Origin of the sequence: Candidatus Enterococcus murrayae, from assembly GCF_017315985.1 — a bacterium.
GTDB lineage: Bacteria > Bacillota > Bacilli > Lactobacillales > Enterococcaceae > Enterococcus_A > Enterococcus_A murrayae.
In genome coordinates this window covers 1-57,671 of sequence record NZ_JAFLVR010000031.1, presented here as the reverse complement: position 1 = coordinate 57,671, position 57,671 = coordinate 1, and the positions used below count along the sequence as shown (strand labels likewise).

The following is a 57,671-nucleotide window of genomic DNA, read 5'->3' as shown; positions in this document are numbered from 1 at the left end:
GCTGCCGAAAACTACGGATATTAAACCAAGCGGTACTGGAGAATCACCATTAGCAAACATTGAAGACTGGGTTAATGTAGTTGATCCAGACACTGGTAAAAAAGGGCGTCGTGAAACCAATACGATGCCGCAATGGGCTGGAAGCTCGTGGTATTACTTGCGTTTCATTGATCCACATAACAAAGAAGCGTTAGCGGATTACGATAAATTGAAACGCTGGATGCCGGTAGATCTTTATATTGGCGGAGCAGAGCATGCCGTGCTGCATTTATTGTATGTTCGTTTCTGGCATAAATTCTTGTATGACATTGGCGTGGTGCCAACTAATGAACCGTTCCAAAAGTTATACAATCAAGGGATGATCTTAGGACAAAGCTTCCGCGATAGCCGAGGCGCTTTAGTGCCGACTAATATGGTAGAAAAACGCGATGGCAAATGGTTCAGCATTGAAACAGGTGAAGAATTGGAAGAAGCACCAGCGAAAATGAGTAAATCATTGAAGAACGTCGTGAATCCTGATGATGTCGTAGAAAAGTATGGTGCGGATACATTAAGAATGTACGAAATGTTCATGGGACCGTTGGACGCTTCGATCGCTTGGAGCGAAAATGGACTGGAAGGTTCACGTAAATTCCTAGAGCGTGTATGGCGCCTGATCGTTGATGAAGAAGGCAAGATGCGCGATCATATCACGACATTCAATGATGGTTCACTGACGAAGGTCTATAACCAAACTGTAAAAAAAGTAACGGAAGATATGGAACATCTGCATTTAAATACTGCCATTTCTCAATTAATGGTCTTCGTAAATGATGCCTATAAAGCAGAAGCATTAACGTATGAATATGTGGAAGGCTTTGTTCAATTGCTGGCTCCGATTGCCCCTCATATCGCTGAAGAACTTTGGGCGATTCTAGGGCACGACGAAGGGATCTCTCATGTAGCTTGGCCAACGTATGACGAAGAAGCTTTGATTGAAAATGAAATTGAAGTAATCTTGCAGGTTAACGGAAAAGTTCGTTCAAAAGTAATGGTCGCTGTGGATCTTGCAAAAGACGAGTTGGAAAAACTAGCGATGGCTGATGAACATATTCAAAGAAATATTGAGGGCAAAACGGTTCGCAAAGTAATTGTTGTACCGAATAAATTAGTCAATATTGTAGCCAATTAATTTGTGAGGCCGATTCCAAAAGAAATCTATCTAACCACGTTCGGCTGCTTAGCGATGAAGCCTCAAAATCAGTTGAATAGTCAAAAACTGCACGTGCATCTATTATCCTCGTTGATAACAGATGGGCGTGCAGTTTTTCTGTTGTTTAGTTTTGTAAAAGGTGCCTAAGAGATTCCTACGCAAAAAAAATTAATCATGACAATCGTGCGTTAGCATTTATTCACTGTATCTAAGATAAAATGCTTCGATTTTTTCTTTAAATTCTTTGGTTGGTAAACTTCCTCGCAGGTCAAAGTTATAGACCTCGCCATTAGTGAACTTAATTTGGTATTTATACACTAGTTTTTCTGATTCTTGTCTATAAGAACCTACATCTTCAAATTCAGACCAAGTCTTTCTTTTTACTTCTTTTGTTTCAAAATTATAATATTGAATTCCTTGCTGATCCATATAGAAAAAGATTCCTTGATGTTTCAATAAAAATGTTAGATCGCTGATCCCTTGAAAGAAAAATAGACTGGAAATCCAGAATATTATTCCTAAAAATAATAAAACGGGTATAGGATTCCAAAGGATAGCGGTTTTCATAATCAAGAGAATACTAGCGGAATTATTAGTTTTGAATAGCTGGAAAAGTACGTAGGAAATGTAACCGATGATGCCGGCAATGCTGATCATACCAGTTAATCCAACCATTAATGTTCTGAGCATTTCTTGGGTAGTTATTTGAAGTTTCAAAAAATCGTCCTCTATTTTCATAGCCAATGTCCTAATCTATTTTTAGTTAACTTACTTGTAAACTTGTTCGTGTGATCATTCTGAATTTAGTATATAGTTAAAATTAGAAAATGACTATCCCTTAGCTAAGCTATCGTAAGGAGCACGATCGTCAACTATGTTAGAAAGAAAAAGAAATGAGGAACTGCTATGAAAAGAATCACCGATTTACTTGGTATCCAGTATCCGATTTTTCAAGGAGCGATGGCCCATATTGCCCGTTATCCATTAGTTAGTGCTGTATCAGAAGCAGGTGGACTAGGAATTATTGCGGCAGGCGGACTGAGTGGAGAAGAATTGCGGGAACAAATTCGTGAGACGCAGAAACGCACGGAAAAACCTTTTGCGGTCAATCTGATGCTCCAGATGGAAACTATTTCGGAGCAGGTCGAAGTATTGATTACAGAGGGAGTCAAGATCGTAACGACTGGTGCCGGAACACCAAGACCTTATATGGAAAGCTTAAAGCAGGCTGGGATCAAAGTTTTTCCGGTCGTTCCTTCGGTGAAGTTGGCTAAGAAAATGGAGGAGCTAGGGGCAGATGGTGTAATTGCAGAAGGAATGGAAGCTGGTGGTCATATTGGAGAGACGACTACAATGGCATTGATTCCTCAGGTCACTCAGGCAGTCACTATACCGGTTATTGCAGCAGGCGGAATCGGTGATGGACGTGGGATGGCTGCGGCGTTTGCACTAGGGGCACGAGGAGTACAGCTGGGAACGGTTTTTTTGACAGCAACGGAATGCCCAATTCACGACAATTATCAGCAGGCGATTTTGCAGGCTGACGACACCGCGACAACAGTAATTCGGAAAGCCAAAGGCGGAGCGCTGCGCGGGTTGAAGAACCAGTTGACTGAAGAACATACTAACGACGCTTTTTCTCTAGCTGCCTTAGAGCGAGCAGCAGATGCGGGTGAGATCCAACAAGGAATGATTATGACAGGACAGATTGCAGGGCTGCTTACACAGGTAAAGCCAGCGAAAACGTTAATTGAAGAGATCTTTACTGAGGCAGAGCTTATCAGTAAGAGTATAAAAATAGACTAACGGATAATCCCGTTAGTCTTTAATAAATTCTTCTGCTAGATGGTAGTCGCCTTCATAAGGAAGATCTTTCCCGTTAACAGTCATGTATTTGTCTGTTCCTTTACCGGCTAAAATGATGGCATCATTCGGACCAGCATTTTGGATAGCTTCTTTGATGGCTTTTTTACGGTCTGCTTCAAACTGAACATGGACATGCGCGTTTTGGATACTTTGTTCGATTTCATTTGCGATTTTTTTAGGATCTTCAAAATTGGGATCGTCGCTGGTCAAAACAGCGCAATCGGCATATTCACCGATTGCCTGACCTAAACCTTCGCGGCGAGATTCTGCCTTATTCCCAGTTGATCCAGTTATAACAAGCAGTTGTCCATCTGGATGCTGCTCTTTCGCGAAGGCCAGCAATGATTTCATACTCAGATAATTGTGAGCATAGTCTACATAGATATGAGCTCCGTTTGGTTTTAGCAGCAGGTTCATTCGGCCAGGAACCAATGCTTCTGCCAATCCCTGACGGCCTGCATTTTGATCAGCACCCACTAAGGCGCCTGCAATCAAGGCGGCAGCTGCGTTTTCTTTATTAAAGTCACCAGCTAGTAAGAGTTGGTAGCTCCCATTTAAATGGTATTGATCCGTTGAACTTGACAAGGAAAAAGCCAATGGATGTTCCAAAGGTTTTACATAATAATCCGCTGCTTCATTTCCGTACGTGATGACGGGAATGTTTTTTATTTCCGCTAATTCTTGTAATAGCTCGAAGTGATCGATTTCGTGCTGCAGAATGACTTGGCGGGAATTTGCGACTAATTGACGTTTACAATAGAAGTAATCTTCAAAAGTCGGGTGTTCGATTGGCCCTATATGATCAGGGGAAATATTTAGGAAAAGCCCTACGTCAAAGGTCAAGCCATAGACCCGCGCTACTTTATAAGCTTGCGAAGATACTTCCATGACCAGGTGTGTCATGCCATTGGCTGCAGCTTCCGCCATCATTCGATACAAGTCCAGTGATTCTGGCGTCGTAAGTTTTGATTTGAAAAAGGTTACGCCGTCCAGTGTTGTATTTAAGGTAGATAAAAGTGCGGTCTTTTTATTTGTCGCGATATCTAAAATTTGTTTCGTGAAATAAGCGACAGTAGTTTTGCCTTTGGTACCAGTAATTCCGATCAGTTTCAATTTTTCCTGCGGATAATCGTAAAAGGCCATGCTCAGAACAGCCAGCGCTTGGCGAATGTCTGTTACAATGATCGCTAATTCTGCCGGCACCTCATAGGGCTGTTCGGCGATGTAGCTCGTTAGACCATCTGCTAAAGCTTGTTCTAAAAAGCGTTGTTGAAAATTATTTCCTTTACAGAAAAAAAGTGTGTTGCTATCGACTTCACGTGAGTCGTAAGAAATTTTTTGATAGCTTTTGTCAAAGGGCGCACTCAACGTCCAACGCGTTGGTGTGATGAATTCCCGTAAGAGATTTTCTTTTTCAAGAATTTGTTGGATTTGGGTAAGTGTCAGCATGTAGAGACCTCCAATATATAGTCTAGGCTATTATAGCATAGCTCAGTAGGAGAAAAAGTAAAGAGTGATTGTCAGAAGTGTGATTTAGCTTTACTATAAGGGTAACGTTTTTTTTAGGAGGAGACCATGAAAGAGACACGACCAAGTGATCTGAGCTACCAGGAAAAGATGATTCAAGGTTCGGCCTGGATGTCAATCGGAAGTATATTTTCGCGGCTGCTGGGTGCCATCTACATTATTCCTTGGTATGCCTGGATGGGTGAAAATGCCCGTGCTGCTAATGGACTATTTAATATGGGTTATACCTTTTATGCCTTGTTCATGATGATCTCTACGGCGGGATTGCCAGGAGCAATCGCCAAGCAGGTGGCCCGCTATAATTCGATGGGAGAATATCGAACGAGTCGTCGATTGTTTATCAAAGCTCTGCAGGTAACAGCGATTTTAGGGATTATTTTTGGCGGTGTGATGTTTTTTACGGCACCTTTACTGGCTAGCTTATCTGGTGGCGGCCGTGCATTGATTCCAGTGATCCAGGCCTTGAGTATTGCAGTCGTTGCTTTTCCATGTATGAGTGTCTTAAGAGGATATTTTCAAGGGCAGCAAGATATGCGGCCTTCAGCGATTTCACAATTGGTGGAACAAGCGCTTCGTGTTTTGTATATGCTTTTAAGTGTCTTCATCATTATGAAGGTCATGAAGGGCGATTACTTGAGTGCGGTGATCCAGTCAACGTTCGCTGCTTCGGTGGGGATGATTGGTTCCTATGCTGTTCTGCTTTTTTATTGGTTCAAAGAGCGCAAACGCGATGACCTGCAGGTAGAGCATAGCTTAGACAAAGTGACGATCGATACGAAGAAATTATTGATCGAAACCATACGGCAGGCCATCCCGTTCATTTTACTAGGCAGCGGGATCACCTTTTATAAGTTGATTGATCAAGTGACCTTTATTCATACAATGGCTGCTAATACGAACTATAGTCATGAGCAATTAGTTGCGTTATATGCACTTTTCAGTGCAAACCCAGATAAACTGACAATGGTCGTAGTCGCATTAGGCACTTCTTTAGCATTAACGAGCTTGCCGATGCTGACGGAGCTTTTTACTCAAAGACGCAGACCTGAGCTAGCGAAGCTGGTGAATACAAATATTCAACTGTTTGCTTATATTATGCTGCCGGCAGTTTTTGGCATGATGCTATTGGCTTATCCTTTGAATACAGTCTTTTATTCAGCCGATCTTCTTGGAAGCCGTGTCTTGGTTGTCGCCTGCTGGACTGGTTTGGTATCGGCCTTGTTCATGATGCTGTCCACGACGCTGCAAGGAATCTCCCACAGTCGGATTGCTGTGAGGTATTGGTTCGCTGGCCTGCTGTTAAAAATAGTGATCCAAAGACCATTGATCCAATTGCTGGAGGTATATGGTCCTCTGGTCGCTACGTTTATTGGTTTGAGTTTCACCTGTGGTTTGTGTTTGTGGAAACTGCGAAGAGTGGTTCATGCGAACTATCAGCTGGCTTTTCGCCGCTGTGTGCTGATTTTGATCTTAACGATTTTGATGCTGATCGTCGCTATTGTAGTTCGTCAGCTAAGCTATCTCGTATTTGATCCGGCATCCCGTTTTCCAGCATTGATTGTTTGTCTATTGACTGCAGGTGCTGGTGGTCTGGTTTATTTCTATTTGGGTTTGAAAATTCGTTTGATTGATAAATTAGTGGGCTCTCAGGCAAAAAAATGGCGTCGTCGTCTAAGAATCAAATAAGAAATACTTCTGCTTTTTTAACAAGCAGGAGTATTTTTTTTATTATAAATCAATAGTTCAATTCAAATTCAATAAGAAATATTTGCAAAATAATTCAAAAAGAACAAGTTTATTTTCTTGTTTTTCTTTACAAAAAGATTGCAATGTTTCTAAAGATAATTTTTGTAATACAAGAATAAAACAGTTACATTCGACGGAACAGGCTTCAACACTGGGTTTTGTCAGATAAAGATAAAAGTGATATATTTCAAAATGACACACTGCGAGGCGTTTTGTTACATAGTTTTATGTTATTGTAATGAACTGTTACATTAATATTACCCATGAAACACAAAAGGATGGTAAAGTAGCACTCGTAGTCAAGAAGACAGAAGAAAAAAGACATAAGAAAAATCGGAGGAAGTTACATAATGAAATTAGGGAAAACATTTCTTTTTAGTACAGTATTAGCAGCAGGTGCAGGTTTAGCGATGGGAGCTACAGATGCGCACGCTTCAGAAACTTATACTGTAGAAGCAGGAGATACTTTATCAAAAATCTCTCACAAGTTTGCTGGTAATGACAGCTTAGTAGATGCAATTGCAAAAGCAAACAAAATTTCTAACGTGAACATGATTTTTGCAGGTCAAGAATTAACGATTGACAGCGAAGGTAAAGCAGCTCCAGCAGCTAAACAAGAAGAAGCGGCTCCAGCACAAGCGGCTGAACCAGTTCAAGAAACTGCGGCAGCACAAGAAGCTACACCAGCGGCTCCAGTACAAGAAGCTGCGCCAGTGCAAGAAGCAGCACCCGTACAACAAACAGAAGCAGCTCCAGCAGCATCTGCAGCGACAACTTCATCAGCGAAAGAATGGATCGCTCAACGTGAATCAGGCGGCTCTTACGCAGCTACTAACGGTCAGTACATCGGACGTTACCAATTATCTGCTTCATACTTAAACGGTGACTATTCTGAAGCAAACCAAGAACGTGTTGCTGATCAATATGTAACTTCTCGTTACGGCTCATGGGAAGGCGCGCAAGCTTTCTGGCAAGCAAACGGTTGGTACTAAGATTAAGATCACTCAAAGCCCAAGTCGCAATGACTTGGGCTTTTTTTTAATTTGTAAAAGATGATGTCGGCTTCACGAACGGACTTTTTTGCGTAAGCTTCGCCCTTCGTTCCTGCAAAAGATTACCACAATCCCGGTATGGCTTTAACAGCTATTTTTTGACTGGTAAATGGATGAATCAGGTGCAGTTCATAGGCATGCAGCATTAAACGCCCGCTAGGCCGCTTGCTATATAAAGGATCACCGACCAATGGATGCCCGATACTAGCTAAATGGACGCGGATTTGATGGGTTCTTCCTGTATCTAGCTGGCAGAAAACAGCTGTTTGATTGGCTAATTGTTTCGCAACGGCTACATGAGTGATTGCTGTTTTTCCCCCTTTAGGATCAACCCGCCGCTTCCGCCGATCATGGCGGTCTCGTCCAATCTTTTTGTTGATGGTCAGCTCTTTCTTGAGTGAGCCGTGAACGATGGCTTGATAGCGGCGATAGATACTTTTTTGTTCCAGCAGGCGACCTAAAATCGGCAGCACGAATGGGTTTTTAGCAAATAAAATCGCGCCGCTCGTTTCTTTATCCAGCCGGTGGACGACGTGTGGCTGAAAGTCCGGTGCTAAATAGGCGGCTAAATGGTTCAGCAAAGTATCCTGTTCATCGGGTTGGTTTGGATGGGTCTTCATACCGTAAGGTTTATTAACAATGATTAAGTGCTCGTCTTCATAAAGAACCTTGATTTGGTTCTTATCTCCCAAATGTATGCTTCGCTCGGGGTAATCGCTCGCTTCAACAGTGAGGGTGATAATATCGCCAGGATGAACCAATGATTGAAAATGGCAGGCTTCTCCGTTGATCAAGATGCCTTTGCGTGTTCGAATGAAGTGGCGAACTTTTCGTGGTACCAGCCATTCTTGTTCTAACAGCTCTTTGACCGACATTTCAATCGAGTGATCAGGCATAGTCATGGTGAATTTCATTAAATTACTCCTTTTCCAATTAATAGGGGGCTGCTTCAAATGAATAATCAGCTAACTTAGATACTGCACGGATGCGGTAATCTGTAATAAAAGTATAAATTTTCAAATAAAGAGGCTAGTGAATTCTCAAACACATCTGCTTTTTTCGCTAAGGTAATAAAAATACGAAAGGAATTAGCGAGTTTGAAAGTAAGAGGATAGTGCTGGTTCTTTTATTTTATTAAGTAAAATAAGGGATCGTCCGGCCTATTGTATCACTTTTAACGGATATTTAAGAAAAAAATCAGCTTTTCCTTGTGAGTGCATGCTAGAATACTCTCAAGTGTGTATCAGTCTCAGGTCCCAAGCCTTAAATAGGCAATTTGTGATACACTGTGTCTGAATTTTGAATAGAATGGAGATCAAAAAATGGATTTTCAGGAATTTTGGCGCAAATTTAAAAATGGTGCGAAAGTTTTTTGGCAGAAGTTCCGCAGTGGGACAAAAACTTTTTGGCAATGGATCAAGCCATACTTGATTCGTTTTCATCATTGGCGCAAACGTATTTGGAAAAAATACCATATTAATAAAATCTTGCTTTTATTAACCCTCGTGGTTGTTTTAGTAATGAGTGTCTATCTCTTTTTCTTGGCAAAATCGGTTAATGTAGAGACATTGCAATCCAGCTTGAAGCAATCGACCGTTATTTATGATAAGAAGAATGAACAGGCAGGATCTCTTTATGGGCAAAAAGGAACCTATGTTGAAAGTGATCAGATATCCCCTTATTTAAAGGATGCGGTGGTTTCCACAGAGGATCGAAACTTTTACAGTCATCATGGATTTGATATCAAAGGGATCGCGCGGGCCGCTCTAGGTCTGGTGACTTCCGGCCATATTACCGGCGGGGGAAGTACCTTGACTCAGCAGTTAGCAAAGAATGCTTACTTAAGCTTAGACCAAACATTCGAGCGAAAAGCCAAAGAAATCTTCATGGCGATTGAAATTGAAAAGAAATATGATAAAGACCAAATTTTAACGATGTACTTGAACAACTCCTACTTTGGTAACGGTGTTTGGGGTGTTCAGGATGCGGCCAGAAAGTATTTCGGTGTAGATGCGAATCAATTGACGGTTGGAGAGGCTGCCACGATTGTTGGAATGCTGAAGGGCCCAAGTATTTATAATCCAATCGACAATTTAGAAAATGCTGTAAACCGAAGAAATACTGTACTTTCAGTGATGGTAGAAAATGGCAAGTTGTCCAAAGAGCAAGAGGACCAGGAAAAAGCTGTTGATCTTGGTGCGGAACTGAACAATACGTATTCTTCGGCGGATGCAGGTTATCGTTATCCTTCCTATTTTGATGCTGTGATCGATGAAGCAGTAGAGCGTTATGGAATGTCTGAGAAGGACTTATTGAACAAGGGGTATAAAATCTATACTTCATTGGATCAGGATTATCAAAAGCAAATGGAAGCTGTTTATGATAACAATGCAAACTTCCCTGCAAATGCAGCGGATGGTGCGATGCCGCAGTCCGCTTCAGTTGCGATGGATCCTAAAACAGGCGGTGTTCAGGCTCTAGTTGGTCGACGAGGAGAGCATATCTTCCGCAGCTATAATTTTGCGACACAAATGCAGCGTTCACCTGGCTCGACGATGAAGCCGCTGAGTGTTTATTCATCCGCACTAGAAGCCGGTTATAAGCCGGACAGTGTATTAAAGGACGAGCCGCAATCTTATTACAAAGCGAAAAACTATGATGGCACGTATCAAGGGGAAGTACCGATGTATCAAGCGGTTGCCCAAAGCTTGAACTTGCCGGCAGTCTGGTTGCTGCATGAGATCGGCTTGAATAAGGGCTACAACAAGTCTGAAGAGTTCGGTATCCCATTGAGCAAGTCAGATAAATATTACGGCTTAGCACTAGGCGGATTAGAAAAAGGAACTTCTCCAATGCAAATGGCCGCGGCTTATGGCGCCTTTGCGAATGAAGGAAAAGTTTACCAGCCACACTTGATTACAAAAGTCATTGATTCAACGGGTGCTGTAATTGAAGATAACAGCTCGCCAAAATATGAGCAGGTGATTTCAAAGGAAGTTGCCAACGAAATGACTAGCATGCTCTTAGGAACCTTTTCAAACGGAACAGCTGCTCAAGCAGCTCCTGCTGGTTTTACTGTTGCTGGTAAAACAGGAACGACTGAAACCAACTTTGATGCGAATAAGGTCAACGACCAGTGGATCGTAGGGTATACACCGAATGTCGTGATCTCTACTTGGTTAGGTTTTGAAAAAGTCAGTGAGACTCATTATTTGAGCGGAACCAGTGGATCAGAGGTCGGTCAGGTCTTCAGAGCGGAAGCTGAATCGATCTTGCCATATGCCGGCCAATACTCATTTGATGTGGCAGATGCTTATGCGACAGGCGGAAAAGTGGTAGCGGCTGACGAGGTGAACCAAGGTGCTCAAAATGGGGATTCAAGTAAATGGCGGGAGGACCTGAAAGATATTGGCGGAAAGGCTAGCGAAGGTGCAGCAAACTTCTTCGAAAAAGCCAAAGAAGGTGCCAATAAACTGAAGGAAAAAGGCCAGGAATTGTGGCGGCAGTATCAACCAGGAAATTAGGGTGTGAACCCGTTTCCATTCATGTTACAATAGAACAGTAACTTTTATAGAAAATGAGGGAATAAAAAATGGCAAATATTTACGATTCAGCGAACGGATTGGAACGCGAAATCCGCGAACTACCAGAATTTAAATCTTTAGAAGAAGCTTTTGCGGAATTAAAGAAAAATGAAGCAGCGTATGCAGCGTTCAAAGATTTCCAAGCATTCCAACAAAGCTTACAAGAAAAACAAATGCGCGGGGAAGACTTCAGCGACGAAGATGCTGCTCAAGCCCAAGCTTTAGCTGAAAAGGTTCAACAAGAAGAATTGATCAACGAATTAATGGTGAAAGAACAAGCCTTCAGCGTGATCATCAATGACTTGAACCGTATCATCATGACTCCAATTCGTGAATTGTACGAAGGTTAATTTGAATTAGAAGCTGCGACGTGAATCTGCGTCGCAGCTTTTTTTGGCGTATTGAGCTTTCGTCAGTTGTCTAATGAGAGATCAAGGTGAGGAGTTAAGGAACTTTTTCGAAGAGAGCTCCACGGGCGACTTATGAAAGGAAAAAGTGAAAACAATAAAGTGTTTTTTAAGTTGAAAAATCTATCGCACCAGCAAAAAGCGAACAAGTTTTCGTTTTTTTATGGTAAAATAAATGGGATTGGAAATCGGTTCGACATTTTCAATAATGAAGGGGAACGACTGGTTTTCCTGAAATTAATTCCTAGGACTAGGAGGAGAAATAAATGAAATTCCTACATGCAGCTGATCTGCATCTAGATCGTTCCTTTGAAGGGCTGATCGCTGTGCCAGAGCATTTTCAAGAACAATTGGCAGCTGCCAATCAGAAAATGCTAAGAAATATTGTAGATACAGCGATTGCAGAGGCCGTCGATTTCATTTTATTGGCTGGAGATACCTTTCATCAAAATCGGCCTACCTTAAAAACACAGCGTTATTTCTTTCAAGAAATGGCTCGCTTAGATGAAGCGTCGATCCCAGTTTTTATGAATTTCGGCAATCATGATTTTTATCAAGCCGACCGTTATTGGTTTGCTTTTCCAGATAACATCCAACGTTTCAATACGGAACAAGTTGAAACGAAAACGTTCCGGACTGGTGCAGGAGAAAAGGTCGGTATTACGAGCTTTAGTTATCAACATCCCACGATCGAAGCTGCAATGGTTGAAAAATTCCCTCACAAACAAGCTGTTGATTTTCAGATAGGGATGTATCATGGCGGACAAATGCCCTATGCCCCATTTCAGCTTACCCAGCTAGTATCAAAGGGCTATGATTATTGGGCGCTAGGTCATATCCATGTGCCGCAGGTTTTGTCGCAGCAACCTTATATTATCTATCCGGGTACACCTCAGGGCCATACACAAAAGGAAACAAATCTGACTGGTGTGACCTTAGTAGAAAGCCAAGGGAATCAATTGATTCCTAAATCCATTTCTGTTGAAGCCGTTCGTTGGGAAAAACGGACATTGTCTTTGGCAGCGGTTCGTCACCCGCGGGAAATTTTTTCATTGGTGCGTAAGCTAACGGTGAATTTGCCGACTTTACTGCATTTAGAATTAAGTGATACTGAAAATCTGGGAGAAGAATTGGCTTATCAATTAGCTTCAGGTGAATTATTGGAGGCTCTGCAGGAGGAGGTTGCGCAAGAGATTTGTCTATGGCAATTGACGTTATCAGAGCAGCCGACTGAACGGCCTTATCTGGCTGTTGATAAAGAATTGGTTGATCAGCTGATTATGACCTATCAAGCCCCTCCAATTTTTAATGAATTACTGAGTGAGTTGGACCAGAACCCACAGCTCCATCACTTGATGGATCACGAATTTAGAGCAGATGCAGTGGCATTATTAGAGCAAAAAATGCGTCAAAGCTATCAATTTAGGAGGGCTGCCGATGTGGATTAAAAAAGCGGAGATTACGAGCTTTGGCAAGTGGCGTCAGCAAACGTTCCTGTTTGAAGCGAAAAATCAATTAGTCTATGGCTTGAATGAAGCGGGAAAATCAACGCTGTACCAGTTTATCCAAGCGATTTTATTCGGCTTTCCGACGAAGCGAAAAAAAGGACAGGACTACACCCCAAATGACGGCAGCGGGTTTGGCGGCCGCTTATTAATCGTTCATCCAACTTATGGAGTAGTGACAATCGAGCGGTATAAAGCAAAAAATAAAGGAAAAGCCAAAGTTTGGCTGGAAGATGGCCAGCAGGGTGAAGAAGAATTACTGGAAAAAATACTTTATCCTTTGAATCAGCCGCTTTTTCGTCAGGTTTTTACCTTCCAACAGGAACAGCTTCAACAGCTGGATGTATTAAGCGAAGAAAATCTGCATGAAGCGTTGATTTCATTAGGGTTGTCTGGCAGCAATGAGCTATTTGAGCAGCGTATCCAGCTGAAAAACAAGTATGAAGGGATTTATCGCCCCCGTGGACGAAAACAGCCCTTGAATCAGGTGTTGCAGAGCTATCAAATCCTGCAGCAAAAAATCAAAGAAAAAGAGGCACAGGAGGCTGGCTTTCAGCAGTTGGTTCGTCAGGCGGATGAGGAGAAGCGAGCGGTCACGCAGCAAGCCGCGAAGAATCGGAATTTGCAGGAACGGCAATTAGTTTTAGAGCAGCAGCGTATGAACTGGGCGAGCTATGCTGAACTTCTAGAATTGCAAAAAGCAGATTTGCAGGTATCAGCCAACGAAGAAGAACAAGCCAGTCTGCAAGCATTCTATCAAGAATACCAGCAATTGATGAAAGAGCAGGAGAAATTGCATGCGGCATTGCAGCAGCATAGCGGCAATCAAGAGTCGGCGCGCTATTATTTTTACTTAGAAAATGAGCAGCGCATTCAACAGCTATTAGCTGAAAAAGTTGCGATCACTCGGATGCTGGATGAAGAACAGCGGATCGCGGTCAAATTGACACAAACAAATGAGACGCCTATCAGCTGGCAGCAACATCCACCGCGCCCTTTTACTGACGAGCAAGCAATTCAAACACTTTTTGCACCACTGCAATCCCAGCAAAAAAAGCTGGAGGAGCAGGAAATTCGCTTGCGTTTAATCAAAGAGCAGCGGGATCAAGCGGAAGCGAGTCTGAATGCTTATGAACAAAAGCATCCAGAACTTTTTAATCGCAAAAAGAATCCGCCGTGGCTGTTTATCGCAGCTGGGCTGGGGTTGGTAGCCGCGTTTTTACTTCCTGCGCCTTTGCGCTATATTGTGATAGTTGCATCCGCAGCTTGTGGGATAGGCGGATTGTTGAAGCAGAGTAAGCCGGCGAACAAAGATGCTTGGCAGGAGAAACTCGGCCAGCTGGATGTTTACGAAGGTCAGACAGCCGAGATGACAGAAAAAGTCGCAAAGGGCCAACGCGTTTCCCAACAGTTGCTTGATCAGATTCAAAACGAGCTGCGTCAAAGAAATCTGAGCGGCGCTGAGAATGAATTTGCGGTGGTACAGGAGAATCAGCGAGCTCAAAACTATTTGGCGCAATTGCAGGCACACGAAGAGCTTCAACTGCGTCAATCGGTTCTGCGTCAAAATTTGATGCATCAGGAACAAGGATTTGAATTTTTGGCAGAATGGCTGCCGCTGCATGAAAAAAATCTGTCAGAGAAACTATCGACTTTGGAGCAATTTGCGAAGGAGATGGAGCAGATTCGTTTCGCTCAGACGTATCAAGAAAATACGGTTCTGCAGCAGCGAATTCATGAAGCGCAGAAGCAACAGCAGCAGTTATTGGACCAGCATCAAGTCTTATTGGAAAAGGTCCGTTTGGCCTATCCTTCAGAAATACCCGCATTTTTACAGCGAGAATCAGAAGTAGTCCAAAAACAAACACGTTTAAGAGAATTGACTGAAACGGTGGCCCCGCTATTTGAACAGGAAACGACACTTGCAGAAATTGAAGACGCTCTGCGTATCTTACAGCAGGAGATTCAAACAGGCGAAATGCAGCTGCATCAGCTGCAAGAACAGGAACAGCGGTCTCGTTTGCAAATCCAGCAAATGCAGGCGGATGGCACACTGGACAGTCTATATCAGCAAGCGACTCAACAACGGGCATTGATTGAAAAATTAACAACGGATTATGCGGTAGCGAAATTGGAGAATCAATTGCTGCAGGATATCGCAACAGAACTATCCGAGCAGCAGCTGCCCGAGCTATTGAAGAAGGCGACCAGCTATTTTCAAGAGCTGACGAATAATGCCCATAGCCGATTGGATTTTTCAGAAGGGGTGTTAACGATTGATCAGTTGAGTATTTATCATCTTTCAACTGGAACCAAAGATCAGGTCATCATGGCTTTCCGATTTGCCTATTTAGCTTTGCAGCAAAAACATCCGCTGTGTCCAGTTATTATTGATGACGGCTGGCTGCATTATGATCATCAGCGGAAATACCAATTCGCTAAATTATTACAGCAATTTAGTCAAAATTATCAAGTCATATGTTTGTCATCTGACCAAGAAATGGTAAGCTATTACCAAGAGCTTCACCAGCCAGTCTGGGAATTGAAGGGAGTCCAACGATGAAAAAAATCAAAGAATTAACAGTCGATGAGCAATTTGAAATGTATGTGCTGATTAAAAATGCCGATGTCCGCTTAGCGAAAAATGGCAAAAAATTTATCGCTTTTACGTTCCAAGATACATCTGGAGCGATCGATGGTAAGTTTTGGGATGCCTCTGAAGAAGAGATCAAACGCTACAAAGCGGGTCAGGTCGTTTTGCTAAACGGCAAGCGGGAAATGTATCAAGGCAATCCACAGGTCAAAATCCTGCATCTGCGTACCACTAAACCAGATGAACCGAATGATCCTGCTCTCTATATGGAGCGTGCGCCCATCAAGCGTGAAGAAATGGAAGAAGAGTTCAACAAAACATTATTCGAGATCACCAATGCTCATTGGAACCGGATCGTTCGTTTCTTGCTGAACAAATACCAAAAGGAATTCTTTGAGTTTCCGGCGGCTAAACGCAATCATCATGCCTTTGCTGGTGGTTTGGCCTTCCATACATTAACGATGCTGCGTTTAGGGAAGGCGATCGTGAAAGAATATCCGCAATTAAATGCTTCCCTGCTTTATGCCGGCATTATCATCCATGATCTAGGGAAAGTGATTGAGTTGACAGGACCTTCCTCGACTGAATATACAGTAGTAGGAAATCTTGTTGGTCATCTTGTTTTAGTTGATGAAGAGATTACCAAAGCCTGTGCTGAATTGAAGATTAATGATGCAGATGAAGATATCGTGGTCTTGCGTCACATGGTATTGTCGCATCACGGTCTTTTAGAGTACGGCTCACCTGTGCGCCCGCGTATTATGGAAGCAGAGATCCTGCATCAAATCGATAATATCGATGCGTCGATGCAAATGATGTCCAGTGCTGTGAAGAATGCTGAACCGGGAACGTATACGGAGCGCATTTTTGGATTGGATAATCGCAGTTTTTATGTACCAAAAGATATTTAAGACGAAACATGCCGTGAATTCTCTGCGGCATGTTTTTTGTCATGCCAGCCTTTCACCGACTAAGTGAATGGAGGGCCAAGCATATAGGGAACAAAGAGAAGACTACTTCGCTTTGTTATAGATGCCAGCTTGTCAACAAAGCTAAGCTGGTTATGTTAGGAGTACAAACAAGGATGATCGAAACGGAAAGACTCTATCTTCGTGAGCTGCAGCAATCGGATATAGGCTCATTGAGCAAAATTTTACAGGATGATCAAACAATGTACGCCTATGAAGGGGCCTTCGATGATAAGGAGGTTCAAGATTGGCTGGATAAACAACTCGCCAATTATCGCCGTGACGGTTTTGGTCTGTGAGCGGTTATACTAAAGGAAACAGAGGAAATGATTGGTCAATGCGGGTTGACTTGGCAGAATTTCGACAGTAAGCCGGTTTTAGAAATTGGTTATTTGTTTCAACGGGCATTTTGGCATAAAGGGTACGCTATCGAAGCGGCAAGAGCCTGTAAAAAGTATGCCTTTGAAGAAGTAAAGGCCGAAGAAGTTTTTTCGATTATTCGGGATACCAATACAGCTTCGCAAAAAGTAGCAGCGAGAAATAGCATGACTTTTCGTGGGGAAGTGATGAAGTATTATCGTGAAGTAGAAATGCTGCATTATGTCTATGCGGTTCAAAAGTAAGTCGCAGTCTGCTGCGGCTTTTTTTATTCTCGAAAAGGGTAATGTTTCAAAAATAGTTTAAAAGCTACCAGCTTTCAGAGCGCAATACCGACTTAAAAAGCAAGTCGTGTTAAGATAATAATAGAGAAAATAACATAATTTATCGCTGTAAAACAGCGTTAGTGACAAATGAGATGAGGTGAAACCGGATGAAGAAAAAGGAAGACATTCAAACGGTGGAAGAAAATTTTGATCATGTGGAGATCCCTGCAGAACTAGCGGGATTAACAGCAGCTGAGGTCCAGCGAAAAATAGAGGAAGGACAGATCAATCAGGTCGAAGAGAATCTATTAAAGTCAGACAAAGAAATTATTAAAGAAAATACGATCAATATCTTTAATATTCTCAACTTTGTGTTGGCTTTGCTGGTGTTGTTAGTCGGTTCGCCCAAGAATACACTATTTTTCGGCGTAGTAGTCATCAATACGTTGATCGGGATCATCCAAGAATTACGAGCAAAGCATACGATCGACAAATTGTCGGTCCTAGCCAAGACCAAAGCGGTCGTGTTAAGAGATGGTCGATTGCAGCAGATTGATCAGGAAGCGATTGTCTTAGGGGATATTCTTTATTTGCGCAATGGGGATCAAGTTCCTGTAGATGGGAATTTATTGTCTGGTGAGGGTGTAGAAGTCGACGAGTCGCTGCTGACTGGTGAGGCAGATCGTGTGCAAAAAGCCATGCGTGATAAGTTATTCAGCGGCAGCTTCGTGACCGCGGGTGAATGCTTTTATCAAGGAACGGCTGTCGGAAGTGATAATTTTGCAGAGCATCTGACCAGCGAAGCAAAAACTAAAAAGTCAGGCAATTCAGAATTGACGAAAGTTTTGAGCCGCATGATCGCGGTTTTGACGGTTGTGATCATTCCTGTAGGTTTAGGTCTTTTTTACAGTCAATATCAAGCTTCGGATTCCATCAAGCAGGCTGTTCTAGGAACAGTTGCGGCGTTAGTCAGTATGATACCTGAAGGATTGATGCTATTGACCAGTGTTGCTTTTGCAGTGGGAGCGGCGAATTTAGCACGAAAGAAAGTATTGGTCCAGGCCTTGCCTTCGATTGAAACATTAGCCCGAGTAGACGTGATTTGTTTAGACAAGACTGGGACGATCACTGATGGGACGTTGAAATTCGAGGAGGCTCTGCTTGAGGATATTTCTGAGAATCGGCTAAACGCGATTATGAGTGCTTTGATGGATCACTTAAAGGATCAAAATGCGACAGCAAAAGCATTGCGGGAGGCTTTTCCGCCGACTAATAAGTGGCAAGCAGAGAAGATTGTCCCATTCTCCTCTGCTCGAAAATGGAGCGGTGTGACTTTTAAGGATCAAGGCAGCTTTGCATTCGGTGCGCCAGAATTTATTTTCAACGAGATGTCGCCTGAAAGGCAGCTTAAGATTCAGCCATATCTGGAAGATGGGCAGCGTGTACTGGTTTTAGTGGAATACCCGGGAGTATTAGAAGAGGAGCTAGTCTATGAACCACGACTGCTTGCAACGTTGATCATCTCAGATAATTTAAGGGAGAATGCCCGGACGACTTTCGGCTATTTTGCTAAACAAGAGGTAGAATTGAAAGTTATATCGGGAGATCACCCATTAACTGTGTCAAAAATCGCTCAAAAAGCCGGAATAAAAAATGCTGAAGCGTTTGTCGATATGTCTAGCTTAGAGGAGCCTATTGATTATAACGCCTTGGCAAATCACACGACTGTCTTTGGTCGGGTCACTCCAAAGCAAAAGCAATCCTTGATTCGAGCGTTGAAGGTCAATCATACGGTTTGCATGACTGGTGATGGTGTTAATGATGTATTGGCTTTGCGTGAAGCGGATATTGGTGTAGCGATGGCGAACGGGAGCAGTGCAGCCAGAGCGGCATCAGATGTTATCTTGCTGGATTCGGATTTTGCCCGGATGCAGAATGTTTTAAACGAAGGTCGGCGCGTCATCAATAATATTGAGCGTGTAGCATCAATGTATTTGGTCAAAACAATCTATTCGCTAGTATTAGCTGTAATCTTTATGATTATTGCGAGTCCCTATCCTTTTGAGCCGGTGCAATTAACTCCAATCAATGCGTTGACTGTTGGGATTCCCTCCTTTTTCTTGGCTCTGAAGCCTAGCTATGAGCGAATCAAAGGCGATTTCTTGAATAATATTTTACGCGTCTCTTTACCTGGAGCGTTGACAGTAGTCAGTGCAGTAATGATCATTCAATTGGCGAATGTGCTGTTTGATTTGGATTATCAGGCGACATCAACAATGTCAGTCTTTTTGACGGGCTGTGTAGGACTGCTTGTTTTATACAAGGTCTCCTTTCCGTTGGATAAGAAGAAAATAGCGCTGATTGCATTATTGAGTACGGCATATCTAAGCTGCTATCTATTCTTTAGAGCCTTCTTTGAGTTTGACAAGCTTTGGAATCGCAATTTATTTTTTGTGATCCCTCTAACCTTTGGGATTTATTGGCTATTCAAAGGACTGACCTTTGTAATGGATCGTCTGGTCACATGGAGAATTCGCTGGCAGAAGAAGCGGCAGGCTAAAAAGAACCCGCAATCACGTGTCATTTAAAAGAGTAAGAATTACTTAAATTGATAAAAAATCCCGGAAAAGGCTTTCTTTTCCGGGATTTTTGGTATAATGAACTAAAAGTAGGATCAAAGGGTACCGCTTCAACTTTATGCTATACAGCTATTTTGGTTGGAGGGGATACAGCATAAGAATATGAATGAGGAGGATTTCGTCAATGGAGTTAACAAAATTGCAAAATGGTTCAGATATTCGTGGAATCGCTATCAACGCTGAGGATAAAGTAAAAAACTTAGGTACTGAGGAAGCACAGCTGATTGCGAAGGGCATTCTTAATTGGCTGGCAGATAAAGGGGTAAAACGGCCATTTAAAATTGGGATCGGGCATGACAGTCGTTTAACTGGACCAGAGTTAAAGGGTGCGATGATCACAGTTTTTGAAGCGGCTGGTTGTGAGGTCTTGGATTTTGGGCTAGCAACAACACCTGCTTTATTTATGGCAACTCAATTTGAGGAATTCGCCTGCGATGCCGGAATCATGCTGACGGCTAGCCATTTGCCATTCTATTTCAACGGCATCAAGATTTTCAGTCAAACCGGCGGTGCGGAGAAAAGTGATATCGCATACATTTTGACCCATACAGACGCAGGTGAAACAGCGGTTGGAAGTGTTAAGAAAGCGGATCTGCTGTCTCGTTACGCGGCGGATCTTGTTGAAAAAATCCAACAGAGCGGCAGTGAACAACCATTGAAGGGCCTAAAAATCGTTGTGGATGCTGGGAACGGTGCTGGAGGCTATTTTGCTGATAAAGTACTGGCTGTCCTTGGTGCTGATACAAACGGCTCACAGTTTTTAGAACCTGACGGCCATTTTCCTAATCATATTCCGAATCCTGATAATAAAGAAGCGATGGCGAGTATCAAACAGGCTGTGCTGGCTAATCAAGCCGATCTCGGTGTGATTTTTGATACGGATGTCGATCGTTCAGCGATTGTTTCAAAAGATGGACAAATGATCAATCGCAATAATTTGATCGCTGTTTTATCCGCAATCGTCCTACAGGAACATCCGGGCAGTACGATCGTGACCAACTCACCGACCTCCGATCATTTGAAAAACTTTATTGAAGAAAAAGGCGGCAAGCAATATCGTTACATCTCCGGCTATCGGAATGTTATCAATAAAGCGATTGAGCTAAATGAAAACGGCATTGATTGTCAGCTAGCGATTGAGACCAGCTCTCACGCAGCTTTTAAAGAGAACTATTTCTTAGATGATGGTGCATATGTGATTGCGAAGGTACTGATGCTTCTGCCGAAATTACAAGAAGAAAATCGTGAGTTGACCGATTTGATGGCTGAGCTGGAACAGCCGGTGGAAACCTTGGAGATTCGTTACACGATCAGCGGCGAGGATTATAAAGAAGCTGGCCAACGGATGATCGAGAAATTCCGTGCGGAGCTGCCAAAGCAAGCAGGCTTTGCGGAAAATTCTGAAAACCAGGAGGGCGTACGCTTTTCTGTCACTGAGCCGTTTGGAAAAGGTTGGATGCTATTACGCTTGAGTCTGCATGAACCATTACTGGTAATGCAGGTGGAGAATGATCAAGCCGATCAAATTCAAAAGCAATTACCGATCTTTCGTGAAATTTTAGCACAAGACACACAGCTTGATTTAACGAAGCTGGATCAACAATTGAATAAGTAAGATTACTTGCAAAAAAGGCCCCTTCGTCTGATGATTAGAGTCAGATGAAGGGGCTTTGCCAGTTTTTCTTCCCGCTTTGGCGTGATTAGAAAAATGTATTCATCGCAAAGGAGTTAGCTGCGAGTTCAACTTTTCGCGAGGTGACAGCCTAGCGACTGAATGCGACTAAAAGATAAGACTAAAGATTCCAGAATAGGAGAGAGAATTATGCACATTACACTTGATGATACAGCCAAAGAAAAAATTTCTGCACACTTAAATGCGGACAAAATTTTACTATTAACTTTTGAAGATGGTGTAGGACCGTATTCGCAGCATGCGATGATTCATATGCAGACGCAATTTTCTATCAATATCATTTCGGCGGAAATGGAAAAGAGTACGTATGATGAAAAAATTCAATCAGAGATCGGTGATTTTTGGATCAAAGGATATTCAAAGGAAGACCTGCAGGAAGAGATGACAATCAAGTTTAATCCGCGTTTGAGTACGTTTAGTTTATCAGGCGAAGGCGGAATGATCGATGATAATTTAGGTTTTATTGATTTTACGAAAAATTAATTTAAAAAGGATCGTCTTTCATTTTTTTTCTGTTCTTTGATATGATGGAAACAGAAAGCGGGGGAATAGAATGGCAAAAATCATGATCGTGGAAGATGAAGCGGTGATTCGCCAATTGATCGGTGAGGAACTAACCAAATGGAGATTTGATGTTTATCAAACAACGGACTTCAACAGCGTGTTTGAGGAATTTGAGCAGATCACTCCACAGCTGGTGTTATTGGATATTAATTTGCCGGTTTACGATGGGTACTATTGGTGTCAAAAAATTCGTGAAGTCTCTAAGGTTCCGATTATTTTTATTTCTTCCCGGAATACGAACATGGATCAAATCATGGCGATGAACATGGGAGCAGACGATTATATTACCAAGCCGTTTCAAGTGGATATTTTAGTTGCAAAGATCAATGCACTGTTGCGCCGCTCTTATAACTATGCTGAAAGCGGTGAGGAATTAGAGCACAATGGCATCACCTTGAATATTGACAACAGCAGTATGACTATTCAGGATGAAGTTGTCGATCTTAGTAAAAATGAATACCGTCTGCTCTTTATTCTAATGAAGCAGCATGGAAAAATATTAAGTCGAGATAAATTGTTGCGGGCTTTATGGGATGATGAACGCTTTGTTGATGACAATACACTGACCGTTAATATCAATCGTCTGCGTCGGAAGATCGAACAAGCTGGAATTGATGATTACATTCAAACGAAGGTCGGACAAGGATACATTGTCCCATAAGGAGCCGCTATGACATTTATCAAGTATTTAAAGGATCGCCTGCTTGTTTTATTAGGGTGGGCCGTTTTAAGTCTATTGCTGATTTTTATGGTTTGGCTGACACCTGAAATGCATAACTTCTGGGACAATCTGAGCTACCTATTGGTTCTGCAATTATTTTTAGTGTTTCTCTTTTTTACGATCGATTATTATCGGCGAAAAAAGTGGTATAAGGAATTCGATAAACAAGAGGATTCTCATTTGCAGCATTTTGTTGAGTCAGCGACGAACAGTGAAGAGTGGATGATTCAGGAATATGTGAATCAGCAGGTACGAGAACATCACTTGATGCTGGAGCAGCTATTAAATAGTCAAAAGGATCAAAAAGATTATATGGATTCTTGGATTCATGAGATAAAGGTGCCGCTGGCAGCAGTTGATTTGATTTTAAACGCGATTGAATTTGATATTCCTGATGAGAAGTTTGTCCTGCTGCAAAATGAAATTCAGCAAATCGACGAATACGTGGAACAGATACTTTATTATTCTCGTTCGGATGAATTCGTGAATGATTATTTGATTCAAGAGTATTCATTGAAGAAAATTATCCAGCCAATCATTCGCAGCCAAGCAAATTACTTTATCCAGAAAAATCTGCAACTGACGTTAACAGAAAATGACGCGAAGGTTCTGACGGATGCGAAATGGATCGAATTTATCTTCCGACAATTATTGAGTAATGCAATCAAGTATACGCCGGATAATGGTAGGATCACTATTACGATCGAAACAAAAAGTGCGGGCAGCTCATTGATTTTGGAGGATAACGGCGTTGGTATCCCGCCGGAGGACCTGGGCCGAATTTTTGATAAGGGCTTTACTGGTGAAAATGGGCGAAAAGCGCAGCAGCATTCCACTGGCTTAGGCCTCTATTTAGCTAAGAAATTGGCAGAAAAACTAGGGGTCGTTTTAACCGCAAAATCAACCATGAATGGAGGAACAATGATGACGCTGTTTTTCCCTCGATTAGATTATTATCATGAAGAGCGGTGATTTTTTAGTTTTTAATTGCCAAATTCCCCTTTTTTCGCTAAACTGTTCCAGTTGTGAAAAATTAACTGGCTGTACAGACTAGCTTTTTCGGCAATAAGCAAAAATCTTGGTAAATCTGAGGAGCGATTTCTCAAGATTTTGGAGTTATTGCTCAAGCTAATTCCTATTTAGGAAATCATTTTTCGAAAAACGCGAAAAATGAATTTGGTCCTCGTCACGCATACCATTCCACTAATCACGCTAAAGCGTGAAGTGGAACTGGCAAAGCTGAACGAGTCTGTTCTGCTTTTATAAAAAGGGAGTAAGTATATGAGTATTTTGATCGCCCTAATACCGATGGTAGCATGGGGAAGTATTGCTTTGGTGAGCGGGAAGTTGGGCGGCGACGCCAACCAGCAAACCTTGGGAATGACGATGGGGGCTTTCGTTTTTGCGATCGCGACCTATATTATTGTTCAGCCTGCAATGAGCAGCTGGATAGTGTTAATTGGTTTCTTGTCAGGATTCTTTTGGTCAATTGGTCAGAACGGTCAGTTTCATGGGATGAAATTTATGGGTGTTTCGGTCGGGTTGCCGATCTCAACCGGCTTTCAATTAATTTTGAATACCGTCGCCGGTGCAGTGTTCTTCCATGAATGGACAAAAACGAAAGATTTTGTTTTCGGCTTTATCGCATTAGCGCTGCTTGTCCTTGGTGCGTATTTAACAGCACGTAAAGATGATGAGAGCGGTGTTCAAACAGATAGCAGCATGTTAAATTTCGGCAAAGGCTTTCGTGCTTTGATTATTTCAACGCTGGGCTATGGTGTTTACACGGTTATTATTACGTGGGCAGGTCTTGACCCATTAGCAATCATCTTGCCGCAAAGTGTCGGTATGCTTGTTGGTGCTGGATTCTTTGCTTTTCGCAAGACGAAGGTCGATCGCTATGTATGGCGTAATATGGCTTCTGGTTTATTGTGGGGGATCGGAAATGTTTGCATGCTGCTAAGCGTGCAGAATATCGGTTTAGCGATTGGTTTCTCATTATCACAAATGGGAATTATCATCTCAACTTTAGGTGGGATTTTCCTTTTGGGCGAACGCAAAACCAAAAAAGAGATGTACTATGTCATTATCGGCTGTCTGCTGATTATTGTCGGCGGCGTCGTGTTAGGATATATGAAGGCATAAAAAATAAGCCTGCCTTTGAACCAACCTTCAATAGGGGAACGGTTCAAAGGGCCAGGCTTATTTTTTATTGTTCGGAATTTAATTCCATTAATTTTTGTTTTAAGTCGTTTTCCATGTTTCCGATCTCGATCTCGGCAACATGACGTCGTTCGCGACCTTCTTTTTGAATCCGTAGAGTTTCTTCCAAAGTTTCTACTAGATCGTTTTGTGTTTGCTGCAGCGTATCTAGATCGACGATTCCGCGTTCGTTTTCTTTGGCCGTTTCGATCGTTGAAATCTTCAGCATTTCTGAATTTTTCTTCAATAGGTCATTCGTTGTTTCAGATACTTGACGCTGCGCCGTAGCAGCATCCTTTTGACGTAATAATGTCAAGGCGATCGCTACTTGGTTTTTCCATAAAGGAATCGCCGTATTGATCGATGCTTGAATCTTCTCAGCCAATGCTTGGTTGGTGTTTTGAATCAAGCGAATTTGCGGTGCTTGCTGGATCGTAATTTGACGCGCTAATTTCAAATCGTATGTTCGTTTGTCTAAACGATCTAGGAATTGCGTGTAGTCATTAACGACTTGAACGTCCATCTGATCACCGGAAGCTTGCGCTTTTTCTGTTGCGGCAGGAATTGTTGTAAGCTTCATTTCTTCGATCTTCAATTCCGCTGCAGCGATATAGATGTTCAATGCATCAAAGTAATCCTTGTTTTTGTTGTAAAGAGTCTCGAGCATTTGATTGTCGCGTAGTAAACCGTCCTTTTCGACGTTCAATTTTGTCGCGATTTTATCGATTTGTGCACCGATTTTTTGATATTTGGTAGTGATCTCATAAATCGATTGTTTTACTTTACCAAACATTTTTTGGAAAATATTGCCTTCGCCGACACGTAGTTCGTCAGGATTGGCTTCGTTTAAGCGATACATCAATTGGTTCAAAGAATCACCAATAGGGCCAATATCCTGTGAAGATACGGTACTCAGCATTGATTGTGAAAATTCACTTAATTTTGTTTGGGCTGTTGAGCCATAGCTGATTACAGCCTGTGAGTCATTGACATCGATTTTTTTGGCAAGCTCGCGTGCTTGTGCTTGGCGTTCTTCAGGTAGTTTATCCACTAAGCGGTCCGCTTGTTCCTGCGACTGCAGGTGGGAGATTTCTTGTTGCTGGACCGGGGTTAACGAATCGGTGCCAAAAGGGTTGCTAAGCAGGTCGTCTAAAGTACTATCGACCGGTTTGGTCTCTGGTTTATTTTCTGGTTCCATTGTGTGTCCTCCTGTTCGAAAAAAATCTAGCTTAAGCTAGATTTTTTTGTTAATGATTAGCTATTTTTTTTGTTTATTTTGTGGACAAATCAGGATCGTGATCTAGATTTTTTTTCGCGATCGAGATCTCAACATCCATATCTTCTAAATCTTCAGAGACGAATTGTTGATAGTCTTTCACGATTAAATCAGCCATTTGATCAATGATCTGTGCGCTTTCTTCTAGTTTACCATAAACTTCTTTTGACTTGACCTCATGTCCGTTGATTTCGACATAATTATCAGTCAAATCGACGATATTCGGCAAGTGTGTATAAAGAAATTGACTAGCCTCAGGTAAACGTTTTGGATCCTTTACTAATTCCTTGAATAACGCTTTGGCAGCCTTCAACGTATCATGACGCAAATCGATCGCTTTCAGCTTGGCATTTTTTTGGATATTTTGCTGCAGACGCAACACTTGTTGTTTCGATAGATTCATTGTTTCACGGAACAATTCGATCTCGCGTTCACTCATACCCAGTTTTTTATAGTAAGCTTCCTTTTCTTTCGTAAGAAATGGCAATTCTTCTTTTTGCGGCCGAACTTTTCTACCCTTAAATCCACGATAAATCAGCCAAAAGCCAACAACCAACATTAAAAAGATGATATAGTCGCCAAAGTCTCCCTCAAAAAAGGAGAGAATGCCAATTGCAGCGATGATGATAGGGAATATTTTCCTTCGCATAATAATCCTCCTAGTCTAGTAATAACCCTTCACATTATTTATTCAAATTACTTGATTTCTTTACACGCTCATCATAGCATGAATTTCTATAGAAATAGTATCGGACTAAAGATGGATTTTTCAGATTTAGAAAAAACATAAGAATTTTCTGTGATACAATAAGGCAGAACCATCTAGGCTGAGCTATTTGCCAGTGTGTATTCCTCTTTGGACTTTGTTCAACTAGCGGAAAACGGATGTCAGCGGCGATAAGAGAAGTTGTTTTAAACGGTTTATTTTATGAAACTGGCGCTCACTTGCTTTAGCAAAACTAGGTGGATAGTCTGCGCAGTGAAAGTTGAATTCTTTAAGTATGGAAAAGAAAGACAGGTGTCTCAATGTTAGAGTATAAAGATTTTGAAGAGAAGACCATAGAACGCAAGGAAATATTTAAGGGAAAGATCATTGATGTTTATTTAGATGATGTCGCTTTACCGATGGGCGGAACCGCAAAACGCGAATTAGTTTTCCATCATGGCGGTGTAGGAATCATTCCTATTACAAAAGAACATAAAATGATCATGGTCAAGCAATTTCGCAAGCCCTTGGAAAAAGTCGTATTGGAGATTCCCGCAGGAAAAATTGATCCTGGTGAAGGACAGCATCCAGAAAAAACAGCGATGCGGGAATTAGAAGAAGAGACGGGATATCGTACCGAAGAATTAACCTACATAAATGAAATGTATCTATCACCAGGATTTTCCAATGAGAAATTATACATCTACGCTGCGACTGATTTGGTCAAAGTTGAGAATCCGCGACCACAAGATGAGGATGAAGTTTTAGAGCTTTACGAATTGACGATGGCTGAAGCGAAGCAAGCGATCCAAGATGGATTGATCTGTGATGCTAAGACAATTTTTGCCGTTAATTATTGGGAATTGCTACAGTATAAGCAATAGATTTAGAGGATTAGCCGACACGGTATAAAATCAAATTCATTTCCTAGGAAAACGGAACCCATTTAGTATGATTAAGGAGAGGATCACGCATGAGCCAATCACCCCTGGTGACGCGCAGCGAATTAAGGAAGCGAAAAGAAGAGCAGGAGCGTGTAGCAGAGGAACAACGTAAAGCTGCTGAGCGAGCCTATGAAAAAAGAGAAAAAGAGATCAGTACAGTCTATCGTAAGGAATTGAAAAAGAACAAGCCTGTCACAAAGTCTCGCAGCAGCGAGCGAGTGAAGCAAAAAGAGCGCAGCAGCTTTTTGAATAAGGCGATTATTTTTGTTTTACTGCTTTTGATCGTAGTAATGTTGGCTGTATTCTTTATTTAGCCTGTGAATTAAACGAAAAAAATTAATAAGAAATAGGGGAATCGTTATGAAAATCGGTATTATCGGTGCAATGGAACCAGAGGTAAGAGCATTAAGAGAAAGTTTAGATCATCCTTTATCTTGGGAGCAGTCAGGTGCATTGTTTATCTCGGGCGGATTAGGCAATCATGAAGTGATTGTCGTGCAATCAGGGATTGGTAAAGTTTTGGCTTCAATTACCACTTCTGTTTTGATCCAGCAATATAAGGTCAACATGGTGATCAATACCGGGACCGCTGGCGGAATCGGCGAAGGTTTGGCGATCGGCGATTTAGTCATTGCGGATAAAGTAGCCTATTTTGATGTGGATGCAACGACATTTGGTTATAAGATTGGACAAGTTCCTGGAATGCCGCTTTATTATGATGGCTCCACCTATCTGAAGGGTGAAATGCTGGAAGCCAGCAAAAAGATGGGACAATCTGCTCATGTTGGATTGATTGTTTCCGGCGACACGTTTGTCAGCAGTCCAGTCAAAATTAGTGAGATTAAAACCTCGTTCCCTGATGCCTTAGCCGTTGAAATGGAAGGGGCTGCGATTGGGCATACCGCCGCACAATTTGGTATTCCATTTTTAATCGTGCGCGCCATTAGCGATACTGCCGACAGCGAAGCTACTGAAACACACGAAGAATTTGTAAATCGTACAGGTACATTGTCTGCTCAACTTGTCATGGAGTTTGTAAACCATTTAAAATAGGAATGTGCAGCTTGAGGGATTTTTAACAGGAGGAGGAACTTGCATGCGAGCGTTACTTTCAATTGATTACACCAATGATTTTGTTGCAACTGACGGAAATTTGACGACTGGTGAGGCTGGCCAAGCGATTGAACAAGATCTGGTCTCTATAACAGAAGAATACTTTCAGCAAGGAGACTTTATCGTCTTCTCTATTGATGGGCATGATCCGAGTGATCAATACCACCCGGAAAATAAACTTTTCCCGCCGCATAATGTGATTGGCACTAGCGGACGTGATTTGTATGGATCACTAGCAGATTTCTATCAAACCAATCAAGCAGAAAAAAATGTTTATTGGATCGATAAGCGTCACTATTCAGCCTTCAGTGGAACAGACTTGGATATTCGCTTGCGGGAGCGCGGTATTACCGAGCTTTGTTTGACGGGTGTTTGTACAGATATTTGTGTGCTGCATACAGCAGTGGATGCCTACAATTTAGGCTATCAATTAGTGATACCTGAAAAAGCCGTCGCAAGTTTTGATGCGACGGGTCATACTTGGGCATTGAATCACTTCAAGAATACGTTAGGTGCAAAGCTTATTTAAATGAAGGCCGCCACGAACGCTAAATGTTCATGGCGGCTTTTTGTTATAAGTAATCTGGAATAAAGGTGGAGAAATCCTCAATGATACCATCTGGAGCTAAACCTTCAGCAGCAAAAACAGCACGATTTTTCCCCTCTGGATCGATTGCTACGATTGTTCCGATCTGGGCATTGTGGGCCGCTTGCAATCCTGAATAGGAATCCTCGATCACTAAACAATTTTGCGGATCAACACCGATTTTTTCGGCTGCGATCAAGAAAATGTCTGGAGCAGGTTTGCCGGGAAAACTTCCTGTATGATAGACCATTTTTTTGTAGTCGAACCACTTACCTAAGTTTAGATAATCAAAATAGAAATCCATATTGATCTTTGGCGATGCAGAAGCGATCGTCATAGGGATTTTTTCTCTTTTTAAATAATCCAATACTTCGAGTAAGCCCTTCGTAAATTCTTTGTGAGCCGAACTGGCTAAGACGGAATCCCGGTAATAGGCCTCTTTCTCATCAGATAATTTCTGTATTTCTTCCTCACTTAAATCCTGTGAAATAAAATGACGCAGGATCACATCATTGGTTTTTCCATGAATATTTTTTAGAATGTCTTCTTTTGTCATTTCCTTATTTGAATAGTTTTGGATCAGATATAGCCAAGCAGCTTCATGGAGATCAGAATCCATAAACATTGTCCCATTAAAGTCAAAAATGATACCCTTCATACATAGCCCTCGCTTTTTTCAAGATAGTCTTAGTTTAGCATGTTTTGAAAATGGTTGATGAAAAAGATGGGATTATTTGCAACTTCAAATCAATCACTTTATAGTAATAAGGAATGAATAAATGGAGATGAAAAGCATGTTGGACTATTTAGTGATTGCACTTTTTGCTTTTGTCGGCGGAACAGCACGCTATTGGTTGGGGATATGTCTCCCTGCAGTAGGAGATTTTCCCCTTGGAACGCTGGTGGCGAATGTATTAGGCTGTTTTCTTTTTAGCTGGATCGTTAAACACATTTTGACTGATATTGATATTTCTGCTCGGCTCGTTTTAGGATTGGGAGTGGGCTTCTGTGGAGCATTGACCACATTTTCTTCTTTTGCTTTAGATACGATGAAATTGGTTCAAGCAGGAGAAATTGGGCTAGCCTTTTTATATTTATTGCTATCAATTGTCGGCGGATTTGCTATGACGGTGCTTGGTGAAGCACTCTACCACAGAAGGGCGGTAGGGGAATGATCGAGTCTTTATTAGTGGGCAGCGGAGCAGCAATCGGCGCGATGCTGCGTTTTACCTTGAACAATTATTTTGAACGACAGACGAAGCGGCTGCCAAGAGCCACCTTCTTCATTAATTTGACGGGAAGCTTTCTATTAGGTGTTTTCTTTGGTCTGCATCTTTCTGATCCGGTGTATTTATTTTTAGGAACAGGAATCATGGGCGGGTATACTACCTTTTCCACCTATAATTTTGAATTATTTGTTTTATGGAAAAATGATCGGCCAATGTTTTACCGTTATCTGTTTGGCTCCTATGGTATCGGTCTGCTGCTGAGTTTTATTGGTATCGTGATTGGATCAACCGTGTGAAAATGAGTGGCAGAAATCCTGCTGCTCTTTTTTGTTTGATTGAATAAGCATTTAACAGTTCCTCCTAACTGACTTTCATTTGTTCATAAAGCATCTCCACTGTGATTGGCAAGAACATCACAGTTTTTTTTTCGAGCATAAGTTTTTTTGTGATGAAAGCGCATACTAAAAAATTTTGTGGATGCTAAACTTACGATGTAATTAAGAAAGGAGGATAGCGAATGATCATTACTGATAAGATGTTTTACCCGGAATTGATTGACGTTTATGATGGCGAAAGTGCGCTGGACACGTTGGTTGATTATGCTGCGAACAGATTAGCAGAGCTGGGATTTATTGAAACAACCTATCAAAAGGCTTTGAAGGAACGGGAGCGAGAATACCCGACAGGCTTGCAGACACCTTCACTTGCCGTAGCGATCCCTCATACGGATCCTAGTCATATCAAGCAGCCTTTTATCTACATCATTAAATTGGCAAATCCAGTAACGTTTGGACAAATGGGGACGACCGATGAGTTTGTTTCAGCAAAGTACGCTTTTTTTCTAGGCTTTGATAAAGGTGAGGATCAGTTACAGTTATTACAAAAGCTGATGGCGATGTTTATGGATGAAACGGTAATGCTGCGATTGGAAAAAGAGGTTGATAAAAAGGAAATTTTAACACTGGTAACGCAATTTTTTAAAGCAGAAAGGGAGAAGTGAGAAATGAGAATTCACGATATTTATGAAGCACCTTTTATTCAGGAAATGTGCGAAGTAACGAAAAATCTGTGGCGCAATGGTTGGGATGAACGCAATGGAGGAAACATCAGCTATATGCTAGACGAATCCGAAGTTCGCTTTTATCTGGATCTAAATCATGTGATCAAAGAACAGGAATTAGATTTTGAGGTCAAAGAATTAGCCGGAAAAATTTTCTTAGTTTCCGCTTCAGGCAGCTACTTCAAAAATATTTGTAAGAATCCAGCGAAAAATTTGGCCATCGTTAAAATTTCGGATGATGGAAAAAGCTTCAACGTTTTATGGGGACTGGAAGATGGGGGGGTGCCAACTAGTGAATTAGCTTCGCACTTGAAATGCCATGCCGTTCGTTTGGCTCAGGATCCGGATCATCGTGTGATTTTACACTGCCATTCGATTGCGATCTCAGCGATGACCTTTATCCATGATCTGGATGAAAAGAAATTTACTCGATCCTTATGGGAAATGATTACGGAATGTTTAGTTGTTTTCCCGGATGGCGTTTCAGTTCTGCCTTGGATGGTAGCAGGAACGGTTGAACTGGGCCTTGCATCCGCTGAAAAAATGCATGATTCACGTGTAGTGATTTGGCCGCATCATGGCATCATGGGAGCGGGTCAATCGATGGATGATGCTTTTGGACTTGTTGAAACCGTTGAAAAAGCAGCCGATATCTACATGCGTGTGGCACAGGTACCAGGCGGCTTTAAGCAGAGAATTACAAGTGATCAATTATGGGATTTAGCTGAGCGCTTTGGCGTCACACCTAAAGCTGGTATTTTGGAAGAACGAAGTCGATAAAGAAATAAAAAAGAGAAAAAAGAGTGCAGGAGGATGATTTTAATGTCTAAACGATTAAATGTAATTTCAGTATGTGGGTCAGGTACGGTAACAAGTTCAATGGTAGCTGGAAAGGTAAAAGATTTTTTAGATGATCATGGAATCAAAGCAAAAACGGTTGAAGTGAATCCGGGAGGTGTGGAGGAACAATTAGCTAGTGGCGCTTGGGATTTGATCGTTCATACAAGCCCATTGAAAGGCAAATACGAGTTACCAACTATCAATGCAGTAGGGTTACTGTCTGGAATGGGAGAAGATGAATTCTTTGAAGAGCTGCTTGAGACTTCGCAAAAATTAGTAAATTAAAGAGAGGAGAAATGAAATGTTAGATGTTTTATCGAAGATTATGGATGCCTTTGGCGCAGCAATCGTGGTACCGGTAATTATTTTCTTTATTGCGCTATTAATGAAGGTAAAACCGAAAAAAGCCTTTAATGCCGCTTTGAATGCGGGGATCGGGCTGACCGGATTTAACATGATTATTGGTGCCTATACACCAATTGTCACACCAGCAATCAATCGAATGGTAGAAGAAACGGGTGTCAATCTGCGAATTCTTGACACAGGTTGGCAGGCAACGAGTGTCGTAGCCTATTCGACCCAAGTTGGAATGATTTTCTTAGCGTTAGGTTTGGCGCTGCAGGCCATTTTATTTGTTATCAAGTTCACGGATATTTTTATGCCTTCAGATCTGTGGAATAACTATTCCTTTATGCTATGGGGATCGATGCTGTATATTTCCACTAAAAATCTTTGGTTATCGATCGGTTTGATGGTACTCTCCAATCTGTATTGCTTAGTATTTACTGAAATTGTTGCTAAGCGATGGTCTGTATATTATGGGTATCCTCGCTGTACAATGAGCGCACCTCATCATATTTGCTCAGTTCCACTGGCGATGGCGATGGATTGGATATTAACTAAGTTAGGAGCAAATAAGGTTCGCTGGAATCCGGAAACGTTACAAGATAAACTGGGCTTTTTAGGAGAACCTACCTCATTAGGATTTATTTTGGGATTGGCACTGGGGCTTGCTGGAAACTTTATGCGTTTAAATACATTGACTGGTTGGGGTGAGATCATGGTTATTGGTATCTCAACTTCAGCAATCATGGCGATTTTTCCAAAAATTGCCGGAATTTTTGCCTCTGCCTTTACGGCAATTACGGACGCATCGAAAAGTACTGCCAAAACGTCTGGCGGCAAAGACCGTGTTTGGTATCTGGCGATTAACGATGCTGCTGGGTATGGAGAAACAGCCACTTTATTAACGGGCATGCTGTTGATTCCAATTGTATTATTGCTAGCTATTTTCTTACCAGGCAATCAAACGTTGCCAATGGTGGATTTAATTGCAATCCCTTACATGATCGAGCTGGTCATCTGTATTTCAAATGGGAATATCTTCAAATCATTGATCAGCGGAGCGATTTGGTGTGCTGGCGGACTATACATTATTACCGCAGTTGCGCCGATCTTTACACAAGTTGCTGTTGATGTCGGTGTTAATTTACCAGAAGGGGCAATGATGATCTGCAGCTTTGCTGTAATGACGAATCATATTATGGGGATATTGTTCCTAGTCTTTATGACGCAAAATCCTCTCTGGATTGGACTGTCCGTAGTGGTCTATATTGCGCTATATCTCTTTGTTCGTGTGAAAAAAGAAGCGATTCATACCTATTTAGAAAATATGGCGAGATTGGAAGAAGAAGCGGGAATTGTATCAGAGGAAGGAGCAGCTGTATAAAATGTCAAAAGTCGTTGTTGTTGGAGATGGTCTAGTTTCGGCGGAGACTTTAGCTGAAGCTGCTTTAGATTTGACTATTGAAGAACCTATAGAAGTAGTGAAATACCAGTGGTTTGCCGATTTAAATAAGGAGCAATTTCAAGAAAAAATCAAGTTGATCGAGCAAAAGGGACCGGAAGCAGTGGAGATACCAGCCGGAATTTTAACCGATTTAGCCGATGCTGAGTATTTATTGGTTCATATTGCGCCAGTCTCAAAAGCGATGATTGAAGCGGCTACGCAATTGAAATTAGTGGGGACTTGTCGCGGCGGTGTTGAACATGTCGCAGTACAAGAATTGAAAAAGAAAGACATCCCATTGATTCACGTTATTCGCAACGCCGAGCCTGTTGCTGATTTTACTTTAGGATTGTTTTACGCGTTGACGAGAAATATCGCTTTTTCTTATCAACAGGTAAAAGAAGCAAAATGGCCTAAGAAATTTGCCAATGATCCGTACAAGACAACGTTGGCCAATCTAAAAGTTGGGTTGGTCGGTTTGGGGTATATCGGAAAGCTGGTCGTTAAACGGCTGAATAGCTTAGGTGTTGAAGTGATCGCTTATGATCCTTTTGTAAATAAAGAAGCGATTCGTGCAGAAGGATTAAGCATAACCTTTGTGGAGCTGGAGGAATTGTTCAAAACAGCAGATATCGTGTCACTGCATGTTCGGGTGACACCAGAGACTAAGAACATGATCAACGCTGATCTGCTTTCTTTAATGAAGCCGTCTGCTTATTTAGTAAATACGGCTAGACCAGATATTGTTGATAAAGCCGATTTTGTAGAAGCGTTGCAGATGAACATGATCGCTGGTGCAGCAACGGATGTTGTTTGGGAAGAGCCGATTCGGTCAGATGATCCATTACTAGACTTAGATAATTTAGTCATTACTTCTCATATTGCCGGGGATACGATTGATGCTATTCCTCGTTCCCCTTATTTATTACGTGATGTTTTGAATGATTATTTCGAAAGCGGAATGAGTGATATGCTCGTTCGAATCTAATGAGCTAGCAAGAATGAGGAGGAATAAAAATGGATGTTACGGCGATTCAATTGTTGGAATTGTTTCTTTCAAAAGACAGTCATACCTCACTATCCTTAGAAAAAAAGTTTAATTGGACAAAAGGTCAGCTAGATTACCGAATCAAGAAGGTTAACCAAGAACTGACCGAGTTAAAATTAGGAAAAATTAAGAAGACTGGTACTTTTTTTCTCTTGACAGGTGAAGCTAAGGCAATCAAGAGCTATTTGACGAAGGTCTCGCCGTCGATCCATTTATCAGATAGAGAGCGCGAATGCTATCTCTATCTGATTATTCTGCTTCATCAAGGTGAGACCTTGCAAACTTTAGCCGAAAAACTATTTGTCAGTAAGAACACCATTTTGAGTGATAAACGCAAACTAAATGAAAAGTACCTGAAGCCTTTAGCGATCGAACTTCGTTTTTCTAGGAAAAGAGGTTTTTACCTGGCAGGAAATGAAATGGAGATTCGCCGTTTGGGGATCAAATTTATTCGGGAAGTTGAAAAATCAGAAGGCAGTCTCGAACACTATCTGGCGATAATAGGAATACAAACACATACTCTATTAGCGATAAAGGATCGAATCCATTCATTGGAGCATGAATTAGGTCTAGAATTCACTGAGTTCAAATTAGTAGATCTTTATTTGACCAGTTATATGTGTTCTGTGAGATTTGGTCAAGGCAATGAATTGTCAGCGGGAGTATTAGGAAACTATGTTCAAATGGTAGAAAAAGATTTTTATTCAAAGATTTGCCAAGCACTGAAGCCCTTTTTCAAAGGTCCAAACTATTTGATTGAGATCCACTTCATTTCGATCCAATTACTGAGCACCAACCTGATCAAAATTCGTTCAAATTATAAAGATCAAGAACTGATGCAGCGGATTCAATCCTTCATCAATAGCTTTGAAATTCTAGGTATTACAGATATTAAAAATAAAGAACAGCTGGAAGAGGCAATCTACCAGCATATTATTCCGGCCTATTATCGAATAAAATTTGGCTTGCCGGATAATGAGCTGCTTTTTTTAGATAATGTTGAGAACTATGATTTTATCCATCCTTTAGTCCATCAATCGATCGGTATTATTGAAGACTATTTGAAGATCATTTTTCCAGAGGGGGAATTGATTTATTTATCGGTTATTCTCTTGAGCTTCATTAATGAAGAACTGGAAAAACAAAAGCGGCGAAAAATTCAAGCGGTCGTTGTTTGTCAGCATGGTGTTTCTGTGTCAAAGCTGTTACTGGGAGAACTGAAGCAGTTGTTTACGACTATTGAGTTCACGCAGAATTTGTCATTACGCGAGTTTTATGAAGAAGAAAGCACTGCGGCTGATGTTGTCTTTTCAACAGTTCCAGTGAATACTAAAAAAGAAGTTTTTTTGATTCCACACTTTTTAACGGATGAAGATAAGATGCATTTGATTAGCGATGTGCGTAAACGAATTGATTTTGACGGGACATTTGGTTTGTCAAAAAATCGTGATTTGGTTCAAAATTTGCTGTCAATTATTAGAAAAAATACGAAAATCATCAATGAAGAGCAATTAACACAGGAGATTCAGGATTACTTGCTTGCAGCAGAAATCAATGAGGGCGTCAGTTTGCAAAATCAGAATCCTAAACTGGCGGAACTATTGCCTCTTTCTCATATTCAAATTTATCCAAGGGTCCAATCTGTCGAGGAGGCGATCCGGATTGCTGGTAAACCATTGGTCAATGAAGGATACGTGTCACCAAAGTATATTGAGACTGTCATTGAGCACTATGATCCAGAATATCCTTATTCTGTAATTTCACCGGATTTGGCTATTCCCCATGCTGGGCCAGAGGATGGTGTCTATCGTGTGGGAATGTCTTTATTAAAATTGGATCAACCCATCGCTTTTGCAGATAATATATCGATCAGCTTGATTGTTGTCATTGCACCAAGAGACAAGAAGAGCCATATCAAAGCGGTGACTAAACTTTACGAGCTAGCCAAAACGCCAAGCTTCATTTCCGCGATGAAGCAGGCCAATTATGAAAAAGACATTTGCAACTATTTTCAGCTGGAAGTTGATAAATAATAAGGAGGAGACGATGGGAAATCAAGGGATACTGTTGCGTAAAGTAACGCTAGATAAAACACTCAATCAATTGAACTTTTTTTTAAAGGGTGCCTTCATGATTTTATTGATGTATCTCATTAATGGCTGGTTAATTGAGAAAAATCTTAAAATAGGTGATATTCAAACCATTGTTGGTTTATATGGTTTAGTTTTCTTTGGCTTTTTCTTTCTTAAAAAGAAAAAGCATCGTTTAAATGACAATCAAATTATGCAGGATTTGCAGGAATATTTTGACGTTCAAAAATTTGGTGAGGTCGAACAATTAGATAAGAAGCTGATTCAGGAGATCAAACAGCAGCGAAAGTTCGTCGTGAATAAAGGTCAGATCGTAGGGACACAACATTTCTTACTGTTTGACTTAACCGATGGGCAATTTCTTCTCATGCCCGTGAACAAGATAAAGAAGCTGCAGCTGGAACGAATCGATCAGCATTTTTATGTCAATTTACAAACAGAAATAAAAAAAGAAAAAATATTTTTCAAAAAGAAAAGTGATGCGAATGCGTTCATCCTTCAATTTGAAAAATTTTACCGCTAAAAATGATCAAGATTGTATTATTTTGCAGCAAATATTTACAATTAGAAGACATAGAAACCGCTTTCTATTTATGGGATAATAAATTGTGAAATAGAACACAATAAAGGAGAGAGAACATGGTAGTTAATCGAATGATTTTGAATGAAACATCTTATTTTGGGAAGGGAGCAATTCAAGAAGTAGCAAATGAAGCAAAGAAGCGCGGGTTTAAAAAGGCCTTAGTGGTAACAGACAAAGATTTATTAAAATTTGAAGTAGCTACCAGGGTTACGGCGATTTTAGACGAAGCTGGGCTGAGCTATGAGATTTTTGATGGGATTGTGCCAAATCCTTCAATAGAGGATGTACAGGCTGGAGTTAAGGCTTGTCAAGCGGCTGAAGCAGACTATATTGTAGCTATTGGCGGAGGCTCGCCAATCGACACAGCAAAAGCGATTGGAATCATTGTAACCAATCCTGATTTTTCGGATGTCATCAGTTTAGAAGGTACCGCTGCTACTGAAAACCCAGCGTTGCCGATTTTAGCTGTACCGACGACTTCTGGAACAGCAGCTGAAGTAACGATCAATTACGTTATTACGGATAAAGCCAAACAGCGTAAGTTTGTTTGTGTCGATCCTCATGATATCCCAGTTGTTGCGTTTGTTGACAGCGATATGATGATGGGGATGCCTAAGGGTTTGTGTGCTTCAACCGGTATGGATGCCTTAACACATGCGATTGAAGGCTTTATTACAAAAGGTGCATGGGAAATGACCGACATGCTGCACATTAAAGCGATTGGGATCATTAGTCATGCGTTACGTGATTCAGTGGCAGGAAATCAAGAAGCACGGGAGAAAATGGCGCTGGGACAATACATTGCTGGAATGGGCTTTTCAAATGTCGGGCTAGGTTTAGTTCACGGAATGGCTCATCCGTTGTCCGCTTGGTATGATACACCTCATGGAGTAGCTTGTGCTACACTGCTGCCATTGATCATGGACTTTAATAAAGATCATACTGGCGAAAAATACCGGGAGATCGCTATTGCGATGGGGATAGATGGCGCAGCCGATATGCCGCTGTCAGAAGTTCGGGACGCCGCCGTTCAAGCTGTGAAGCAGCTGGGGATCGATGTGGGAATTCCACAAAACTTGACCGAGATTGGGATGAAGGAAGCCGATATTCAGCAAATCGCAGAAGATGCCTATCGTGATGTTTGCTCACCGGGCAATCCAAGGGACGCGACAGTAGAGGAAATCGTCGCATTGTACAAATCGATGTTATAAAAGAAAAAAAGCCAACCTTGCTAGGTTGGCTTTTTCAATGCGCGTAATTAGTCATCTTCTTCTGGTACTTTGTTTTCCAAATCTGTCCGAACAATCAAAACGTCACAGTCAGCATTGCGGATAACATACTCAGAAACTGAACCAATAAATAATCGTTCAACCGCATTTAAACCCGTCGCACCGAGCATGATCAAATCAATTTGGTTGTTTTCAGGAATTTGGTTGGCGATCATCACTTTTGGCGCACCGTATTCAATGACCTTGCTGATATGCTCTACACCAGCTTTTTTTGCGTCAGCTTCATAATCAGCTAACGTTTGTTTAGCCATATCCGTTGCTTGTTCAGCTAAAACATTATCAAATGAAGAAACTGTTTGAAATGCACGTGTATCAATGACATGAGCAAGCAATAATTCTGCCTGATTTCGTTTTGCGACATTTACCGCTTTTTTGAAGGCTAGTTCAGCTTCGTTAGAACCATCGACTGCTACCATAATTTTACTGTATTCTTGATCCATCGTTCCCAACTCCTTTTCTCATCTTTATTTTAAAACAAAATTCTTAAAATTGGTACTGTTACCCTTTTTTTGTTTTTGCTCCCATCAATAAAGCGAAGATCGCGGCGACTAGCAATAACAGAATTAAATACATCATTGAATAGCTTCGTTGGTTGAGGACGCCAATCACGAGGCCCATCACTCCCAACAACGCATAAATATAGCCAAATTGGCGCAAAAAGCTGCGGGATTCAGCTTGCATTTTCTCATTAAAGAGAACTAATAGTCCCTGAGGTTTTTTGATCAAATAATAGCTGCAGATTAATAAAATAAGTGCAAGTACAAATAATAAAATGCGGATCATTTTCTTCCTCCAATATAATAAAAAGCAATTTGCAGTACGCAAATTGCTTTCATTCCATAAAAATGGAAAATTCCGTCGATGCCGTTATTCACCCGATAGTATTGATCCCGCAAAATCTAGCAGGTGGGTTCCATGGTCTAAGCGTCGAACTACCAAATGAAAAGGCATGTTACCAACTTTGACACAAGACAGATCCCAAGATATCAATAAAAATGTTCGGTCAACACTGAAATAGGCAACGCGCACATCACAGAATTTCCATCTCAATCATAGCACAGTCATTATTGAGACGCAATGAAGTGGTTTGTATCGCTAAATTTGGAACAATCCAAATGATTCACGTCTTCTATACGTATATTGTATAAAAAAGGAGGACAACATGTCAAAAAAAATTGCTTATTTTTTTATCTATTTACTTATTTTTTTATTCGGTCCCTGTTTAGTGAAGGCAGAAGCGGAAACGTTGGAACTTGTTCCCCCTGTGACGCAGCAAAGAGAATACCCGCTAAGTGCTGAAGGATTCAAAGAAATTCTTTTTGATCTTTATCAATTTGGCACAGAGAGTCATTATACAATCGAATTGGATGGCATACTTGATTTAGGTCAAACAACCGTAGGGGCTGATAGAAGCTTGTCCGCTCCTACTCTTGAAACGATTAATTTTGCCAGTCTATCAGCCAATTTGACCTTCAAAGGTATAGGGATCGAAGCGAAGCTAGTTTTACCGAATACGTGCTTTTTTGGTCAGGATGCGCACTTCGAGACATTGAACTTACAGGCGGCAAAAATTTATGGGAATGGTCACAAGCTTCTTTTTGACAAGATTGAACATAGTCAGAATACGCAACTATTTGGGGGAGGAATCGGCGATTTGGTAGGAAATCCGGTGATCAGTTTCCAGCAGGTGAGTGGCGGAAGCTGGGAAATTTTCGGAGGAAATGAAGCCGGAACGCTGAGGGGAAGTCCGGTGATTCACATTTTAGCTATGACTGGTGATATTATTCAGCTGTGTGGAGGCTCTTTGAAAGGAGAAATTTTAGGAGATGTCAGGACAGAAATTCGGAGTCTCAATGGTTCTTTACTTAATTATTATGGCGGTGGATTTGGCACGGAAGCTGAACCGGTGAAAGTGAGCGGTTCTATTACCAATCAATTATGTTCTCAGTCGTCAAATTTTAGTATCGAAAATTTTGTTGGCGGAGTGGCATTTGGCAAGACTGGGGCAATCGATACTCTGATCAATGGCGTTGGAGGCTTTACCGAAGAAGGAATTTTAATCGGCGGTTCGCAGACTGGGGAAGTTTCTGGGCAGGAAACAGCGATCAGGACAACGATAGATACACGCCAATTTCAAAAGGGTGAACGGAGTTTTGTAGGAGGTAATCAATATGGCGGTGCGATTTATGGTCATATTGAGAACCAACTATTTGCTGGAAAAGCCTCTAAAGGTTCCTTCAAGCGAATCGACGGAGCCGGCGGTATGGATGTGCAGAAGAAGAGCTTGACTCCTTCACAAACAGTAATACCAGCGATTAATCTGACGGACCCGCAAGATCGGACGGCTGAAGAGCTTTTCTATGATCGGCTGACTTCCTCTGAACGATTTTCCATCGCCAAAAGTAAAACGGCTTTTTTGGTTGAAGGAAATGTAACGACACGACTGATGGGCGGGTGTGTCAGTCGTGGCGTGGGAAATGAAAATAATGTTTGCGGAGCCGGTTATGCAGGTGTGATCAATGGTGAAGTCTGTTTAACCTTAGGAGAAGAGAGTCTTGTGTACAGCAAGCGTTGGGAGGAGTCTGCACAAGAAAAAGGAAACGATCCAAATTTTTTAACGGAGGACGATAATTTAGGTTCGTACTATGGCTTTAGCGTAGCTGCTGGCGGTGGGAATAGTCTAAGTCCCTGGGAGAGTACTCTTTATATTAATGGAAAAACAGAATTGATCGTTAAGCAAGCACTGCTAAGCTATGCATATGGTGGTAGTTTTAGCGGAATGATCGAAGGTGATTGCCGCCTGCGATTGGAGGGAGGACAAGTCAGCGGGCTTTGCGGAGCCGGCGGCGGTTGTTATCGTATCTATGGAAACAGTTTGCTTGAAATGACTGGCGGTGTTCTCGAACGATATGCAGTAGCAGGCAGCAACTACGATCGTTGGATGGTTGGCAATGCGCGTACTGAAATTTCTGGGGGTAAGATTCTAGGATTGCTGGCGGCTTCCTATGGTGTGCGCTCGAACCATAGGATCGAAGGAGATGTTGAGACTATTGTCAGTGGAGGACGCTTTGCCAAAAGCAATGAAGCAACCCAAATTATGGGCGGGATAGCCAAAAATGGACTGATCAGCGGGAATGTTTCCTTGAAGTTGACAGGATCATTAGAGCTAGCAGCAGGTATCGGTATTTCAGCAGCACGACCTAGAAATGCCGAAGTAAAAAATTATCTCGGCGGCGCTGACAAACAAGTCGCTTTTGAATTAACAACTGAGCAGCCATTTACAGCAGTTGAATTACTGGGAGATGGAGCAGAGAATCCATTGTCGCTCTATACTCCGAAAATTGATTTGAAAATCAAGGCGCCCAATGGAAGCTTTTCTTTGATTCAAGGAATGATCAAAAATAGTTATGGTACCCGGTTGAATCATGGAGTGGCGATTGCTGTTCAAGCAGCTCAAGCGATCGAAACAATCATCGGCAGCGACTTGACGACTTTTAATAATCGATTAATCGAAAATAGTACTGTGGATGTCGCGTTGAAAATCGGCGCTGAGCAGGACGGAATTCAGGTCGGAAAAATCGCGAACTTCACCCAATTAGCCATTGAAAAGCAAGTATCGGCAAAAGCAATTCTCAATGGCAGTGGAGCGACTAGTGAAAATTTTGAACAAAGCCATCATCAATTCGGTGACCTCACCTTGGCGGCAGGAGCTCAGTTAGCGGTGGAGGAATTGAAAACAGGACGTCTGATCGTTGCTGAAAATGCTGAGCTGCATTCCCCGCCAGCAGCGAAAAGTATATTTCTCCGAGAATTAGTCCCAAAGAAAAGACTGATTTGGCGCTCGTTGCTCTCTGAAAGTCTGAGAGCGGTTCAAGGAAAGTACTTTGCTCAGCAAAAAGGCTATTCTGTGATGACTTTTGCAGGGGGTGCAAGTGCATTATCTCCAGAAAATTTTATCGGCTTTGATGCGGCAGGCTCTGCTTTTACGGGGGATTCCAATAATGAGGTGGGATTGGCGGTCGCTGCTGTGATAATTGATTATCAAGTAACCAGTCCATCTGGCAAGATCACGCATAACCTTCCTTTAAAGCCGGAGAACCGACCGTTACCGCTAACTGCCTGGGGTACTGTGAATGAGAAAGGAGGGGAGATCGTTCTTCCCGTTGGAAATAAACTAGTCCTTGAGCTGACATTTATTGGAACAGAAAATTCTTCTTTTCAGCAGGCAGAAGTAACCGCCAGCAACGGCGAGAAAGAAGTGGTAACAGAAAATTTTTGGCGTCCGACAGAAAATGGGTATTATCAGATCAAAGCCCAGTTTGAACAAGCCAACGGGACTCTCCAGCTTCTTTCAGTTCCAGAGATAATAGATTTTGGCCGGCAGGCGGTTGGAAAGAAGACAACTTTTTATCCGAAAGTTATCGGGCAGCTTGAGATAGCAGATACGCGAATCGAACAAGAACCATGGGAATTGACTTTGCAGGCTGAAGCACCAGAAAATGGGTGCCTTTATTTCCAAGAATTTGGGAAAAGCTTTCCCTTAAATGAGGCAGCAGTATTGTTTAAGCAGACCGGCTCTTTGACAACAACCTTTGACGATTGGGACGAAACGAAGGGAGTATACCTAACTATTCCAAAAGAGCGTCAAAGAATGGGTGATCATACAATGACCTTTCATTGGACATTAACGACTAAGGTTGAATGATTTTGTTGAAAAAGAAACAAAATTGACCTAGAATAGTTTTGCACTCATCAAGTTATCAGGAGACAATTCATTACGATGAATAGGAGAAAAAGCGCATGAACAAAAGAGAAGAAGTTCTAGAAGGGTTCAGCGAAGTATTTAATAAACGCGCCTGGTTGGATAAAATGAAGATGGAGAAAGCTTTAGCAGGCTATACAGCTTCAGAGGTTCACTGTATTGAATTCATTGGCAAACACAAAGAGCCCAATGTCACGAAAATGGCCGAGTCGATGTATATGACTCGCGGAGCAATCAGTAAACTAACGAAAAAAATGTTGAAAAAAGGGTATATCGAAAGCTATCAAAAGTCTGATAACAAGAAAGAAATCTATTTCAAGCTGACAGAGGAAGGAAAAAGAGTCTTCGCTGTTCACGAGCAGCTTCATCAGGAGTTTGAAGCTCGTGATGAGATCGTTTTTGAACCAATCACTGATGATCAATATGAAGCTTTTTTAACATTTCTCGACCGCTACAATCAGCATTTGGATCAAGAAATCAAAAAACAAGGAATGACCATTCATTAGTTTGCGGCAGTCGATCGAGACTGCTTCTTTTTTTTTGATTTTTTTTGTTGACTAGGAAACAAAGCGGGTGTATAGTTTCCTAGGAAACAAAAACTCGGCTGCAGCGAGAAATACATCTTTACTCATATTCGATGGGAGGAAACCTTTGATAGATGAGATGAAGAGCGAATCAAAAGATATTGCGCAAAGCTATTAATCTAGTTTTTCTTATGGGTTAATCAGAGCGGAGTACTCTTTGACTATAGTTACTTAACAGGAGAAAGGAGTTTTTTATGACTCAATCAACTAAATTATCCAAAAAGGTATTAGCATCCGCTTGGGCGATTGCCCTTGGTGCGATCGCCCCCATGCTAGATTCTACAATGGTGAATATCGCTATTGATCAATTGACCAAAAACTTTCATACGACACTAGGAACAATTCAGTGGGCAATCACGGGTTACGTACTTGCACTAGCTATCGCTGTGCCGTTGGCAGGCTGGATGATGAATCACTTTGACGGAAAGAAAATTTTTATCGGAGCGGTCATTCTTTTCGGCGTCACCTCTGTACTAGCCGGTATCAGCTGGAATGTCGTCAGTTTTATCGTCTTTCGTTTGCTTCAAGGGTTTACAGCAGGGATCATCACACCGTTGATGTCGACGCTTCTAGTAAAGACAGCAGGACCGGAAAATATCGGTCAGGTAATGGCGATTGTTAGTACGCCCATGATTTTTGGTCCGATCCTTGGCCCAGTGCTGGGCGGCTTCATTGTTCAAGCGGCTTCTTGGCGCTGGATTTTCTTCATCAATGTCTTTATCGTTTTAATCGCAGTGCCCTTGATGATTCAGCTGCTGCCAACATTTGCTCCATTCAATCGAGAAAGCAAATTAGATCTTTTCGGTATTCTCGATTTGTCGATTATGAGTGCGGCTTTGATTTACGGCATCACAAAAGCTGCTGATCACGCAACCTTTAAGAATGGTGAAACAGTGATCTGGACAGGTATTGGAGCGGCTTTTCTACTGGCGTATATTTTTTACGATCGGTATAAGAACCATGCAACTGTTCTGCCGCTGACGATCTTTTCTCATAGAAGTTTTCGGGCTTCTAGTATTGGTCTGTTCTTTGCCAACATCGCCATTATGGGACCCATGATAATCCTGCCGCTGTTCTTCCAAAATTTCCGTCATTTTTCAGCGATGGAAGCGGCTATTGCTTTGATTCCGCAAGGATTGGGTATGCTAGTGACCCGTCCATTGATCGGTCAGCTGATCGATAGAATCGGGGCTAAATATGTTGTAATTGTTAGTTTACTGATCTCTTTGCTAGGGACCATTCCGTTGGTATTTGTTACAGATAAAACCAGTATGATTTGGATTTCTGTAATTTTATTTGTTCGCGGCACCAGCTTTGGCGGGATAAATTTACCATTGACGAGTGATGCGTATACAGGATTAGCGGATGAAGAACTACCGGATGCTGGTGTTGGAATCAATATTATCGAAAATCTTGGTGCCAGCTTCGGTTCGGCCATGATTGCTACGGTCGTCGCAACGGTGCTTCAAAACGATCAACCAACGATTGCTCATGAATTATCTGCTTATCATACGGGTTTTCTTGTCTCTGTCATCGTCTTAGTGCTGATTTTTATTCCAGGTGTCTTTCTGACAAATAAAACGAAACAGACGGTCAAATAACGTGTTTTGTAAAAAAATCCCCTAACTAGGAATAGTTCTTTGTCCTAGTTAAGGGATTTATTATGTTCAATTGTGGCTTATTTTTTCTTCTTCCATTCCTCGATTCGCTGATATTGCTGACCGAGTGCTTGTTCATATTTACCTGTAGCTTTTGGTTCATAATAATGCGCATCTTTGATTTTATCAGGCAGATACTGCTGATCGACCCAAGCATTTTCAAAACTGTGGGGGTATTGATAGCCGACACCGCGATTAAGAGCTTTAGCTCCTTTATAATGACTATCCCGTAAATGATCAGGCACTTCTCCAGCATTTCCCATCTGAATATCTGTGATCGCTGCATCCAAGGCTACGTAGGCCGAATTTGATTTAGGCGAGAGACACAGATCAACGACAGCATCCGCTAAAGGAATTCGAGCTTCCGGAAAGCCCAATTTTTCTGCCGCTTGAACCGCCTGAACCGTGCGCGCAGCGGCAGCGGGATTGGCTAAGCCGATATCTTCATAGCCCATCACCATCAAACGACGACAAATAATCGGTAAATCCCCTGCTTCGACGAGTCGTCCTAAATAATGCAATGCCGCATTGACGTCACTGCCGCGAACGGATTTTTGAAAGGCCGAGATCACATCATAATGGGCATCCCCATCTTTGTCGTGGGTCAACGCCTTGCGCTGAACACATTCTTCAATAATGGAAAGGGTCAGATGAATCTTTCCTTCGTCATCTTTTGGCGTCGATCTAGTTGCCAGCTCAAGCCCATTCAAAGCACTTCTTAAATCCCCATTGGTGGCACGAGCTAAATGGTTCAAGGCCTCTTCATCTAATTCAACGGGGTACTCTCCCAGTCCACGCTTTTTATCCACCAATGCTGATCTGACAGCTGTGATAATGTCCGTTTCATCTAGCGGCTTCACTTCGAAAATCTGCGTCCGGCTGCGGATGGCGGGATTAATAGTGATATAAGGATTTTCTGTGGTAGCCCCAATCATGATGATGCGTCCGCTTTCTAGGTGAGGCAAAAGAAAATCTTGTTTGGTTTTATCCAAGCGATGGACTTCATCTAATAATAAAATGACCGTGCCGCTCATTTTGGCTTCCTCGGCAACGATCTGTAAATCCTTTTTCGTATCGGTAGCGGCATTCAACATACGAAAGGCATAATTAGTCGAGCCGGCGATGGCACTGGCAATACTAGTTTTACCTGTTCCGGGTGGACCGTATAAAATCATGGAAGAAAGCATTCGAGCATCTACCATGCGTCGGATGATTTTTCCGGTGGCAACTAAGTGCTGCTGCCCGACAACTTCATCTAAGTTACGGGGGCGCATGCGGTAAGCTAAAGGCTGTTGCATAAGAAACCTCCTTGAGTTAAAAATCAGAATATATGTTCTCATTATAGCACTTTTCTGTTCATTCTGCTTTTAGTAGGAAGCAAAGGGCAAGAAACGGAACAATTATTTAAGAAAAGCTGTTCTTTCTGTGATAGGCGGCTTAGGATTGCTTGAGTTTTGGTCGCTGGACGTAGCATGCGGCAGGATTATTGTGTATCATGTAGAAGGTGAGAAAAATGGAACAATTAATCAATTATTTTAATACGGAAACAACCGAAAACGTGGCGCAATATTTATTAGGCATGTATTTGGAGCATGAGACAGCCGCAGGTAAACTAGGCGGGTATATCGTTGATTGCGAAGCCTATCTAGGACCAGACGATGAAGCAGCGCATAGTTATGGCATGCGTGATACGCCGCGTGTGCGGGCGATGTACGAGAAGCCAGGAACGATTTATTTATACACAATGCATACGCATTTGATTTTGAATATGATTACTCAGCCTGAAGGAACGCCTCAAGGTGTAATGATTCGGGGAATCGAGCCGGCAGCAGGCGTGGAGCAGATGCGCCTGAATCGCCATGGAAGAACTGGCGCAGCAATTTCAGACGGGCCAGGAAAATTGGTGGAGGCATTAGGAATCAGCAAGGACTTATACGGAGAATCTATCTTTACTAGCTCCTTGCATTTAGTTCCAGAAAAACGGCGAATTCCAAAGCAGATTGATGCCCTGCCGCGTATTGGGATTCCTAACAAAGGGATTTGGACTGAGCGTAAATTGCGTTATGTTGTTCATGGAAATCCTTATATAACGAATCAGCGCAAATTATTAATAGAAGAAAACAATGGATGGAGGAACTAAAAATGGCAAAAGAGACGATGATTACTTATTTAGATAGCTACTTAAACAAAAAAATTCCTGACTATGAGCTAGCCTTAGACTGGGATACACGCAACCGCAGTTTTGAAATCGCGTTTCGCATTTACGGAGAGAACAAAGGTCAGATCGAAATTGATGATGTAGACGGTGTGGCTTCAGAAGAAGAAATCATCGAGTTTGAGGATGCGATCTTATTGGTGGACCCGGATAAATCAACCTATGATGATGACGATTTCTTGGCGGTGATCCCTTATGAAGGCAAAAAAGGCATGAAGAAAAGCGAATTAACGGCTGTTGTGGATTATTTGAAAGATGTAATCGAAGAAGGTCAAAGTGATTTATTAGATTTCTTAGCGGACGATAACGACGAGGCGATTTTTGAAATGAACTGGGACGATGCTGCCTTTAAGGCGCTGATCAAACCAGCCGACAGCAGCTATCTGCCTTATCCAAGCTATTAAAGGACACCTATTGTAGTGAGCTTAGCGAACTATGCAATGAACAGCAACTTATTTTGAATTAGGAGGGACGAAAAAATATGAAGTGGAATGAAGTTAAAGTAACAACGGAAAGCGAGGCGGTTGAAGCCGTTTCGAATATTTTAATGGAAGCCGGCGCTTCAGGAGTAGCGATCGAAGACCCATTAGATTTTGAGAACTATCAAGAGGATCAATACGGTGAGCTGTTAGATAAAGAAACATTTTCAAGCCTAAGTGAAGGTGCTGTCGTTATGGCCTATTTTCCAGAGACCATTTTTCTGCCGGAGATTTTGCCATTTATTCAAGCCAGTATTACGAAATTGCCAGAATTTGGCTTAAATATCGGGAAAAATATCGTAGAAGTCAGCGAAGTAGAGGAAAGTGATTGGGCGACAGCATGGAAAAAATACTATCACCCTGTCCGCGTCACCCGCTATTTAACGATCGTTCCTAGCTGGGAAAAGTATGAAGCACAGCATGAGGACGAGAAAATTATTACTTTAGATCCCGGTATGGCTTTTGGAACAGGAACACATCCGACCACCAATTTAACCCTGCAAGCATTAGAGACCGTTTTGCGTGGCGGCGAAACAGTGTTAGATGTAGGAACAGGATCGGGCGTCTTGAGTATTGCCAGTTCACTTTATGGGGCGAAAGATATTTTTGCTTACGATCTGGATGAGGTAGCGGTTCGATCTGCACAAGAAAATGTTGATTTAAATGCGAATACTGAAAATATCCATGTTTCTGCCAATGATTTGTTGGTTGGTGTGGAGCAAGAAGCCGATGTGATCGTGGCGAACATTTTAGCGGACATTATTGTACTGATGATCGAAGATGCTTGGCGCTTATTAAAGCCGGATGGGACATTGATCGTTTCCGGTATCATTGAAGACAAAAAGGATATGGTACTGGAAGAGATGTATACGCAAGGATTTGAGGTGGATCGAATCTTTCAACAGAAGGATTGGTTTGCTATTATTTTGAAGAAACCTGAGGAAGATTAAGATGCAGCGCTATTTTATTGATCAAGCCTATCAACCAACGGTAGAAATCACTGGTGAATCTCATCATCACATGTCGCGAGTAATGCGAATGACTGCAGAGGATCAGGTTTTCCTTGTTTTCAATGATCAAACAGCTATCAAGGCAAGAATCACGGCAATTGATAATGAGAAAGTGATGCTAGAGGAAGTCGAAAAGGAGCGCCTGCAACGGGAATTACCTATCCAAATCACGATTGCCAGCGGTTTTCCCAAGGGTGAGAAGCTGGAGCTGATCGTGCAAAAGGGAACAGAGTTAGGTGCCCATGCATTCATTGCTTTTCCCGGTGACAGTTCGGTTGCAAAATGGGATGCAAAGAAGCAAAACAAGAAGCAGCAGCGATTGAATAAGATTGCTCAAGAAGCGGCGGAGCAATCTCACCGACAGGCTTTGCCAAAGGTCAATTTCACCTCTGAAAAAGAGTTGATGGCCGCATTTGCGGATTATGATGCGGTTTTGATTGCTTACGAAGAGTCTGCCAAGCAAGGCGAGAAGGCACAGCTAGTTCAAACATTTCAACAATTGCAGGCTGACCAAAAGTTGTTGGTCATTTTTGGCCCAGAAGGCGGGTTGACACCGAGAGAAATTGAACTTTTTCAAACAGCAGGGGCGAAGCTTTGCGGTTTAGGCCCACGGATTTTACGAACAGAAACCGCGCCGTTTTATCTGCTGAGTGCAGCGAGTTTCTATTATGAATTGCAGTACTGATTTGATTGAAAAAGCTTACTATAGTTTGTATAATAAGAACAATCATTTTCAGAAAATAAGGGGGAACGTCACATGGCAAAAGAAGTTGAATTGACTGGCCCTGACGTCATCAGGATGGTCAGCACGTACATGGGCAAAGAGCACGTGGCGTTTGTACAAAAGGCTTACGACTTTGCTTATGAAGCCCATAAGCCGCAGATTCGCAAATCAGGAGAACCCTATATTATTCATCCAATTCAAGTCGCAGGGATATTAGCTGATTTACATATGGATCCACATACGGTGGCGACAGGCTTTTTACACGATGTTGTAGAAGATACACCTGTTACATTAGAGGATTTAAAGGTTGAGTTTGGTGAAGATGTGGCGTCATTGGTCGACGGCGTGACAAAATTAGGGAAGATCAAGTATAAGTCCCATGAAGAGCAGCTAGCAGAAAATCACCGCAAGATGCTGTTGGCGATGGCACAGGATTTGCGCGTCATCATGGTAAAGCTAGCCGATCGTCTGCACAATATGCGGACTTTAAAATATTTGCGCGATGACAAGCAGCGTCGGATCGCCCGCGAAACACTGGAAATTTATGCCCCGCTGGCGGATCGCTTAGGGATGAGCCGGATCAAGTGGGAATTGGAGGATACAGCATTACGCTATTTGAATCCAAAACAGTATTATCGCATTGTTCACTTGATGCGCAGCAAACGCGATGAACGAGAAGGGTTTGTAGCAGAAGCGGTCGATGAAATCAAAGAAGCGACGAAGGAACTAGGGATCGAAGGTGACATCTATGGTCGACCAAAGCACATTTATTCAATTTATCGTAAAATGCGGGATCAAAAGAAACAATTCGATGAAATCTATGACCTGTTAGCCATTCGTGTGATCGTGGATTCGATCAAGGATTGCTATGCGGTATTAGGAGCGATCCATACCAAGTGGAAACCAATGCCTGGACGCTTCAAGGATTATATCGCAATGCCTAAAACAAACATGTACCAATCCTTGCATACGACGATAATTGGACCAAGCGGAAACCCAGTAGAGGTTCAGATTCGTACGCATGAGATGCACCAGATCGCCGAGTTCGGGGTTGCTGCTCACTGGGCATATAAAGAAGGTAAAACAGACAAGCAAGAAACCAATCAAGACAACAAACAGTTGGATTGGTTCCGGGAAATCATTGAACTGCAAGATGAAAGCTATGATGCGTCTGAATTTATGGAAAGCGTTAAGGGCGATATTTTCAGTGATAAGGTCTATGTATTCACGCCAAAAGGTGATGTAACAGAATTGCCTAAGGGCTCGGGGCCGTTAGATTTTGCCTATAGTATCCATACAGATATCGGAAACAAAACGACTGGTGCCAAAGTCAACGGCAAAATGGTTCAGCTGGATTATAAGTTGAAGAATGGCGATATCATCGAAATCATGACCTCAGCCAATTCATTTGGGCCGAGCCGCGACTGGTTAAATCTAGTAAAAACCAGCAAGGCGAAGAATAAAATCAAGCGCTTCTTCAAAACACAGGATCGGGAAGAAAATGTCACAAAAGGCCATGATGCGGTTGTTAAATGCATCAATGACCTAGGCTTTGTACCGAAGGAAATGCTGACGAAAGACAAGCTTTCAGAGGTGTTGGACAAGTTCAATTTCCACAGTGAAGATGATTTGTATGCAGCCATCGGTTTTGGTGAAATGAGCGCGTTGACCTTTGCCAATCGCCTGACAGAAAAAGAGCGCCGCGAACAAATGAAGCAAAAACAACGGGATGCCGTTGATGAAATGGTCAACAATCCGAAAGAGCCAGAAAAAATCAAGGTTCGTCATGAAGGCGGCATCGTCATCCAAGGGATCGATAACCTGCTGATTCGGATCAGCCATTGCTGTAATCCGGTTCCTGGTGACAATATTGTCGGATACATTACCAAAGGACGCGGGATATCGATTCACCGTGCCGACTGCCCTAACATCACAAAGCAAAAGGATATTCAGCAGCGGCTGATCGAAGTGGAATGGGAGGATACGATCAATTCTGTTCAAGAGTACAATGCTGATTTGGAAATTTACGGTTTTAATCGTGACGGGCTGTTGAACGATGTTCTAAATATTGTCAGCGGCATGACCAAGAAGCTGGTCAGTGTCGAAGCGAAGCCGACGAAAGATCGATTAGCGGTCATTAACCTGACCTTCAAGATTCAAAACTTGAATCATCTGTATTCGATCGTTGATAAAGTGAAGACAATCCCAGATGTTTACAGTGTCAAACGGACCAAAGGGTAACCCTCCTTCCTTTTGTACTTTTAACAAAGTAGTGGAATGAGTCGCGTATGAAAAATGGATGGTGCTAGTAAAAAGCATCATCCATTATTTATGAGCGAATGTGGATTAAGCAAAAATAAACTAGAAAAAAGGATATCTTTCAGGAGGTTTTTATGCGAGCAGTTATTCAACGAGTGAGCCAAGCGAGTGTGACGATCGATGAGAAGGTAATTGGTAAGATCGATCGCGGATTTATGATTCTTTTAGGCATTCATGAAGAAGATACCCAAGCAGATGCGGATTATTTGATTCGGAAAATCCCCTTATTACGCGTGTTTGAGGATGAGGAAGGAAAAATGAATCAATCACTGCAAGATGTTGCCGGCAGTGTCTTAAGTGTTTCGCAATTTACATTATACGCGGATACGAAAAAAGGCAATCGTCCAAGTTTTGTGAAGGCCGCCCGACCAGAAACAGCGATTCCTTTGTATGAATATTTCAATGAGGGCCTGCGACAAACAGGATTGAACGTCGAGACCGGAGAATTTGGCGGCGACATGGACGTTGCGTTAGTGAACGATGGACCTGTATCCATTCTTTTTGATACAAGAGATAAATAATAGACCAAGAACCTTGTTTTGGAAAATACTTAACAAAATGAAGCCGGAGAAGCTTATTGCTGTTGATTACGATAGCAAATGATTCTTCGGTTTTTTTGATCTTTTTGTAGTTAAACGCACTGAATGAGTTCGTAAAGCCATAGCCATGTACAAAAATCAGCGGCAGCTGAAAGTGAACAGATAAAAAAATCAAGTTAGCTCTACCTTTTATTCTCCAAATAAGCGATAATTGAACAAAATAGATTGAAAAACACGAACATGAAGGAGTCGGATATATGGAAAAACGGATCGAACAGGATTCAATGGGCCCTATTGAAGTGCCAAAAGAAGCTTGGTGGGGGGCGCAAACCGAACGAAGCCGGAAAAATTTCAAAATTGGCGGAGAAAAAATGCCGCCGGAATTATTGCATGCCTTAGTCTTGGTCAAGAAAACCGCAGCGATCGCCAATCAAAGAACTGGAAAATTAGCAGCTGAAAAAGCGATGGCTATTCAAAATGCGGCAGATCTACTGTTAAAGGGTGAGAACTGGGCGGCGTTTCCCTTGGTAGTTTGGCAGACTGGCAGCGGGACTCAAAGCAATATGAACGCCAACGAAGTACTCGCTCACTTGGCAAGTCAAAAGGATCTGGCCGTTCATCCTAACGATGATGTGAATATGTCGCAAAGCTCTAATGATGTTTTTCCAACTGCCTTGCACATAGCAGGTACGATTGCGATCGAGAAGAATCTGTTACCGGCAATCCATGAGATGATTGGCGTGCTAGAAGAGTTGGAAGAAAAGAATAGACACGTAATCAAAATTGGACGGACCCATCTGCAAGATGCGACACCAGTGACCTTCGCTCAAGAGATTAGCGGCTGGCGTTCTGCCTTGGAGCATAACGAAAATATGCTGATTAACAGTTTGGCAGAATTGCGTCAGTTGGCCATTGGCGGAACAGCTGTAGGGACGGGCTTGAATGCGTCGAAAGCATATGAAGAAGCTTTTATTGAGGCATTAAAAGAAGAGACGGGGATTCATTTCATCAACGAGTCCAACAAGTTTCATGCGTTAGCCAATCGAGATGCAGTGGTATTTGTCAGCGGGGCATTAAAAGCGTTAGCGGCTAATTGTATGAAAATGGCGAACGATATTCGCTGGCTGGCTAGTGGTCCTCGCAGTGGATTAGGAGAAATTACCTTGCCTGCGAATGAACCAGGGAGCTCGATCATGCCTGGGAAAGTGAATCCGACGCAGTGTGAAGCTTTGGCGATGGTCGCTGTCCAAGTGATGGGAAATGACACAGCGATTGGTGTTGCAGCCTCTCAAGGGAATTTTGAATTGAATGTCTATTTACCGCTGATTGCCTTTGATTTATTGCAAAGTGTCCGCTTGCTGACAGATGCCTTGCACTCCTTCAGTGACAAATGTTTGCAGGGATTAGTCGTAAACGAAAAACGGATGGCTGAATTGTTGGAGCAATCATTGATGCTGGTAACAGCATTAAATACGCATATAGGTTATGACAAAGGCGCCGAGATCGCGAAAAAAGCCTTTAATGAAGGAACAACGCTGAAGGAAGCAGCCTTAGCTTTAGGATATGTAACTGAAGAAGAATACGAAGCATGGGTCCGACCGGAAAAAATGATTGGAGAGAACTACGATGACTATCTATGATGACGCATTAACAGCACATAAAAAATGGCGTGGCAAAATCGAAGTGACCAGCAGAGCAAAGGTACGGAACAAGGAGGATTTATCTTTAGCTTATACGCCAGGTGTTGCAGAGCCTTGCCGCAAAATTGCCGAAGACAAAAATAAAGCCTATGACTATACTTGGAAAGGCAATAGTGTCGCTGTTGTCACAGATGGTACAGCAGTCTTAGGGTTAGGAGACATCGGACCGGAAGCGGCATTGCCTGTGATGGAAGGAAAAGCCTTATTATTCAAAGAGTTTGCTGATATTGATGCAGTGCCGATCTGTCTCGATACAAAAGACCCGCAGGAAATTATCCAAATCGTTAAAGCTATGGCACCGACTTTTGGCGGGATTAATCTAGAAGATATCAGTGCACCGCGTTGTGTGGAAATTGAGCGGGCGTTGATCGAAGCGTTGGATATTCCTGTCTTTCATGATGATCAGCATGGGACCGCGGTTGTCGTGACCGCTGCTTTGATCAACGCGCTGAAGCTGGTCAAAAAGGAAGCACAGGATTTGAAGGTCGTGATCTCTGGAACAGGAGCGGCAGGCAGTGCAATCATTCATATGTTAGTCGATCTTGGTGTGAAAACGATCATTGCCTTTAATAAAGAGGGGGCATTGAATGAGCAAATGTCAAATGCAACCTTTGTTGAAAGAGAAATTTTAGAGTTGATCGCGCCAAAGGACTTTTCAGGAACGATGGCAGAGGCTTTTGTGGGGGCAGATGTGTTTATCGGTGTGTCCGCACCGAATTTAGTCACTAAGGAAATGGTTGCTTCGATGAATGAGGGAAATATCGTTTTTCCGATGGCAAATCCTGAACCCGAAATCACTTATGCTGAAGCAATCGCTGGGGGTGCATCGGTAGTTGGAACGGGTCGATCCGATTATCCGAATCAAATAAACAATGTGTTGGCCTTTCCAGGGTTGTTTCGCGGTGCGTTTACAGCAGAAGCGAAAAAGATCACTCCTCGCATGAAATTGGCCTGTGCCCATGCAATCGCGGACTCAATTCCTTATTCTGAATTAACCTCTGACTACATCATCCCATCTGCCTTTGATGAAAATGTGGTCGACTTAATTACTCTAAAGGTAGCAGAAGCAGCCAGAAAAGATGGCGTCACACGATAATCAAATAAAGGAGCCTTCATTGATGAGTAAAGTATTTAAAATGAGCTTTGCCTCGATTTATCCCATGTATATCCAGAAAGTCGAGAAAAAAGGACGAAGCAAAGAAGAACTAGACCAGGTTATTTTTTGGTTGACCGGCTATGATGAACAAGGGCTGCAAAAGCAAATTGATGATGGGGTCGATATGGAAACTTTTTTTGCTGAGGTTCCGCAATTAAACGAAAATGTTTCTTTGATTGAAGGCGTGATATGCGGGTACCGAGTAGAAGATATTGAAGATCCATTGATGCAAAAAATTCGCTATTTAGACAAGTTAGTGGATGAATTGGCTAAAGGAAAAAAGATGGGAAAAATTTTACGGAAATAGTTCGAATGGCGAGTCTAAATAGACTCGCTGTTTTTTTATCTAACAAATAGTTGTCAAAATATATGGATTAGCAGTAAAAATTCCCATGACAAATAGTCCCGCATTTTCAGGCAGTTTTCCAAGCTGACGTCCTTAGTCCGTCGTAAATATGCTATTTCTATTTACGTTTTCTTTTTGGCTTCCCTTTCCCTGTTTGCCTTTTCTTCTCCTTTTTTGATCTGGATGCCTTTTTTCCTTCAGGCGTCCGCTTCATCAGCTCCTCTTTCCGCTCTCGTTCTTGTTGGGCTTTGCTCTTCGGTTTCTGATAAGGCTTATAGGGCATTTTTTCAGCGGCGGACAGGGCCATCGGTCTAGGTTCTGCGGCTTTTTTTGTTGCGGCTTTTGGTGCTTGGTTTACTATAGAAGCTGCGGGTTTGTTAGTTGGTTCGGCTTTTTGTGCTGAAACGACGGGACCTTCAGATTTACTTGCAGTCCGCACTTCTTCCTTTGGCGCTTCCTCTTTCAGCTCTGCCATCCGTGTATCAGTCAAAACGATCCCTTCAGGTAAAAGGGCCTTCACTAATTTCAGCTTTTCTTCGTCCGTCATCGTACTGAAGTCAAGACCTGTTGCCGCTTCCATTTTTGGCTGAGTCGCAACTGCATGGATCGGCTCAGTCTCATCCACGACTTTTCCCTTTTTGATTTTAGGATGACGGGTACAATTTTGGATTTCAGAATTTTCTAGTTTTACAAAACGGCGGATGCCGTCCTTTTCAAAGATCG

52 protein-coding genes, 1 other RNA gene and 1 pseudogene (1 of these 54 running past the window's edge) are annotated in these 57,671 nt (G+C 42.2%); 43 read left to right on the top strand and 11 right to left on the bottom strand.

Annotated features, from left to right (window positions below; all coding sequences use genetic code 11):
* A protein-coding gene (gene leuS, locus JZO85_RS13745) for a leucine--tRNA ligase (RefSeq protein ID WP_207109118.1) crosses the window boundary here: on the top strand, positions 1 to 1,171 show its 3' end. Its footprint begins 1,343 nt before the window's first position; only the last 1,171 of its 2,514 coding nucleotides appear in the window; its start codon lies off the left edge, out of view; it ends in the stop codon at positions 1,169 to 1,171.
* 216 nt (positions 1,172 to 1,387) lie between these two features.
* On the opposite strand, the gene JZO85_RS13740 is transcribed toward leuS, so the two are convergent.
* Positions 1,388 to 1,909 (bottom strand): hypothetical protein, encoded by a 522-nt coding sequence (locus tag JZO85_RS13740; protein ID WP_242550368.1) that lies wholly within the window; start codon positions 1,907 to 1,909, stop codon positions 1,388 to 1,390.
* A 189-nt stretch (positions 1,910 to 2,098) separates the two neighbouring features.
* On the opposite strand from JZO85_RS13740, the gene JZO85_RS13735 reads away from it, so the two are divergent.
* Positions 2,099 to 2,998, top strand: a complete 900-nt coding sequence (locus JZO85_RS13735) for an NAD(P)H-dependent flavin oxidoreductase (protein ID WP_207109116.1) — start codon at positions 2,099 to 2,101, stop codon at positions 2,996 to 2,998.
* A 12-nt stretch (positions 2,999 to 3,010) separates the two neighbouring features.
* On the opposite strand, the gene JZO85_RS13730 is transcribed toward JZO85_RS13735, so the two are convergent.
* Entirely contained in the window at positions 3,011 to 4,507 is a 1,497-nt protein-coding gene (locus JZO85_RS13730) for a UDP-N-acetylmuramoyl-L-alanyl-D-glutamate--L-lysine ligase (RefSeq protein ID WP_207109115.1), read from the bottom strand.
* Between the two features lie 126 nt (positions 4,508 to 4,633).
* Between JZO85_RS13730 and JZO85_RS13725 the strand changes: the two genes are divergently transcribed.
* Positions 4,634 to 6,271, top strand: coding sequence for a putative polysaccharide biosynthesis protein (locus tag JZO85_RS13725; protein ID WP_207109114.1), 1,638 nt, complete (start codon positions 4,634 to 4,636; stop codon positions 6,269 to 6,271).
* Positions 6,272 to 6,681: 410 nt separating this feature from the next.
* Positions 6,682 to 7,323 (top strand): aggregation-promoting factor, encoded by a 642-nt coding sequence (gene apf, locus JZO85_RS13720; protein WP_207109113.1) that lies wholly within the window; start codon positions 6,682 to 6,684, stop codon positions 7,321 to 7,323.
* 122 nt (positions 7,324 to 7,445) lie between these two features.
* Here the strand turns inward: apf and JZO85_RS13715 are convergent, their stop codons facing one another.
* Positions 7,446 to 8,297 (bottom strand): RluA family pseudouridine synthase, encoded by an 852-nt coding sequence (locus tag JZO85_RS13715; RefSeq protein WP_207109112.1) that lies wholly within the window; start codon positions 8,295 to 8,297, stop codon positions 7,446 to 7,448.
* A 408-nt stretch (positions 8,298 to 8,705) separates the two neighbouring features.
* Between JZO85_RS13715 and JZO85_RS13710 the strand changes: the two genes are divergently transcribed.
* The 13 genes from JZO85_RS13710 (at position 8,706) to JZO85_RS13655 (ending at position 24,846) form a co-directional block, all read left to right on the top strand.
* Positions 8,706 to 10,907, top strand: a complete 2,202-nt coding sequence (locus JZO85_RS13710; RefSeq protein WP_242550367.1) for a PBP1A family penicillin-binding protein — start codon at positions 8,706 to 8,708, stop codon at positions 10,905 to 10,907.
* 68 nt (positions 10,908 to 10,975) lie between these two features.
* Positions 10,976 to 11,317 (top strand): YlbF/YmcA family competence regulator, encoded by a 342-nt coding sequence (locus tag JZO85_RS13705; RefSeq protein WP_207109111.1) that lies wholly within the window; start codon positions 10,976 to 10,978, stop codon positions 11,315 to 11,317.
* 323 nt (positions 11,318 to 11,640) lie between these two features.
* Positions 11,641 to 12,822 (top strand): metallophosphoesterase family protein, encoded by a 1,182-nt coding sequence (locus JZO85_RS13700; RefSeq protein ID WP_207109110.1) that lies wholly within the window; start codon positions 11,641 to 11,643, stop codon positions 12,820 to 12,822.
* Complete coding sequence (locus JZO85_RS13695) at positions 12,812 to 15,442, top strand: ATP-binding protein (RefSeq protein ID WP_207109109.1); 2,631 nt, start codon at positions 12,812 to 12,814, stop codon at positions 15,440 to 15,442. The genes JZO85_RS13700 and JZO85_RS13695 overlap by 11 nt, the downstream gene beginning before the upstream one ends.
* A complete protein-coding gene (locus JZO85_RS13690) occupies positions 15,439 to 16,383 on the top strand; it encodes a 3'-5' exoribonuclease YhaM family protein (protein ID WP_207109108.1) in 945 nt (314 codons plus the stop codon). Before JZO85_RS13695 ends, JZO85_RS13690 begins: the two co-directional genes overlap by 4 nt.
* Positions 16,384 to 16,556: 173 nt before the next feature.
* Positions 16,557 to 16,739, top strand: coding sequence for a GNAT family N-acetyltransferase (locus tag JZO85_RS23445; RefSeq protein WP_347401799.1), 183 nt, complete (start codon positions 16,557 to 16,559; stop codon positions 16,737 to 16,739).
* 6 nt (positions 16,740 to 16,745) lie between these two features.
* Positions 16,746 to 17,063: a GNAT family N-acetyltransferase gene (locus JZO85_RS23440; RefSeq protein ID WP_347401800.1), complete on the top strand. Its 318-nt coding sequence runs from the start codon at positions 16,746 to 16,748 to the stop codon at positions 17,061 to 17,063.
* 188 nt (positions 17,064 to 17,251) lie between these two features.
* Positions 17,252 to 19,672, top strand: coding sequence for an HAD-IC family P-type ATPase (locus tag JZO85_RS13680; protein WP_207109107.1), 2,421 nt, complete (start codon positions 17,252 to 17,254; stop codon positions 19,670 to 19,672).
* Between the two features lie 175 nt (positions 19,673 to 19,847).
* Positions 19,848 to 21,338 carry a phosphohexomutase domain-containing protein gene (locus JZO85_RS13675; protein ID WP_207109106.1) on the top strand — a complete coding sequence of 497 codons (1,491 nt, stop codon included), beginning with the start codon at positions 19,848 to 19,850 and terminating at the stop codon, positions 21,336 to 21,338.
* Positions 21,339 to 21,545: 207 nt separating this feature from the next.
* Positions 21,546 to 21,899, top strand: a complete 354-nt coding sequence (locus JZO85_RS13670) for an iron-sulfur cluster biosynthesis family protein (RefSeq protein WP_207109105.1) — start codon at positions 21,546 to 21,548, stop codon at positions 21,897 to 21,899.
* Between the two features lie 70 nt (positions 21,900 to 21,969).
* Positions 21,970 to 22,641, top strand: coding sequence for a two-component system response regulator SapR (gene sapR, locus JZO85_RS13665; protein WP_207109104.1), 672 nt, complete (start codon positions 21,970 to 21,972; stop codon positions 22,639 to 22,641).
* Positions 22,642 to 22,650: 9 nt separating this feature from the next.
* The gene (sapS, locus tag JZO85_RS13660) at positions 22,651 to 23,673 is read left to right on the top strand and encodes a two-component system sensor histidine kinase SapS (protein WP_207109103.1); all 1,023 of its coding nucleotides are present in this window, start codon (positions 22,651 to 22,653) and stop codon (positions 23,671 to 23,673) included.
* A gap of 309 nt (positions 23,674 to 23,982) precedes the next feature.
* Positions 23,983 to 24,846, top strand: a complete 864-nt coding sequence (locus JZO85_RS13655) for a GRP family sugar transporter (RefSeq protein WP_207109102.1) — start codon at positions 23,983 to 23,985, stop codon at positions 24,844 to 24,846.
* Between the two features lie 64 nt (positions 24,847 to 24,910).
* On the opposite strand, the gene JZO85_RS13650 is transcribed toward JZO85_RS13655, so the two are convergent.
* Together JZO85_RS13650 and JZO85_RS13645 are read right to left on the bottom strand one after the other, a co-directional pair.
* Positions 24,911 to 26,101 carry a toxic anion resistance protein gene (locus JZO85_RS13650; protein ID WP_207109101.1) on the bottom strand — a complete coding sequence of 397 codons (1,191 nt, stop codon included), beginning with the start codon at positions 26,099 to 26,101 and terminating at the stop codon, positions 24,911 to 24,913.
* 73 nt (positions 26,102 to 26,174) lie between these two features.
* A complete protein-coding gene (locus JZO85_RS13645; RefSeq protein ID WP_207109100.1) occupies positions 26,175 to 26,828 on the bottom strand; it encodes a 5-bromo-4-chloroindolyl phosphate hydrolysis family protein in 654 nt (217 codons plus the stop codon).
* A gap of 377 nt (positions 26,829 to 27,205) precedes the next feature.
* Between JZO85_RS13645 and JZO85_RS13640 the strand changes: the two genes are divergently transcribed.
* From JZO85_RS13640 to JZO85_RS13625, 4 genes are all read left to right on the top strand, one after another.
* A complete protein-coding gene (locus JZO85_RS13640; RefSeq protein ID WP_207109099.1) occupies positions 27,206 to 27,769 on the top strand; it encodes an NUDIX hydrolase in 564 nt (187 codons plus the stop codon).
* 89 nt (positions 27,770 to 27,858) lie between these two features.
* Positions 27,859 to 28,143 (top strand): cell wall synthase accessory phosphoprotein MacP, encoded by a 285-nt coding sequence (gene macP, locus JZO85_RS13635; protein WP_207109098.1) that lies wholly within the window; start codon positions 27,859 to 27,861, stop codon positions 28,141 to 28,143.
* A 46-nt stretch (positions 28,144 to 28,189) separates the two neighbouring features.
* Positions 28,190 to 28,882, top strand: a complete 693-nt coding sequence (locus tag JZO85_RS13630; protein WP_207109097.1) for a 5'-methylthioadenosine/adenosylhomocysteine nucleosidase — start codon at positions 28,190 to 28,192, stop codon at positions 28,880 to 28,882.
* A gap of 43 nt (positions 28,883 to 28,925) precedes the next feature.
* Positions 28,926 to 29,471 (top strand): cysteine hydrolase family protein, encoded by a 546-nt coding sequence (locus JZO85_RS13625; protein WP_207109096.1) that lies wholly within the window; start codon positions 28,926 to 28,928, stop codon positions 29,469 to 29,471.
* Between the two features lie 43 nt (positions 29,472 to 29,514).
* Here JZO85_RS13625 and JZO85_RS13620 read toward each other — a convergent pair whose 3' ends face one another.
* A complete protein-coding gene (locus JZO85_RS13620; protein ID WP_207109095.1) occupies positions 29,515 to 30,186 on the bottom strand; it encodes an HAD family hydrolase in 672 nt (223 codons plus the stop codon).
* 136 nt (positions 30,187 to 30,322) lie between these two features.
* Here JZO85_RS13620 and crcB point away from each other — a divergent pair, with 136 nt between their 5' ends.
* The 10 genes from crcB (at position 30,323) to fucO (ending at position 39,378) form a co-directional block, all read left to right on the top strand.
* Positions 30,323 to 30,703, top strand: coding sequence for a fluoride efflux transporter CrcB (gene crcB, locus JZO85_RS13615; protein WP_207109126.1), 381 nt, complete (start codon positions 30,323 to 30,325; stop codon positions 30,701 to 30,703).
* Positions 30,700 to 31,053, top strand: a complete 354-nt coding sequence (locus JZO85_RS13610; RefSeq protein ID WP_207109094.1) for a fluoride efflux transporter FluC — start codon at positions 30,700 to 30,702, stop codon at positions 31,051 to 31,053. The genes crcB and JZO85_RS13610 overlap by 4 nt, the downstream gene beginning before the upstream one ends.
* A 221-nt stretch (positions 31,054 to 31,274) precedes the next feature.
* Entirely contained in the window at positions 31,275 to 31,757 is a 483-nt protein-coding gene (locus JZO85_RS13605; protein WP_207109093.1) for a PTS sugar transporter subunit IIA, read from the top strand.
* Positions 31,758 to 31,760: 3 nt separating this feature from the next.
* The gene (rhaD, locus tag JZO85_RS13600; protein WP_207109092.1) at positions 31,761 to 32,597 is read left to right on the top strand and encodes a rhamnulose-1-phosphate aldolase; all 837 of its coding nucleotides are present in this window, start codon (positions 31,761 to 31,763) and stop codon (positions 32,595 to 32,597) included.
* A 42-nt stretch (positions 32,598 to 32,639) separates the two neighbouring features.
* Positions 32,640 to 32,942: a PTS sugar transporter subunit IIB gene (locus JZO85_RS13595; RefSeq protein ID WP_207109091.1), complete on the top strand. Its 303-nt coding sequence runs from the start codon at positions 32,640 to 32,642 to the stop codon at positions 32,940 to 32,942.
* A 16-nt stretch (positions 32,943 to 32,958) separates the two neighbouring features.
* A complete protein-coding gene (locus tag JZO85_RS13590; protein ID WP_207109090.1) occupies positions 32,959 to 34,386 on the top strand; it encodes a PTS galactitol transporter subunit IIC in 1,428 nt (475 codons plus the stop codon).
* A gap of 1 nt (position 34,387) precedes the next feature.
* The gene (locus tag JZO85_RS13585) at positions 34,388 to 35,434 is read left to right on the top strand and encodes an NAD(P)-dependent oxidoreductase (protein WP_207109089.1); all 1,047 of its coding nucleotides are present in this window, start codon (positions 34,388 to 34,390) and stop codon (positions 35,432 to 35,434) included.
* Between the two features lie 29 nt (positions 35,435 to 35,463).
* Positions 35,464 to 37,527 carry a BglG family transcription antiterminator gene (locus JZO85_RS13580; protein WP_207109088.1) on the top strand — a complete coding sequence of 688 codons (2,064 nt, stop codon included), beginning with the start codon at positions 35,464 to 35,466 and terminating at the stop codon, positions 37,525 to 37,527.
* Complete coding sequence (locus JZO85_RS13575; RefSeq protein WP_242550366.1) at positions 37,481 to 38,107, top strand: hypothetical protein; 627 nt, start codon at positions 37,481 to 37,483, stop codon at positions 38,105 to 38,107. Before JZO85_RS13580 ends, JZO85_RS13575 begins: the two co-directional genes overlap by 47 nt.
* A gap of 116 nt (positions 38,108 to 38,223) precedes the next feature.
* Positions 38,224 to 39,378: a lactaldehyde reductase gene (fucO, locus tag JZO85_RS13570; protein ID WP_207109086.1), complete on the top strand. Its 1,155-nt coding sequence runs from the start codon at positions 38,224 to 38,226 to the stop codon at positions 39,376 to 39,378.
* 47 nt (positions 39,379 to 39,425) lie between these two features.
* Here the strand turns inward: fucO and JZO85_RS13565 are convergent, their stop codons facing one another.
* From JZO85_RS13565 to ssrS, 3 genes are all read right to left on the bottom strand, one after another.
* A complete protein-coding gene (locus JZO85_RS13565; protein ID WP_207109085.1) occupies positions 39,426 to 39,896 on the bottom strand; it encodes a universal stress protein in 471 nt (156 codons plus the stop codon).
* A 58-nt stretch (positions 39,897 to 39,954) separates the two neighbouring features.
* A complete protein-coding gene (locus JZO85_RS13560) occupies positions 39,955 to 40,239 on the bottom strand; it encodes a hypothetical protein (RefSeq protein WP_207109084.1) in 285 nt (94 codons plus the stop codon).
* A gap of 65 nt (positions 40,240 to 40,304) precedes the next feature.
* Positions 40,305 to 40,498: non-coding RNA, 6S RNA (ssrS, locus tag JZO85_RS13555), on the bottom strand.
* A gap of 120 nt (positions 40,499 to 40,618) precedes the next feature.
* On the opposite strand from ssrS, the gene JZO85_RS13550 reads away from it, so the two are divergent.
* From JZO85_RS13550 to JZO85_RS13540, 3 genes are all read left to right on the top strand, one after another.
* Positions 40,619 to 44,161 (top strand): hypothetical protein, encoded by a 3,543-nt coding sequence (locus tag JZO85_RS13550; protein ID WP_207109083.1) that lies wholly within the window; start codon positions 40,619 to 40,621, stop codon positions 44,159 to 44,161.
* A 95-nt stretch (positions 44,162 to 44,256) separates the two neighbouring features.
* The gene (locus tag JZO85_RS13545) at positions 44,257 to 44,724 is read left to right on the top strand and encodes a MarR family transcriptional regulator (protein WP_207109082.1); all 468 of its coding nucleotides are present in this window, start codon (positions 44,257 to 44,259) and stop codon (positions 44,722 to 44,724) included.
* 272 nt (positions 44,725 to 44,996) lie between these two features.
* Positions 44,997 to 46,403 (top strand): MDR family MFS transporter, encoded by a 1,407-nt coding sequence (locus JZO85_RS13540; RefSeq protein ID WP_207109081.1) that lies wholly within the window; start codon positions 44,997 to 44,999, stop codon positions 46,401 to 46,403.
* Between the two features lie 77 nt (positions 46,404 to 46,480).
* Here JZO85_RS13540 and JZO85_RS13535 read toward each other — a convergent pair whose 3' ends face one another.
* The gene (locus tag JZO85_RS13535; protein ID WP_207109080.1) at positions 46,481 to 47,758 is read right to left on the bottom strand and encodes a replication-associated recombination protein A; all 1,278 of its coding nucleotides are present in this window, start codon (positions 47,756 to 47,758) and stop codon (positions 46,481 to 46,483) included.
* A 215-nt stretch (positions 47,759 to 47,973) separates the two neighbouring features.
* Between JZO85_RS13535 and JZO85_RS13530 the strand changes: the two genes are divergently transcribed.
* From JZO85_RS13530 to JZO85_RS13490, 9 genes are all read left to right on the top strand, one after another.
* Positions 47,974 to 48,600: a DNA-3-methyladenine glycosylase gene (locus JZO85_RS13530; protein WP_207109079.1), complete on the top strand. Its 627-nt coding sequence runs from the start codon at positions 47,974 to 47,976 to the stop codon at positions 48,598 to 48,600.
* Positions 48,601 to 48,602: 2 nt separating this feature from the next.
* A complete protein-coding gene (locus JZO85_RS13525; protein WP_207109078.1) occupies positions 48,603 to 49,079 on the top strand; it encodes a DUF3013 family protein in 477 nt (158 codons plus the stop codon).
* A 77-nt stretch (positions 49,080 to 49,156) separates the two neighbouring features.
* Positions 49,157 to 50,104 carry a 50S ribosomal protein L11 methyltransferase gene (gene prmA, locus JZO85_RS13520; RefSeq protein ID WP_207109077.1) on the top strand — a complete coding sequence of 316 codons (948 nt, stop codon included), beginning with the start codon at positions 49,157 to 49,159 and terminating at the stop codon, positions 50,102 to 50,104.
* A 1-nt stretch (position 50,105) separates the two neighbouring features.
* The gene (locus JZO85_RS13515) at positions 50,106 to 50,849 is read left to right on the top strand and encodes a 16S rRNA (uracil(1498)-N(3))-methyltransferase (protein ID WP_207109076.1); all 744 of its coding nucleotides are present in this window, start codon (positions 50,106 to 50,108) and stop codon (positions 50,847 to 50,849) included.
* 72 nt (positions 50,850 to 50,921) lie between these two features.
* Complete coding sequence (locus JZO85_RS13510; RefSeq protein ID WP_207109075.1) at positions 50,922 to 53,129, top strand: RelA/SpoT family protein; 2,208 nt, start codon at positions 50,922 to 50,924, stop codon at positions 53,127 to 53,129.
* Between the two features lie 152 nt (positions 53,130 to 53,281).
* The gene (gene dtd / locus JZO85_RS13505; protein WP_207109074.1) at positions 53,282 to 53,728 is read left to right on the top strand and encodes a D-aminoacyl-tRNA deacylase; all 447 of its coding nucleotides are present in this window, start codon (positions 53,282 to 53,284) and stop codon (positions 53,726 to 53,728) included.
* Positions 53,729 to 54,003: 275 nt separating this feature from the next.
* Positions 54,004 to 55,386, top strand: coding sequence for a class II fumarate hydratase (gene fumC, locus JZO85_RS13500; protein ID WP_207109073.1), 1,383 nt, complete (start codon positions 54,004 to 54,006; stop codon positions 55,384 to 55,386).
* The gene (locus JZO85_RS13495) at positions 55,373 to 56,542 is read left to right on the top strand and encodes an NAD(P)-dependent malic enzyme (RefSeq protein WP_207109072.1); all 1,170 of its coding nucleotides are present in this window, start codon (positions 55,373 to 55,375) and stop codon (positions 56,540 to 56,542) included. The genes fumC and JZO85_RS13495 overlap by 14 nt, the downstream gene beginning before the upstream one ends.
* Before the next feature lie 22 nt (positions 56,543 to 56,564).
* Positions 56,565 to 56,909, top strand: coding sequence for a DUF2200 domain-containing protein (locus tag JZO85_RS13490; RefSeq protein ID WP_242550365.1), 345 nt, complete (start codon positions 56,565 to 56,567; stop codon positions 56,907 to 56,909).
* 157 nt (positions 56,910 to 57,066) lie between these two features.
* Here the strand turns inward: JZO85_RS13490 and JZO85_RS13485 are convergent.
* Positions 57,067 to 57,671: pseudogene (locus JZO85_RS13485) on the bottom strand (glycosyltransferase family 1 protein); the annotation flags it as partial.

What these genes read in the sequence shown, in the direction of transcription:
- apf (WP_207109113.1), top strand. Translation starts at nt 6,682, where the DNA reads ATGAAATTAGGGAAAACATTTCTTTTTAGTACAGTATTAGCAGCAGGT.
- crcB (WP_207109126.1), top strand. Translation starts at nt 30,323, where the DNA reads ATGTTGGACTATTTAGTGATTGCACTTTTTGCTTTTGTCGGCGGAACA.
- JZO85_RS13715 (WP_207109112.1), bottom strand. Translation starts at nt 8,297, where the DNA reads ATGAAATTCACCATGACTATGCCTGATCACTCGATTGAAATGTCGGTC.
- JZO85_RS13675 (WP_207109106.1), top strand. Translation starts at nt 19,848, where the DNA reads ATGGAGTTAACAAAATTGCAAAATGGTTCAGATATTCGTGGAATCGCT.
- JZO85_RS13495 (WP_207109072.1), top strand. Translation starts at nt 55,373, where the DNA reads ATGACTATCTATGATGACGCATTAACAGCACATAAAAAATGGCGTGGC.
- prmA (WP_207109077.1), top strand. Translation starts at nt 49,157, where the DNA reads ATGAAGTGGAATGAAGTTAAAGTAACAACGGAAAGCGAGGCGGTTGAA.
- JZO85_RS13560 (WP_207109084.1), bottom strand. Translation starts at nt 40,239, where the DNA reads ATGATCCGCATTTTATTATTTGTACTTGCACTTATTTTATTAATCTGC.
- JZO85_RS13680 (WP_207109107.1), top strand. Translation starts at nt 17,252, where the DNA reads ATGAAGAAAAAGGAAGACATTCAAACGGTGGAAGAAAATTTTGATCAT.
- rhaD (WP_207109092.1), top strand. Translation starts at nt 31,761, where the DNA reads ATGAGAATTCACGATATTTATGAAGCACCTTTTATTCAGGAAATGTGC.
- JZO85_RS13490 (WP_242550365.1), top strand. Translation starts at nt 56,565, where the DNA reads ATGAGTAAAGTATTTAAAATGAGCTTTGCCTCGATTTATCCCATGTAT.
- macP (WP_207109098.1), top strand. Translation starts at nt 27,859, where the DNA reads ATGAGCCAATCACCCCTGGTGACGCGCAGCGAATTAAGGAAGCGAAAA.
- JZO85_RS13725 (WP_207109114.1), top strand. Translation starts at nt 4,634, where the DNA reads ATGAAAGAGACACGACCAAGTGATCTGAGCTACCAGGAAAAGATGATT.
- JZO85_RS13515 (WP_207109076.1), top strand. Translation starts at nt 50,106, where the DNA reads ATGCAGCGCTATTTTATTGATCAAGCCTATCAACCAACGGTAGAAATC.
- JZO85_RS13700 (WP_207109110.1), top strand. Translation starts at nt 11,641, where the DNA reads ATGAAATTCCTACATGCAGCTGATCTGCATCTAGATCGTTCCTTTGAA.
- JZO85_RS13595 (WP_207109091.1), top strand. Translation starts at nt 32,640, where the DNA reads ATGTCTAAACGATTAAATGTAATTTCAGTATGTGGGTCAGGTACGGTA.
- JZO85_RS13580 (WP_207109088.1), top strand. Translation starts at nt 35,464, where the DNA reads ATGGATGTTACGGCGATTCAATTGTTGGAATTGTTTCTTTCAAAAGAC.
- JZO85_RS13530 (WP_207109079.1), top strand. Translation starts at nt 47,974, where the DNA reads ATGGAACAATTAATCAATTATTTTAATACGGAAACAACCGAAAACGTG.
- JZO85_RS13535 (WP_207109080.1), bottom strand. Translation starts at nt 47,758, where the DNA reads ATGCAACAGCCTTTAGCTTACCGCATGCGCCCCCGTAACTTAGATGAA.
- JZO85_RS13730 (WP_207109115.1), bottom strand. Translation starts at nt 4,507, where the DNA reads ATGCTGACACTTACCCAAATCCAACAAATTCTTGAAAAAGAAAATCTC.
- fucO (WP_207109086.1), top strand. Translation starts at nt 38,224, where the DNA reads ATGGTAGTTAATCGAATGATTTTGAATGAAACATCTTATTTTGGGAAG.
- JZO85_RS13550 (WP_207109083.1), top strand. Translation starts at nt 40,619, where the DNA reads ATGTCAAAAAAAATTGCTTATTTTTTTATCTATTTACTTATTTTTTTA.
- JZO85_RS13645 (WP_207109100.1), bottom strand. Translation starts at nt 26,828, where the DNA reads ATGCGAAGGAAAATATTCCCTATCATCATCGCTGCAATTGGCATTCTC.
- JZO85_RS13625 (WP_207109096.1), top strand. Translation starts at nt 28,926, where the DNA reads ATGCGAGCGTTACTTTCAATTGATTACACCAATGATTTTGTTGCAACT.
- JZO85_RS13630 (WP_207109097.1), top strand. Translation starts at nt 28,190, where the DNA reads ATGAAAATCGGTATTATCGGTGCAATGGAACCAGAGGTAAGAGCATTA.
- JZO85_RS13510 (WP_207109075.1), top strand. Translation starts at nt 50,922, where the DNA reads ATGGCAAAAGAAGTTGAATTGACTGGCCCTGACGTCATCAGGATGGTC.
- JZO85_RS13620 (WP_207109095.1), bottom strand. Translation starts at nt 30,186, where the DNA reads ATGAAGGGTATCATTTTTGACTTTAATGGGACAATGTTTATGGATTCT.
- sapR (WP_207109104.1), top strand. Translation starts at nt 21,970, where the DNA reads ATGGCAAAAATCATGATCGTGGAAGATGAAGCGGTGATTCGCCAATTG.
- JZO85_RS13705 (WP_207109111.1), top strand. Translation starts at nt 10,976, where the DNA reads ATGGCAAATATTTACGATTCAGCGAACGGATTGGAACGCGAAATCCGC.
- fumC (WP_207109073.1), top strand. Translation starts at nt 54,004, where the DNA reads ATGGAAAAACGGATCGAACAGGATTCAATGGGCCCTATTGAAGTGCCA.
- JZO85_RS13710 (WP_242550367.1), top strand. Translation starts at nt 8,706, where the DNA reads ATGGATTTTCAGGAATTTTGGCGCAAATTTAAAAATGGTGCGAAAGTT.
- JZO85_RS13575 (WP_242550366.1), top strand. Translation starts at nt 37,481, where the DNA reads ATGAAAAAGACATTTGCAACTATTTTCAGCTGGAAGTTGATAAATAAT.
- JZO85_RS13585 (WP_207109089.1), top strand. Translation starts at nt 34,388, where the DNA reads ATGTCAAAAGTCGTTGTTGTTGGAGATGGTCTAGTTTCGGCGGAGACT.
- dtd (WP_207109074.1), top strand. Translation starts at nt 53,282, where the DNA reads ATGCGAGCAGTTATTCAACGAGTGAGCCAAGCGAGTGTGACGATCGAT.
- JZO85_RS13695 (WP_207109109.1), top strand. Translation starts at nt 12,812, where the DNA reads ATGTGGATTAAAAAAGCGGAGATTACGAGCTTTGGCAAGTGGCGTCAG.
- JZO85_RS13525 (WP_207109078.1), top strand. Translation starts at nt 48,603, where the DNA reads ATGGCAAAAGAGACGATGATTACTTATTTAGATAGCTACTTAAACAAA.
- JZO85_RS13590 (WP_207109090.1), top strand. Translation starts at nt 32,959, where the DNA reads ATGTTAGATGTTTTATCGAAGATTATGGATGCCTTTGGCGCAGCAATC.
- JZO85_RS13670 (WP_207109105.1), top strand. Translation starts at nt 21,546, where the DNA reads ATGCACATTACACTTGATGATACAGCCAAAGAAAAAATTTCTGCACAC.
- JZO85_RS13610 (WP_207109094.1), top strand. Translation starts at nt 30,700, where the DNA reads ATGATCGAGTCTTTATTAGTGGGCAGCGGAGCAGCAATCGGCGCGATG.
- JZO85_RS13690 (WP_207109108.1), top strand. Translation starts at nt 15,439, where the DNA reads ATGAAAAAAATCAAAGAATTAACAGTCGATGAGCAATTTGAAATGTAT.
- JZO85_RS13655 (WP_207109102.1), top strand. Translation starts at nt 23,983, where the DNA reads ATGAGTATTTTGATCGCCCTAATACCGATGGTAGCATGGGGAAGTATT.
- JZO85_RS13735 (WP_207109116.1), top strand. Translation starts at nt 2,099, where the DNA reads ATGAAAAGAATCACCGATTTACTTGGTATCCAGTATCCGATTTTTCAA.
- JZO85_RS13640 (WP_207109099.1), top strand. Translation starts at nt 27,206, where the DNA reads ATGTTAGAGTATAAAGATTTTGAAGAGAAGACCATAGAACGCAAGGAA.
- JZO85_RS23445 (WP_347401799.1), top strand. Translation starts at nt 16,557, where the DNA reads ATGATCGAAACGGAAAGACTCTATCTTCGTGAGCTGCAGCAATCGGAT.
- sapS (WP_207109103.1), top strand. Translation starts at nt 22,651, where the DNA reads ATGACATTTATCAAGTATTTAAAGGATCGCCTGCTTGTTTTATTAGGG.
- JZO85_RS13650 (WP_207109101.1), bottom strand. Translation starts at nt 26,101, where the DNA reads ATGGAACCAGAAAATAAACCAGAGACCAAACCGGTCGATAGTACTTTA.
- JZO85_RS13565 (WP_207109085.1), bottom strand. Translation starts at nt 39,896, where the DNA reads ATGGATCAAGAATACAGTAAAATTATGGTAGCAGTCGATGGTTCTAAC.
- JZO85_RS13545 (WP_207109082.1), top strand. Translation starts at nt 44,257, where the DNA reads ATGAACAAAAGAGAAGAAGTTCTAGAAGGGTTCAGCGAAGTATTTAAT.
- JZO85_RS13540 (WP_207109081.1), top strand. Translation starts at nt 44,997, where the DNA reads ATGACTCAATCAACTAAATTATCCAAAAAGGTATTAGCATCCGCTTGG.
- JZO85_RS13605 (WP_207109093.1), top strand. Translation starts at nt 31,275, where the DNA reads ATGATCATTACTGATAAGATGTTTTACCCGGAATTGATTGACGTTTAT.